Origin of the sequence: Rhodoferax sp. GW822-FHT02A01 (assembly GCF_038784515.1) — a bacterium.
Classification (GTDB): Bacteria; Pseudomonadota; Gammaproteobacteria; order Burkholderiales; family Burkholderiaceae_C; genus Allorhodoferax.
The window spans coordinates 5,127,447-5,185,117 of record NZ_CP152376.1 but is presented as its reverse complement, the minus strand read 5'-3'; the positions used below and the strand labels follow the sequence as shown (position 1 = coordinate 5,185,117).

The 57,671-nt window shown below is 62.1% G+C and carries 48 protein-coding genes (2 of these 48 cut by a window edge); 23 read left to right on the top strand and 25 right to left on the bottom strand.

All coding sequences use genetic code 11. From position 1 onward, the window contains the following. Positions 1-437: the 3' portion of a PEP-CTERM sorting domain-containing protein gene (locus tag AAGF34_RS24500; protein ID WP_342618327.1), read on the top strand. 283 nt of this gene lie to the left of the window's left edge; the window shows 437 of its 720 coding nt (coding positions 284-720); its start codon lies beyond the left edge, outside the window; it ends in the stop codon at positions 435-437. A 121-nt stretch (positions 438-558) separates the two neighbouring features. Next, a complete protein-coding gene (locus tag AAGF34_RS24495; protein WP_342618326.1) occupies positions 559-1,164 on the top strand; it encodes a phosphatase PAP2 family protein in 606 nt (201 codons plus the stop codon). Between the two features lie 44 nt (positions 1,165-1,208). On the opposite strand, the gene AAGF34_RS24490 is transcribed toward AAGF34_RS24495, so the two are convergent. The 9 genes from AAGF34_RS24490 to AAGF34_RS24450 all read right to left on the bottom strand — a co-directional run bounded on the left by AAGF34_RS24490 (position 1,209) and on the right by AAGF34_RS24450 (position 10,208). Next, the gene (locus AAGF34_RS24490; protein ID WP_342618325.1) at positions 1,209-2,153 is read right to left on the bottom strand and encodes a DMT family transporter; all 945 of its coding nucleotides are present in this window, start codon (positions 2,151-2,153) and stop codon (positions 1,209-1,211) included. 1 nt (position 2,154) lies between these two features. Next, positions 2,155-2,937 (bottom strand): enoyl-CoA hydratase-related protein, encoded by a 783-nt coding sequence (locus AAGF34_RS24485; RefSeq protein ID WP_342618324.1) that lies wholly within the window; start codon positions 2,935-2,937, stop codon positions 2,155-2,157. Further along, positions 2,930-5,005 (bottom strand): acetate--CoA ligase family protein, encoded by a 2,076-nt coding sequence (locus AAGF34_RS24480; protein ID WP_342618323.1) that lies wholly within the window; start codon positions 5,003-5,005, stop codon positions 2,930-2,932. The genes AAGF34_RS24485 and AAGF34_RS24480 overlap by 8 nt, the downstream gene beginning before the upstream one ends. After that, on the bottom strand, positions 5,002-6,162 hold the full coding sequence (locus AAGF34_RS24475) for an acyl-CoA dehydrogenase family protein (RefSeq protein ID WP_342618322.1): 1,161 nt from the start codon (positions 6,160-6,162) through the stop codon (positions 5,002-5,004). The genes AAGF34_RS24480 and AAGF34_RS24475 overlap by 4 nt, the downstream gene beginning before the upstream one ends. Positions 6,163-6,186: 24 nt before the next feature. Then, entirely contained in the window at positions 6,187-6,753 is a 567-nt protein-coding gene (locus AAGF34_RS24470) for a thioesterase family protein (RefSeq protein WP_342618320.1), read from the bottom strand. A 354-nt stretch (positions 6,754-7,107) separates the two neighbouring features. After that, a complete protein-coding gene (locus AAGF34_RS24465) occupies positions 7,108-7,602 on the bottom strand; it encodes a thioesterase family protein (RefSeq protein WP_342618319.1) in 495 nt (164 codons plus the stop codon). Further along, a complete protein-coding gene (locus tag AAGF34_RS24460; protein WP_342618318.1) occupies positions 7,595-8,560 on the bottom strand; it encodes an L-carnitine dehydrogenase in 966 nt (321 codons plus the stop codon). Before AAGF34_RS24460 ends, AAGF34_RS24465 begins: the two co-directional genes overlap by 8 nt. Positions 8,561-8,592: 32 nt before the next feature. Next, entirely contained in the window at positions 8,593-9,477 is an 885-nt protein-coding gene (locus AAGF34_RS24455; RefSeq protein ID WP_342618316.1) for a 3-keto-5-aminohexanoate cleavage protein, read from the bottom strand. Next, positions 9,474-10,208 (bottom strand): class II aldolase/adducin family protein, encoded by a 735-nt coding sequence (locus tag AAGF34_RS24450; protein ID WP_342618315.1) that lies wholly within the window; start codon positions 10,206-10,208, stop codon positions 9,474-9,476. Before AAGF34_RS24450 ends, AAGF34_RS24455 begins: the two co-directional genes overlap by 4 nt. Positions 10,209-10,351: 143 nt before the next feature. On the opposite strand from AAGF34_RS24450, the gene AAGF34_RS24445 reads away from it, so the two are divergent. Continuing rightward, the gene (locus AAGF34_RS24445; RefSeq protein WP_342618314.1) at positions 10,352-11,047 is read left to right on the top strand and encodes a 2'-5' RNA ligase family protein; all 696 of its coding nucleotides are present in this window, start codon (positions 10,352-10,354) and stop codon (positions 11,045-11,047) included. Here the strand turns inward: AAGF34_RS24445 and AAGF34_RS24440 are convergent. The 4 genes from AAGF34_RS24440 to AAGF34_RS24425 are packed head-to-tail and all read right to left on the bottom strand — an operon-like array spanning position 11,041 to position 14,877. After that, positions 11,041-11,901 carry an FAD-dependent oxidoreductase gene (locus AAGF34_RS24440; RefSeq protein ID WP_342618313.1) on the bottom strand — a complete coding sequence of 287 codons (861 nt, stop codon included), beginning with the start codon at positions 11,899-11,901 and terminating at the stop codon, positions 11,041-11,043. The genes AAGF34_RS24445 and AAGF34_RS24440 overlap by 7 nt on opposite strands. Further along, positions 11,898-12,800 (bottom strand): DMT family transporter, encoded by a 903-nt coding sequence (locus AAGF34_RS24435; protein WP_342618312.1) that lies wholly within the window; start codon positions 12,798-12,800, stop codon positions 11,898-11,900. Before AAGF34_RS24435 ends, AAGF34_RS24440 begins: the two co-directional genes overlap by 4 nt. Beyond that, complete coding sequence (locus AAGF34_RS24430) at positions 12,797-13,318, bottom strand: methylated-DNA--[protein]-cysteine S-methyltransferase (protein WP_342618311.1); 522 nt, start codon at positions 13,316-13,318, stop codon at positions 12,797-12,799. Before AAGF34_RS24430 ends, AAGF34_RS24435 begins: the two co-directional genes overlap by 4 nt. Beyond that, the gene (locus AAGF34_RS24425; RefSeq protein WP_342618310.1) at positions 13,315-14,877 is read right to left on the bottom strand and encodes an AlkA N-terminal domain-containing protein; all 1,563 of its coding nucleotides are present in this window, start codon (positions 14,875-14,877) and stop codon (positions 13,315-13,317) included. Before AAGF34_RS24425 ends, AAGF34_RS24430 begins: the two co-directional genes overlap by 4 nt. Before the next feature lie 161 nt (positions 14,878-15,038). On the opposite strand from AAGF34_RS24425, the gene AAGF34_RS24420 reads away from it, so the two are divergent. The 3 genes from AAGF34_RS24420 to AAGF34_RS24410 are packed head-to-tail and all read left to right on the top strand — an operon-like array spanning position 15,039 to position 18,747. Next, positions 15,039-16,421 carry a phosphomannomutase/phosphoglucomutase gene (locus AAGF34_RS24420; protein ID WP_342618309.1) on the top strand — a complete coding sequence of 461 codons (1,383 nt, stop codon included), beginning with the start codon at positions 15,039-15,041 and terminating at the stop codon, positions 16,419-16,421. Continuing rightward, positions 16,418-17,485: a lipopolysaccharide heptosyltransferase I gene (waaC, locus tag AAGF34_RS24415; protein WP_342618308.1), complete on the top strand. Its 1,068-nt coding sequence runs from the start codon at positions 16,418-16,420 to the stop codon at positions 17,483-17,485. The genes AAGF34_RS24420 and waaC overlap by 4 nt, the downstream gene beginning before the upstream one ends. After that, on the top strand, positions 17,482-18,747 hold the full coding sequence (locus tag AAGF34_RS24410) for a 3-deoxy-D-manno-octulosonic acid transferase (RefSeq protein WP_342618307.1): 1,266 nt from the start codon (positions 17,482-17,484) through the stop codon (positions 18,745-18,747). The genes waaC and AAGF34_RS24410 overlap by 4 nt, the downstream gene beginning before the upstream one ends. Here the strand turns inward: AAGF34_RS24410 and AAGF34_RS24405 are convergent. Genes AAGF34_RS24405 through AAGF34_RS24380 form a run of 6 tightly spaced genes read right to left on the bottom strand, consistent with a single transcriptional unit; the run spans position 18,725 to position 26,174 of the window. Then, positions 18,725-20,065 (bottom strand): TolC family outer membrane protein, encoded by a 1,341-nt coding sequence (locus AAGF34_RS24405; RefSeq protein WP_342618306.1) that lies wholly within the window; start codon positions 20,063-20,065, stop codon positions 18,725-18,727. The two genes, AAGF34_RS24410 and AAGF34_RS24405, sit on opposite strands and share 23 nt — an antisense overlap. A 44-nt stretch (positions 20,066-20,109) precedes the next feature. Next, positions 20,110-20,451, bottom strand: a complete 342-nt coding sequence (locus AAGF34_RS24400; protein WP_342618305.1) for a rhodanese-like domain-containing protein — start codon at positions 20,449-20,451, stop codon at positions 20,110-20,112. 27 nt (positions 20,452-20,478) lie between these two features. Continuing rightward, entirely contained in the window at positions 20,479-21,141 is a 663-nt protein-coding gene (locus AAGF34_RS24395) for a protein-L-isoaspartate O-methyltransferase (protein ID WP_342618304.1), read from the bottom strand. Between the two features lie 31 nt (positions 21,142-21,172). Continuing rightward, positions 21,173-24,355: an efflux RND transporter permease subunit gene (locus tag AAGF34_RS24390; RefSeq protein ID WP_342618302.1), complete on the bottom strand. Its 3,183-nt coding sequence runs from the start codon at positions 24,353-24,355 to the stop codon at positions 21,173-21,175. Beyond that, on the bottom strand, positions 24,355-25,479 hold the full coding sequence (locus AAGF34_RS24385; RefSeq protein WP_342618301.1) for an efflux RND transporter periplasmic adaptor subunit: 1,125 nt from the start codon (positions 25,477-25,479) through the stop codon (positions 24,355-24,357). Before AAGF34_RS24385 ends, AAGF34_RS24390 begins: the two co-directional genes overlap by 1 nt. Then, entirely contained in the window at positions 25,476-26,174 is a 699-nt protein-coding gene (locus tag AAGF34_RS24380; RefSeq protein ID WP_342618300.1) for a TetR/AcrR family transcriptional regulator, read from the bottom strand. Before AAGF34_RS24380 ends, AAGF34_RS24385 begins: the two co-directional genes overlap by 4 nt. A gap of 130 nt (positions 26,175-26,304) precedes the next feature. On the opposite strand from AAGF34_RS24380, the gene msrA reads away from it, so the two are divergent. Further along, positions 26,305-26,847: a peptide-methionine (S)-S-oxide reductase MsrA gene (gene msrA / locus AAGF34_RS24375; RefSeq protein WP_342618299.1), complete on the top strand. Its 543-nt coding sequence runs from the start codon at positions 26,305-26,307 to the stop codon at positions 26,845-26,847. Between the two features lie 155 nt (positions 26,848-27,002). Further along, a complete protein-coding gene (locus AAGF34_RS24370) occupies positions 27,003-27,461 on the top strand; it encodes a DUF3299 domain-containing protein (RefSeq protein WP_342621174.1) in 459 nt (152 codons plus the stop codon). Between the two features lie 21 nt (positions 27,462-27,482). Here AAGF34_RS24370 and pdxH read toward each other — a convergent pair whose 3' ends face one another. Then, on the bottom strand, positions 27,483-28,121 hold the full coding sequence (gene pdxH / locus AAGF34_RS24365; RefSeq protein ID WP_342618298.1) for a pyridoxamine 5'-phosphate oxidase: 639 nt from the start codon (positions 28,119-28,121) through the stop codon (positions 27,483-27,485). Between the two features lie 162 nt (positions 28,122-28,283). Between pdxH and AAGF34_RS24360 the strand changes: the two genes are divergently transcribed. Genes AAGF34_RS24360 through AAGF34_RS24345 form a run of 4 tightly spaced genes read left to right on the top strand, consistent with a single transcriptional unit; the run spans position 28,284 to position 32,514 of the window. Further along, positions 28,284-28,748: a (2Fe-2S)-binding protein gene (locus AAGF34_RS24360; RefSeq protein WP_342618297.1), complete on the top strand. Its 465-nt coding sequence runs from the start codon at positions 28,284-28,286 to the stop codon at positions 28,746-28,748. Between the two features lie 11 nt (positions 28,749-28,759). Then, entirely contained in the window at positions 28,760-30,886 is a 2,127-nt protein-coding gene (locus tag AAGF34_RS24355; RefSeq protein ID WP_342618296.1) for a xanthine dehydrogenase family protein molybdopterin-binding subunit, read from the top strand. Between the two features lie 19 nt (positions 30,887-30,905). Next, positions 30,906-31,916: an XdhC family protein gene (locus AAGF34_RS24350; protein WP_342618295.1), complete on the top strand. Its 1,011-nt coding sequence runs from the start codon at positions 30,906-30,908 to the stop codon at positions 31,914-31,916. A gap of 31 nt (positions 31,917-31,947) precedes the next feature. Beyond that, the gene (locus tag AAGF34_RS24345; RefSeq protein WP_342618294.1) at positions 31,948-32,514 is read left to right on the top strand and encodes an NTP transferase domain-containing protein; all 567 of its coding nucleotides are present in this window, start codon (positions 31,948-31,950) and stop codon (positions 32,512-32,514) included. On the opposite strand, the gene AAGF34_RS24340 is transcribed toward AAGF34_RS24345, so the two are convergent. After that, positions 32,511-35,960 (bottom strand): DUF6701 domain-containing protein, encoded by a 3,450-nt coding sequence (locus tag AAGF34_RS24340; protein ID WP_342618293.1) that lies wholly within the window; start codon positions 35,958-35,960, stop codon positions 32,511-32,513. The two genes, AAGF34_RS24345 and AAGF34_RS24340, sit on opposite strands and share 4 nt — an antisense overlap. Between AAGF34_RS24340 and AAGF34_RS24335 the strand changes: the two genes are divergently transcribed. Beyond that, positions 35,953-36,183, top strand: a complete 231-nt coding sequence (locus AAGF34_RS24335; protein ID WP_342618292.1) for a hypothetical protein — start codon at positions 35,953-35,955, stop codon at positions 36,181-36,183. The genes AAGF34_RS24340 and AAGF34_RS24335 overlap by 8 nt on opposite strands. A gap of 39 nt (positions 36,184-36,222) precedes the next feature. Here AAGF34_RS24335 and AAGF34_RS24330 read toward each other — a convergent pair whose 3' ends face one another. After that, positions 36,223-37,431 carry a Do family serine endopeptidase gene (locus AAGF34_RS24330; protein WP_342618291.1) on the bottom strand — a complete coding sequence of 403 codons (1,209 nt, stop codon included), beginning with the start codon at positions 37,429-37,431 and terminating at the stop codon, positions 36,223-36,225. A gap of 253 nt (positions 37,432-37,684) precedes the next feature. Between AAGF34_RS24330 and edd the strand changes: the two genes are divergently transcribed. The 4 genes from edd to AAGF34_RS24310 all read left to right on the top strand — a co-directional run bounded on the left by edd (position 37,685) and on the right by AAGF34_RS24310 (position 41,258). After that, the gene (edd, locus tag AAGF34_RS24325) at positions 37,685-39,526 is read left to right on the top strand and encodes a phosphogluconate dehydratase (RefSeq protein ID WP_342618290.1); all 1,842 of its coding nucleotides are present in this window, start codon (positions 37,685-37,687) and stop codon (positions 39,524-39,526) included. Between the two features lie 31 nt (positions 39,527-39,557). Next, complete coding sequence (gene eda / locus AAGF34_RS24320) at positions 39,558-40,199, top strand: bifunctional 4-hydroxy-2-oxoglutarate aldolase/2-dehydro-3-deoxy-phosphogluconate aldolase (protein ID WP_342618289.1); 642 nt, start codon at positions 39,558-39,560, stop codon at positions 40,197-40,199. A 150-nt stretch (positions 40,200-40,349) separates the two neighbouring features. Continuing rightward, entirely contained in the window at positions 40,350-40,754 is a 405-nt protein-coding gene (locus AAGF34_RS24315; RefSeq protein ID WP_342618288.1) for a hemerythrin family protein, read from the top strand. Between the two features lie 51 nt (positions 40,755-40,805). Beyond that, the gene (locus AAGF34_RS24310; protein ID WP_342621173.1) at positions 40,806-41,258 is read left to right on the top strand and encodes a bacteriohemerythrin; all 453 of its coding nucleotides are present in this window, start codon (positions 40,806-40,808) and stop codon (positions 41,256-41,258) included. Between the two features lie 16 nt (positions 41,259-41,274). Here AAGF34_RS24310 and gloA read toward each other — a convergent pair whose 3' ends face one another. Further along, positions 41,275-41,667, bottom strand: coding sequence for a lactoylglutathione lyase (gloA, locus tag AAGF34_RS24305; protein WP_342618287.1), 393 nt, complete (start codon positions 41,665-41,667; stop codon positions 41,275-41,277). Between the two features lie 88 nt (positions 41,668-41,755). Here gloA and AAGF34_RS24300 point away from each other — a divergent pair, with 88 nt between their 5' ends. Further along, a complete protein-coding gene (locus tag AAGF34_RS24300) occupies positions 41,756-42,139 on the top strand; it encodes a hypothetical protein (protein ID WP_342618286.1) in 384 nt (127 codons plus the stop codon). Between the two features lie 27 nt (positions 42,140-42,166). Here AAGF34_RS24300 and AAGF34_RS24295 read toward each other — a convergent pair whose 3' ends face one another. Together AAGF34_RS24295 and AAGF34_RS24290 are read right to left on the bottom strand one after the other, a co-directional pair. Beyond that, on the bottom strand, positions 42,167-43,312 hold the full coding sequence (locus AAGF34_RS24295) for an HDOD domain-containing protein (RefSeq protein ID WP_342618285.1): 1,146 nt from the start codon (positions 43,310-43,312) through the stop codon (positions 42,167-42,169). 81 nt (positions 43,313-43,393) lie between these two features. Continuing rightward, complete coding sequence (locus tag AAGF34_RS24290) at positions 43,394-45,118, bottom strand: DEAD/DEAH box helicase (protein WP_342618284.1); 1,725 nt, start codon at positions 45,116-45,118, stop codon at positions 43,394-43,396. A gap of 312 nt (positions 45,119-45,430) precedes the next feature. Here AAGF34_RS24290 and AAGF34_RS24285 point away from each other — a divergent pair, with 312 nt between their 5' ends. The 5 genes from AAGF34_RS24285 to AAGF34_RS24265 all read left to right on the top strand — a co-directional run. Then, complete coding sequence (locus AAGF34_RS24285) at positions 45,431-47,656, top strand: DUF1631 family protein (RefSeq protein ID WP_342618283.1); 2,226 nt, start codon at positions 45,431-45,433, stop codon at positions 47,654-47,656. A 75-nt stretch (positions 47,657-47,731) separates the two neighbouring features. After that, positions 47,732-49,393: an energy-dependent translational throttle protein EttA gene (gene ettA, locus AAGF34_RS24280; protein WP_342618282.1), complete on the top strand. Its 1,662-nt coding sequence runs from the start codon at positions 47,732-47,734 to the stop codon at positions 49,391-49,393. An 18-nt stretch (positions 49,394-49,411) separates the two neighbouring features. Beyond that, entirely contained in the window at positions 49,412-51,772 is a 2,361-nt protein-coding gene (locus tag AAGF34_RS24275) for a DUF1631 family protein (RefSeq protein WP_342618281.1), read from the top strand. A 58-nt stretch (positions 51,773-51,830) separates the two neighbouring features. Next, complete coding sequence (locus tag AAGF34_RS24270; RefSeq protein WP_342618280.1) at positions 51,831-57,650, top strand: PAS domain S-box protein; 5,820 nt, start codon at positions 51,831-51,833, stop codon at positions 57,648-57,650. Next, positions 57,647-57,671 carry the start of a response regulator gene (locus AAGF34_RS24265; RefSeq protein WP_342618279.1) on the top strand. 386 nt of this gene lie beyond the right edge of the window, so the window shows 25 of its 411 coding nt (coding positions 1-25); the start codon lies at positions 57,647-57,649; its stop codon lies beyond the right edge, outside the window. Before AAGF34_RS24270 ends, AAGF34_RS24265 begins: the two co-directional genes overlap by 4 nt.

Here is a 57,671-nt window from a genome sequence, read left to right as displayed (position 1 = left end):
GCAGCCAAGGCGGACGCATCAGCCTTGGCTTTGCGTCTGACAGCGCAAGCACCTATGCCTTGACCGCCGCGTCCGACACCAACCAGTTGCTGTTCCAGAGCGTCTCTGGCATCGCTTCGCAAACGCCCAGCTTCAGCGATGGCGTGGCCAGCACGGCCAGCTTTGGTAACCAGTGGTACAAGCTGTCCATCAGCTGGCTGGCAAGCGGCATCACCGGCAATTTGTACGACGTGGACGGCACCACGCTGCTGCGTTCGGTGAACATGTCCGCCCCCCTTACCGGCAACACCGGCATCGCCTTGTTTGGCAACGGCGGTGCCGCGGTCACGTCCTTGGCCGTGACGCCCGTGCCGGAGCCTGAGTCCTATGTGCTGTTGCTCGCTGGCTTGGGGCTGGTGGCCTCGCTGGTGAAACGCCGCAAGCCTCAGCCTGCCTGAGGCTGCGCCGTAGTGCCGGGCATTTACAGGGGACCCGTACAATCGATTTTCATCCACACCCCTCACCCCCGGCACATTGAACTTCTGGCCTTTTCTCACGCGTTTTGGAGGTGCTGAAGTCGTGTTGCCAGCAGCGCTTCTGGCGCTGTTGACCCTGTGCATCCAACCCGGTGGACGTCAGCTGGCAGTGCGCTGGGCCATGGGCTTGGCTGTGGCGATTGCGGTGACTGCAGCGAGCAAGGTGCTGTTCATGGGCTGGGGTCTGGGCTCTGCTGCCCTGAACTTCACCGGTGTGTCCGGGCACACGCTGCTTGCAACCGCCGTCTTCCCCGTGGTGCTGCCCTTGTTCGGTTCGCCAGCCGCTTCGCACCGCCGAAACATGCTGTTCGCAGTGGGATGTCTGCTGGCCCTGCTGATAGGCGTGTCCCGCCTGGTGCTGCATGCCCATTCCCCGTCTGAAGTGCTGGCGGGTTGGGCACTGGGAGGCGGCGTTGCGGTGTGGGTGCATCGGCACCCCGCACCAGCGGTTTTCCCCCATCGTCCCGTGATCGCGGGCGTGTTGGTAGCCTGCATTGCGCTGGCCTTGTACAGCGTGGACCATTCGCCCAGTCATGCATTGATCACGCGCGTGGCCTTGCAGTTGTCCGGACAACCCGAACCCCATTCGCGAGCCGCCATGCTGGCGCGGTCTGCAACGGCCCATGCGCAACGGCTGCTCCAGCCCTAGCGCTTCGGTGACGAAGTCTGCTTCCCGTTTTCGGCTTTGGGGTACTACGGTGTTGTGCTGGCCCGCCTGTGGCCACTGTGGATCAGTCCGATGACACTGCCCACCACCAGCACCAGTGCCACTACCTGGTAGCCGTGCACTTCCTGACCCAGGACCGCCAGGGAGATCAGCAGCGTCAAGGCCGGTGCCGGGGCGGTGATGGAAGCGCCGCGGGACACGTCGATCAGCTTGACCGCGTAGAACCATGACAGCAGTTCCAGGTAATAGGCGCAGCCCATCAGGAAAGCGATCCCCTGGAAGCGGGGTGCCGTGGCCGTTGCCACCAGCCCGTCCAGTCCCTGGTTCCACACGCTTGCGGCGCCCAGCAGCACGGTGGCGATCAGCACGCGCGTCACGATGACCTCCGACGGCGTGATGGCCGAGGCATTCATCATCTCTTTGATGATGACGTGGGCGATGCTCCAGAGCAGCGGCACGACCAGGGCCAGCCAGAAGCCGCCGGTAATCGCGGACAACTGCCACGTGCCCTGGGTGCCCAGATAGACCATGGCGGCGGCAATCACCAGCATCAGGCCGATTTCCGCCATGGACTTGCGCCGCTTCAGAAAGAATGCCTCCCACACCACGGCGAACAGCGGGTAGGCCTGCACGGCAACGGCAAAGGTCACCGGCCCGGCGCGGTCCACCGCCAGCACATAGACGAAGGTGGCAGCACCGAACAGGGTGCCGGTCAGCAGCACCAAAGCCCATGTCCGCCCTTTGCTGAAGTGCGGCTTGCTGGCGTGCGCCTCGGGAGCGGGTTGCGGTGTTCTGCCTTGCAGCAGGTAGACGGGTACGGCAAATACCAGCTGCCAGAACGAGAGCCAGAAGGAAAACGCCATGGCGTTGCCTTCGCCGTTGCGCAAGGTTGCGATGATGGGCAGCAGCCCCAGGATCAGCAGGCACAGCAGCGAGAGCTGCACACCCCTGGCGTGGCTGTGCTGCGGCACCTCAGTGCCCGCTCCAGCGCGGTGGGCGCTTCTCGCCGAAGGCGCGCGGCCCCTCCTGCGCGTCTTCGGATGTGAGCATGGCGCGGTACTGGGGCAGGGTGCCACTGCGCAGCGTGCTATAGGCTTCTGCCAGGGGCTGGCCTTCGGTGGCGCGCAGCACTTCCTTCACAGCAGCCAGTGCCAGCGGTGCCGCCAGCACCATCTGGGCGGCGAGCTCCTGTGCGGTCTGCAGCAGCGCGTCCGCAGGCACCACCCGGTTGGCCAGGCCCCATTGCGCTGCCTCGGCAGCCGACATGCGCCGTCCCGTGAGCAGCAGCTCGGTGGCAATGGCACGCGGCAATCTGCGCGGCAGGCGCAGCACGCCGCCGGAGTCGGCCATCATGCCCAGTTTGACCTCCGGCAGGGCGAACTCGGCCGTGTCGGCCACCACCATGAGGTCTGCCGCCAGTGCCAGTTCAAAACCGCCCCCAAATGCCAGGCCGTTGACCGCGGCAATTACCGGCTTGCTCAAGGAAAAATACTCGGTCAGTCCGGCAAAGCCGCCCGGGCCGTGGTCGGCATCGATGGCTTCGCCTTCGGTTGCGGCATTGAGGTCCCAGCCTGCGGAGAAGAAGCGCCCGGTGCCGGTGATGATGGCCACGCGCAAGGCCGGGTCGTCCTGCAGCTGCCGGAACGCCGCATACAGTGCCTGGCTGGTGGGCACGTTGATCGCGTTGGCCTTGGGACGGTCCAGGGTGATGGTGAGCACACCATCGCGGGCTTGGGTACGTACGGCTTCAGTCATGGGGTGTGTTTCCTGCCAATCGTATCAGTGCGTCCACCGCCACCACGCCGCGCCCTGCGGGCAGCACGAGGATGGGATTCACATCCAGTTCCAGCAAATCGTCAGCATGGGCTGCACCATAGGCGGCGATGGATGCAACGGCTTGCACCAGCGCATCCACGTCCCCGGCGGCCTTGCCGCGGTAGCCGTTCAGCAGCGGCCAGGTTTTGAGGGACTGCAGCGCTGTGCGAATGTCTTCTGGCGATGCGGGCAGCAGCAGTGTGGCCGCATCCTGTATCAGCTCCACGAGAATGCCACCGGTGCCCAGCGTCAGGGCCAGGCCAAACTGTGCATCGCGCGTGATGCCTACGATGATTTCGGCCACTACCTCGGTTGCCATCTGCTCCACCAGAAAAGCGTTCGACAGATGGCGCATGCTCTCCACAGCTGCTCGCACCGCGTCAGCGGACTTCAGGCCCAGCTTGACACCACCGGCCTCGGTCTTGTGTGCCAGCGTGTCGGACACCGCCTTGACCACTACCGGATAACCCAGCGCTTCGGCGGTAGCGACTGCAGCCGGGGCAGTGACGCAGGCACCACGCGGAATCGGCACACCAAAGCCCTGCAGCGCGCGCTTGCTCGCCACTTCGTTGAGCATATGACTGGTGGCATCTGCTGCATGGGCCGTCCATGGCGTGGCCGCAACGGGTGTCGCCTGAGCACAGCGCGCCTGGGCCGCACCAATGCGCGCTGCGTGTGCGATGGCAGCCAGGCAATCATGGGTGCCCTGCATGGGCGCCACACCTTGCTGCAGCAGGCGCTCGCTTACCGCGTCGGGCAAGCCCTCGGGCAGGGAGCTCAGCACCACCGCGACGGCGCCCGTTTGGGCTTGTGCCGCCACAAAGGCATCCAGCGTGGTCTGCCAGGTACTGCCATTGCAACGGTTGGCACGGGGAAAGTCCAGCACCAGCACATGGGCGTCAAAGCCACAGTCCATCATGCCGGCAAAGCACTCGGTCTGCGCTTCCAGATTGCCCCAGATATAGGTGTGGTAGTCCAGCGGGTTGGCCACGGTGACCTTCTCACCGAGCACGTCGAAGAGTCGGGTGTGTGCTGCTTGCGGGATTTCCGGCATGTCCAGTCCATGCGTCTGGGCCAGGTCCGCCACCAGAGATGCCTCGCCGCCCGAGCAACTGGCCGAGATGATGCGGTTGCCACTCAGGCCACCATGCACATGCAGGAACTTGAGCGTCTCCAGCAAGCCCGACACATCAGTCACCCGTGCCACGCCGCAGCGCGCAAACAGGGCTTCATACAGCTTGTCCGGCCCGGCCAGCGAGCTGGTGTGGCTCATGGTGGTGCGTGCGCCCAACTCCGAGCTGCCAGCTTTGAGGGCCACCAGCGGGATGCGTTTTTCCAGCGCTTTGATCGCCACACGCGAGAAGGCCGCCACATCGTCCAGGCCCTCGATATGCATGCCAATAGCGGTGACACGCGGGTCCAGCAGCAGGGCTTCGATGATGGCGTCCATGCTGTCGCCGGCCTTGTTGCCCACGGTGATCAGATAGGCCAAAGGCAGGCCACGGCGCTGCATGGTCAGGTTCAGACCGATGTTGCCGCTTTGCGTGACGATGGCCACACCGCGCTCCTCGCGGTGTCCGCCATGCTGGTCCGGCCACAGGGCCACGCCGTCCAGGTAGTTGAGCAGCCCATAGCAGTTGGGGCCGATCAGGGCCATGTCACCCGCCGCGGCCACCAGTTCCCGTTGCAGCGCCGCGCCTGCTTCACCCACTTCGGCAAAGCCGGAGGCATAGCAGATGGCGCCACCCGCGCCGCGGGCCGAGAGCTGTCGCACCACGTCCACGGTTGCCAGTGCCGGCACGGCGACAAAGGCAGCGTCAGGTGCTGCAGGCAATGACGCAACGTCAGCAAAGCAGGGCAGGCCCTCCATCTCCGTGCGCGTGGGATGCACCGGCCAGATGTCGCCTGCAAAGCCCAGCTTGCGGCACTGGCGTATGGCCTCGGCGGCAGCGTTGCCGCCGAATACGGCGATGCGCTGGGGCGAAAACAGTTGCGTGAGGCGGTTCATGCGCCGTGCGCACGCAGCATGGCGCGCGAGATGATGTGGCGCTGGATTTCGCTGGTGCCGTCCCAGATGCGCTCCACCCGCGCATCGCGCCAGAAGCGCTCGATCGGCAGCGAATTCATCAAGCCCATGCCGCCAAAGATCTGCAGCGTCTGGTCGGTGATGCGTGCCAGCGCCTCAGACGCAAACAGCTTGGCCATGGCGGCGTCGGAATCGGTCATGCTGCCTTGGTCGCACTTCCAGGCGGCTTGCAGGGTGAGCAGGTCGGCGGCTTCGAGTTCGGTGGCCATGTCGGCCAGCTTGAAGCCCGTGCCCTGGAAGCGGCCAATCGGTTGCCCAAACTGCTTGCGCGTGGCGGCCCATTCGGTCGCCATGTCGAGCACGCGGCGGCCGCGTCCTACGCTGGTGGCGGCCACGGTCAGGCGCGTGGCGCCCAGCCATTCGCCCATCAGGTCGAAGCCCTTGCCTTCTTCGCCCAGGCGTTTGGAGACCGGTACGCGCACGTTGTCGAAGAACAGCTCGCACTGGTGGTAGCCGCGGTGCGACACACAGGCCGGGCCGCGGCGGCGCGTTACACCGGGCGTGTCAAAGTCCACCAGAAATCCGGTGATCTTTTTCTTGGGACCGGCCTTGGTCTGCTCCACGTCGGTGGCGGCAAACAGGATCACGTAATCGGACACATCGGCATGGCTGATGAAGTGCTTGCTGCCATTGATGATGTAGTCGTCACCCTCGCGCACCGCCTTGGTCTGCATGCTGCGCACGTCCGATCCGGCGTTGGGTTCGGTCATGGCCAGACAATCATGGCGTTCGCCGCGTATGGTGGGCAGCAGGTATTCCTCGATCTGCGTGCCGGTGCAGCCGCGCAGGATGTTGCTGGGGCGCGCCACCAGCATCTGCAGGCCGTAGGAGGCGCGGCCCAGCTCACGCTCCAGCAGCGTCACACCAAAGTTGTCCAGTCCACCGCCGCCATATTCCTCGGGCATGTTGGCTGCATACAGGCCCACTTCAATGGCCTTGGCCTGAATCTCTGCAGCCAGGTCGGGCGGGATCTCGTCGGTGCGCTCCACCAGGTCTTCGTGGGGGTAGATCTCGGTTTCGATGAAGCTGCGCACGGTGTCCACCAGCATGGTGTGTTCGTGGCTGAGTTGAAAGTGCATGGTCAGTCTCTGTTGCGTTGTGAGTCAAACAGCCTTGCGGCGAATCCCGATGGAGGAACCTGCCTGCGCCGGGCGCGGCAAGGCAGCGTGCGCGGTGTGAATGGCCTGGATGCGCTCCAGCAGCCAGGGCGGCATGGGTGCGGCGCGCTCGGCTTTCATGTCCACATGCAGCAGCATCTGTTCGCCAGTGGCCAGCAGCACGCCGGTCTTGCCATGGAACATGCTGTGGAAGATGTGTACGCGTTTGGCGTCCACATCCAGCACCTGCAGCGTGAGCTTGAGCGGATCGTCCACGGAGGCTTCGCGTATGTTGTGGATATGGGTCTCGACGGTGTAGAGCGACAGGCCCTGTTCGTCGCGGTAGCGTTCGTCGATGCCGATGAAGCGGAAGAAGGCGTCCGAGCTGTCACCAAACACCAGCAGAAAGCAGGACTCGCTCATGTGGCCGTTGTAGTCCACCCATTGCGGTTGCACGGTGGGGGAGTGCAGTTGCAGGGGGGCCGGTATGGGGGCCGTGGGGTCCCAGGGTTTGGCGGGCGTGTTTTCCAACGGGGTGGTGACGCGGCCTGCTTGTTGGTGTGGATCGGTCATCGGTTTGAATGGTTCGTTCTGGTGGTATTGCTGGGAACCCATTTGTGCACGTTGTGGTGGTTCAGTCGCTGACAGCGGGGTGGCTGTTTCCGTCCGTGTCCCCCGCCCTGCGGGCTCCTCCTTTACCTACCGGAAACAGCCACCCCGCTGTCAGCGACAAGTTCGGGTGTTTCAACGTTGCATTCAACATCCTTGGCGCACCAACAGTGGTAGCGGACGCAGGACGGCATGGCACACCGCTGCGGTAGGTAAAGGAGGAGCCCGCGCAGTGGGCGGGGGACACGGACGCAGCGGTGTGCCATGCCGTCCTGTGTCCAGTGAAGCTGCCGCCTGAATACATGGGCTATTCCAAGGCTACTTGCGCGGCACAGGCAACGCAATACTGCGCCCCGCATTGGCAGGCCGTGGCAGTGCCGCATGCGCCTGAGCCAATGGCAACAGAAGCGCTGCCACCTGCGGCGCAAACGGTGCAGTCTTGGGCCCCGTCTCCGCGTTGGACACATCGATGTTGGAGAGTATCTGCTCGTTGGTCGCCAAGAGCGTTCCGTCGTCCTGGCGGTGCAGGCTGTGGAACAGATGCACCCGCTTGGCGTCCACACCCAGGATCTGCGTACGCACCTCCACCATCACACCCTCGTGCACCTCCTGGATGTAGTTCAGGTGCACCTCCAGCGTGTACATGGTGTGGCCCGTCGCCTTGCGGCCTGCCCCGTCCAGGCCGATGCGCTCCATCAGCCCATCCGTGGCCAGGCTGAAGATCACCAGGTAGTAGGCGTCGTTCAGATGGCCGTTGTAGTCCACCCAGGCCGGCTGCACCGGGCCTTGCCAACTGATCAAGAGGTTACTCATCGAGCGAAATGCCGTGCTTGATCTTGGTGGCGCGGATGGCCGCTTGCACCGCCATCAGGCAGTCGTCACGGTAACGCTCGAGGTCGGCAATGCTGTGGTTGCCCAACTGGTCCTTGGTGCCGTCCACCACCTTGTCGATCAGCGCGTCGGTGAGTTCGGGCGCCACCAGCTTGGTCCAGGGCAGCTTGAGTGCGGGGCCGAACTGCGCCATGAAGTGGCGCATGCCGGCGTCGCCGCCAGCCAGCGTGTAGATCAGGAAGCTGCCCATGAAGGACCAGCGTATGCCCGCACCATAGCGAATGGCATCGTCGATCTCGCCGGTGCTGGCCACGCCTTCGTTGACCAAGTGCAGGGCCTCGCGCCACTGGGCTTCGAGCAGGCGGTCGGCGATGAAGCCGGGCACTTCCTTGCGCACATGCAGGGGCTTCATGCCCAGGTTTTTGTAGACGGTGATGGCGGCCTGCTTGGCTTCTTCCGAAGTCTTTTCACCGCCCACCACTTCCACCAGCGGCAGCAGGTAGACCGGGTTGAACGGATGGCCCACCAGGCAACGCTCGGGGTTTACTGCCTTGGCATAGAACTCCGTGGGCAGCAGGCCGGACGTGGAGGAGCCGATGATCACATCGGGCTTGGCTGCGGCGCTGATCTTGGCGTGCAGGTCGATCTTGAGCGACAGCGTTTCGGGTGCGCTTTCCTGGATGAAGTCGGCATCCTTCACGCACTCTTCCACGGTGGCCATAAAGCGCAGGCGCTCGGGCGATGCGCCGGGCTTGAGGCCGTTGGCGATCAGCGCGGGCCAGCACTTCTTGATGCGGTCACGCAGATTGGCCTCGGCATTGGGCGCCGGGTCCCAGGCGATCACGTCCAGGCCGTTGGCCAGCGCGCGGGCGATCCAGCCGCTGCCGATCACGCCGGTGCCCAGTGCTGCAAAAGTCTTGATGTCGGTCTTGAATGTCATGTGTTGTCCTGTGGTTCAGAAGAAAGAAGGGCTCAGCGTTTCTTGAGGTTCATCTTGATGCGGCCTTCAGCCGGTGTCATGGGCTTGGCTCCCATGCATTCGATCAGCTTGATCACGCGCTCCACCAGCGTGCCGTTGCTGGCGGGTACACCCTTGTCCAGCCACAGGTTGTCTTCCAGACCCACGCGCACATTGCCGCCCAGCAGAATGGCTTGCGCCGCCATGGGCATCTGCAGGCGGCCGATGCCAAAGCCGGCCCAGGTCACGCCAGCGGGCAGGTTGTCCACCATGGCCTTCATGGTGGTGGTGTCGGCGGGGGCGCCCCATGGAATGCCCAGGCAGAGCTGGAACAGCGGGTCGAACAGCAGGCCTTCCTTCATCATCTGCTTGGAGAACCACAGGTGGCCGGTATCGAAGATTTCCAGCTCGGCCTTCACACCCAGCTCGGTGATGCGCTTGGCACCTACGCGCAGGGCTGTGGGGGTGGAGACATAGATGGTGTCGCCATCGCCAAAGTTGAGCGTGCCGCAGTCCAGCGTGCAGATGTCGGGCAGCAGCTCTTCCACATGCACCAGGCGGGTCAGCGGGCCGACCAGGTCGGTGCCGGGGCCGTACTGCGTGGGCGTTTCGCCCGGGCCGATTTCCAGGTCACCGCCCATGCCGGCGGTCAGGTTGACGATGACGTCCACGCCCGAGGCCTTGATGTGCTCCATCAGCTCGCGGTAGAGCGCCGGATCACGGCTGCCTTTGCCGGTTTGCGGGTCGCGCACATGGCAGTGCACCACGGTGGCACCGGCGTTGGCCGCTTCGATGGCGGCGTCGGCAATCTGGCGCGGTGTGACCGGCACATGGGGGTTCTTGCCAGCGGTGTCGCCAGCGCCGGTCACGGCGCAGGTAATGATGATGTTCTGGTTCATAGGGCGTAGTCCGGTTCTTGTTGGTTGAGGATGGTTTTGAGGGCGGTGAAATGCAGGTTGGAAAATTCGGTGGGGTAGTCGTTCCACTGGCGGCAGGCCACTGCGGCCACGTCGTCGGGGATCAGCGCCAGTTCGCGTCCGGTGGCCAGGGCCGCCAGTTGCAGGGCGCAGGCTTTCTCCAGGTAGTACAGCTCGTCAAAGGCCTGGGCCACGGTGGGAGCGACCACGATCACGCCGTGGTTGCCCATGAACAGCACGCTCTTGCCGTGCTCCATCAGGGCGGCCACGCGGGCACCTTCGTCCGTGTGCAGCGCCATGCCGGCATAGCCGCGGTCGTAGGCAATGCGCTTGTGGAAGCGGCAGGCGTTCTGGTCCAGCATCAGGAACTCGAAGTCTTTGAGGCAGCACAGCGTGGTGGCGCTGTGCATATGCGTGTGCAGGATGCAGCGCGCCTGTGGCAGCTTCTGGTGCAGGGCCGCATGCAGCGTCCAGGCCGTGGGGTCGGGCGCATGGGGGCCCTGGTAGGTTTCGGGCTTGTCCAGGTTGAGCAGCAGCAGCTCGCTGGCGCGCACCAGGGAAAAATGCGCGCCCACCGGGTTGAGCAGGAACTCCCGGCCCGTGTCGTCGGTAGCCACGCTGAAGTGGTTGGCAATCGACTCATGCATGTTCAGCCGCGCCGCCCAGCGGAAGGCGGCTGCCAGGTCTTGTCGCAAGGTGTGAATGTGTGTCATGGTGGGAGCATCGTAGGCCGCTACAGGGGCCGCGTCTCCCTGTGCAACGACTTGTTGTTGACGAAAAGCGACAGACTTGAATCGGGGTTTTCCATGGGGAGACGCAATGAGGGCAGGCAGCACAGCCTGTAGCATCGCGCCCCATGGCTACCGACCTCACCTTTTCCGCCGACAGCACCATTCGCAACGAGCGCCGCGATTTCTCCGAATGGCATCGGGGCCGATCTATCTACGCGCTATGGGCACTGCAGTTCGACACCACGCCCTTGAAGCCACGCATGCAGGCCGCGCAAGAGGCGTTGGCCGATCTTCTGTTGCCGGGCTACGAAAGACAGCCACATGTCACGCTCAGCCTGTGCGGCTTTCCCAGCGCCCAGCCGCAATTCGACGATGATTTCGGACCGGCCTTGGTGCAAGCCCAGTTGCGCACCTTGCAGCAGGCAAACCCCACGGGTTTCGAGATCGCCATAGGCGGCCTGGACAGCTTTACCAGCGTGCCGTACTTCACCGTGCGCGACACGGCTGGACAGCTGCATGCCCTGCGCCATTGCCTGCAGCAAACGCCCGCCATTGCCGCCCACGGCGATTACACGCCGCATGTGACCATCGGCCTGTATGTTGACGTCTTCCCTATGGACTACGTGCTGCAGCGCTTGCGCGCAGTGGCGCTGCCTGCAGATCTGCATCTGCCGGTGACAGGCCTGTCCTTGCTGGGCTACCAGGCTGCGCACATTGGCGGGCCGCTGCACTGTGTGGCCAGCTATGCCTTTGCGGACCAGGCGCTGCAGTGGCACGGCGCGCCCTGGTTTGCGCTGGACGAGAGTCTGGTGCTTCAGTAACTGTGCTGGCGATGGATGTGCTTGGCCACCTGGATGCCGTGGGCAAATGACGTGGCCACACAGGGGTGAAAGGTCTGGCTGATCTCACCCGCTGCATACAGATGCGGCACCGAGGTTTCGCCCCAGAGGTTGGCCGCCACAAAACCAAGCGGCGTACGCTGCAGTGCTTGCAGACCTTCGGGGACCACGGCCTCGAAACCGAACTGCACGCTGATGGCATCAAAAACTTGTCCGTTGACCGTCATGTCACGCTGGCGCACTTCAAACGGGCCCACCACCACATCGCTGGCCGGTACCGCTGCGCGCAGCACATGTTGGGCACGCACGGCCCGGGCAAAGAGGGTGACGGACTGCGCACCGCGCCGCATGATGAAGCCGTATTGGTCAAAGGCGTTGTCGCCACCGCCCAGGAAGGCAACCCGCTTGCCTTGAACCTCCAGTGCCTCAGTGTTGTGGCCAGGTCCTATGGCCACAGCGCCCGCGTTGTGGAAACCGCCGCTACGAAAGCGCGCGCCAGTGGCCAGCACCACTTGCGGGGCCTGCAAGATGCCGCCATCTTCAAGCTCGACGGCAAAGCCGGTCGCGTTGGGTGATATCGCACGCACGCCAACGCCGGTTCGCAGGTCCACACCTGCGAACCGCAGCTGTGCATCGAGTCGCGCGGCAATCTCCTGGCCGGTGGCGTCCATCAAAGACGGCAGCCAGCGGTTTTCATAGGGGCTGAAAGTCTGCAGGCCGCCGGCCTGTGCACAGCGCTCCAGCAGCGTGACCGGGCAACCCAGCTGGTGCAACCACAGGGCGCAGGCGCTCCCGGCGGGGCCGGCTCCTATGACCAGGGTTGCAGCCGGGTTCATGGCGTGCGTCTGCCCAAAGCCAACAGGCCAGTGGAGAGGGATGTCCCGGCAATGATGACCAGCGCGCACACCACCATCCAACCGGTCACAGTCTCGCCCAGCAGCAGCACGCCATAGAACACGGCAAATGCGGGAATGGCAAAGGTCACTGCCAGGGCGCGGGAGGGGCCGGCCCGCTCAATCAGGCGGAAATACAGCACGTAGGCCAGACCCGTGCAGAGCACGCCCACCACAAGCACTGCCAGCCAGGCCTGCAGGCTAGGCGTTTGCGCAGGCCAGGTTGTCAGCATCAACGGAATCAGAAACAACGAGGCTCCAATCTGGCTGCCGGTCGCAGACACCAATGAAGGCAGGCCACCCATCCAGCGTTTGGCCACGCTGGCCGAAAGGCCGTAGCACAGGGTTGCCAGCAGGCAGGCCAGGATGGCCCAACCGGTGGACTGGCCGCTGGCATCGGGTTTGAAGCTGGCCTTGTCCCAGGCCAGCATGGTCACGCCCGCAAATCCGATGGCCAGGCCCAGCATGCGGGATTTTGTGGGCCGCTCACCCAGCCATATCCAGGCTATCAACGCGCCGAACAGCGGCACGGTGGCGTTCAATATGGCAGACAGGCCCGAGGTGATGGACAGCAACGCAAAACTGAAGCAGGCAAAGGGAATGGCCGAATTCATGACACCCACGACACAGGTGAGCTTCCAGTGCTGGCGCAAAGAATTCCCCAGACCTTTGAACAGCAGCAAGGGCACCAGGAACAAGGTGGCCACGCACACGCGCAGACCCGCCGCAGGAAAGACGCCGAACTCTTTGGACGCCACCCGCATGAACATGAAGGATGCTCCCCAGATGGCGGCCAGGAGCACGAAGTCCACCACCCATGGTTTGTTGTTGTTGGTTGTCATGCGGCTATTGTCTTTGGCTGTGATTTTTCCAGCTGGAGCAAGGTTGTTTTGCGGTCCAGTCCACCGGCATAGCCGGTTAGCGAGCCATCGGCGCCGACCACGCGGTGGCAGGGCACCACGATGCTGATCGGGTTGCGACCTACCGCGGCACCGACGGCGCGCACAGCGCTGCTCTTGCCGATGCGCTGGCTCAGCGTTCCGTAGGAAATGGTTTGCCCCGCAGGAATATCCAGCAGCGCCTGCCAGACCTGTTGCTGAAACGCAGTGCCTTGGGATGTGTCCAGCGGCAGGTCAAAGCGCTGGCGCGAACCGGCAAAGTACTGGCGCAATTGCGCGGCGGCCTGCAGCAGCACGGGGTGGTCGTCTTGCGCGGGCCAATGGTTGATATCGGGCATGTGCTTCTGGCCATCGAACCAGACGCCAGCCAGCCCGGCGTCGCTGGCGGCCAGCGTCATGCGGCCCAATGGGCTCTCGAAGCTGCAGCGCACCAGTCCGGTTGGGGTGTTTCTGCTTGTCATGGGGTGTCTCCTTGTGCGGATAGGGAATGCCAGGCGCGCACCACCGCATAGCTGCGCCAGGGGCGCCATGCTTGCGACAGACGCTCTGCTTCCCGCGCCGGATGGGCGTGCTGGCGCACGTCCAGCGCGAACTGCAAAGCCACGTCACCGGCAGGGAAGGCATCGGGCCAGCGCAATGCACGCATGGCGATGTAGCTGGCGGTCCAGGGGCCGATGCCGGGCAATTCCTGCAGCGCGGCCATGGTGCGGGCCACGTCGCCGCCCGGCTGCAAGAGGATCTGACCGCTGGCCACAGCCTGGGCCAGCGCGGTGATGGCGGCCTGGCGCTGCTTGACGATGCCCAGTGCACCTAAGGTGTCGCCGCTGGCATGTGCCAAACGAAGGGCATCGGGGAAGAGGTGGGAGAGCGCAACAAAGGGTGTTGCAAGTGGCGCACCCAGCGCCTGCACCAGGCGGCTGCTGAGCGTGCGTGCGGCAGCCACGGTGATTTGCTGCCCCAGAATGCCACGCACGGCGAGTTCCAGTCCGTTGAGCGTGCCAGGTACGCGCAACCCTTCCATGCCAGCAAAGCGCTCACCCAGAATGGCGGCAATGGCATCCGGTTCGGCGTCCAGGTCCAGCAGGTCGCGCAGCTCGGCCATCAGCTGGGGCAGGGCCGGCGCCAGGGACTCACTGAGCAGAAACTCCACGGCACATTGCGCGGGCACAAAGTGCGCCTGCACCCATCCCGCAAGCGTGTTGCCATTGCAATCCACGGCTATGGTGCGCCGGTAGGTCAGGGCGGCACGGTCCACCATTTCGACGCCGGGTATGGCACGCGTTTGCAGAAAAGCCAGCATGGCGTCAACGTCATAAGGTGGGCGGTAGCTGGCCTTGAGAGGGATGCCATGCACCGCAGCGCCAAGAGACTCCGTCTTGGCCCGCGCAGTGGCCTTGCCGGTTGCCACGTCCAGGGTCATGGCCCTGCTGGTTTTGCGCAGGGCACTGGGTTGCAGCCGGTAGTGCGCCACAAACGCAGCATTGAAGCGTCGCAGGCTGGCAAAGCCGCTCAGTGCTGCCACCTGGGTGACGGGAAGCTGCGTGTCGGTCAGCAATTGCTTGGCGCTGAGCAGGCGCCGCGTCTGCAGATACTGCAATGGCGACACGCCCCATTGCGCCTCAAAGATGCGGCGCAGATGCCGGTCGCTCACGCCCAACTTGGCCGCCACATCGGCCATGCTGCTGGCTTGTGCGGAGCGCGCCAGCTGGTCCAGCAAGCCAGCGGCCTGCTGCGCCAGGATGCCGGAGGCGTCCTGTGTGGACCAGGTGGCGCTGGACATTTGCGGAGCGATCTCCGGCCGGCAACGCAGGCAGGGGCGGAACCCTGCCGATTCGGCTTGGGCCGCCAGGGTAAAGAACGTGCAGTTTTCGGCCTTGGGTGTGCGCACCTTGCAGACCGGCCGGCAATAGATGCCGGTACTGCGCACCCCGGTAAAAAAGCGTCCATCAAAACGCGCATCCCGGGTCTTGAGGGCCAGGTAGCAGGCATCGTCATCAAGGGTAGAGGAAGCGGTGGACATGGCTGCATGATACGCACGGCATGTCACAAAACTCGCCGTTTACGGACATGTGCCTGTCACAGTCTGCCCCTACCTTGTCCTGCGGTATGTCAAGGTTCCCTGCACCTACAATGCGGGACGATCAAGACCACAGCTCCAAAGCATCGTTACAAGGGAATTTCATGCAAATCAGCGCTGGCATTTTCAAGGCCTACGACATCCGGGGCATTGTCCCCTCCACCCTCACCGAAGACGTTGCCCTGGGCCTGGGACGTGCCTTTGGCAGCATTGCCGTGGCACAAGGCCAAACCACCGTGGCCGTGGGCCGCGACGGGCGCCTGAGCGGCCCCATGCTGTCCGCCGCATTGATCCGTGGTCTGGTGGAAGCGGGTGTGCAGGTCATTGATGTGGGCATGGTCACCACGCCCATGCTGTACTTCGCAGCCAATACCCTGTGTGCCAGCGGCATCCAGGTTACCGGCAGCCACAATCCGCGCGACTACAACGGCTTCAAGATGGTCCTGGGTGGCAAGGCCATCTATGGTGATGAGATCCAGGCGCTGCGCCGCATGATCGAAAGCGATGGCTGGACCTTGCAGGCAGGTGGGTCCTGCAAGCAGGTAAACGTGCTGGCCGACTACACTGCACGCATCGTCGGAGACATCAAGCTCGCGCGCCCACTCAAGATCGTGGTCGACTCGGGCAATGGTGTGGCCGGTGCGTCGGCGCCCGGCATTCTGCGCGCCATCGGCTGTGAAGTCACCGAACTCTTCAGCGAAGTGGATGGCAATTTTCCCAACCACCACCCCGACCCCAGCAAGCCCGAAAACCTGCGCGACCTGATTGCCGCACTCAAGACCAGCGGCGCCGACCTGGGGCTGGCCTTTGACGGCGACGGCGATCGCTTGGGTATCGTCACCCGCGAAGGCAACAACATCTACCCGGACCGCCAGATGATGCTGTTCGCGCAGGACGTGCTCACGCGTGTGCCAGGTGGCACCATCATCTTTGACGTGAAGTGCTCGCAGCGGCTGGCACCTGCCATTGAGGCGGCTGGCGGCAAGGCACTGATGTTCAAGACCGGCCATTCCCTGATCAAGGCCAAGATGCGCGAGATCGGCTCCCCGCTGGGCGGCGAGATGAGCGGCCACATCTTCTTCAAGGAGCGCTGGTACGGATTCGATGACGGCACTTATGCGGGTTGCCGTCTGCTGGAAATCGTCAGCCGCGCTGCCGACGTGGGCGCGGTGCTGGACGCTTTGCCTACCAGCTTCTCCACGCCAGAACTCAATGTGTCCTGCGCCGAAGGCCAGGCCCATGGCTTGGTGGACCAACTGGTGGCCAAGGTGAATTTCCCGGCTCCGGCCGTTGTGAACACCATTGACGGCCTGCGCGTGGACTGGCCCGATGGCTTTGGCCTGGTGCGCGCCTCCAACACCACGCCGGTGCTGGTGCTGCGTTTTGAAGGCCACACGGCTGCCGCGCTGGAGCGCATCCAGAGCGCCATGCTGGAGCTGCTGCGCTCGGTCAAGCCTGACGCAAAAATCGAGGAAGCAGCGCATTGAGCCTGGATCCGAATTCGGCGCCGCGCATTCTCATCGTCAAGCTGTCTTCCTTGGGAGATGTGGTGCACGCCATGGCGGCGGTGCAGGACATCCGGCGCGCGCTGCCGCGCGCGCAGATTGACTGGGTGGTTGAACGGGGTTTTGCACCCCTGGTGGCGCGCTGCGAAGGTGTGCAGCGGGTCATCCCCTGCGAAATCCGGCGTTGGCGCAAGGCCCTTTTTTCAGCGCAGACGCGCAAGGAATGGCGGTCTTTCAAGACCGAGCTGCAGGCACAGGCTTACGACGCGGTCATTGATCTGCAAGGCCTGACCAAATCCGCATTGGTTTCCTGGCTCACCCGCATCAAGGTGGGTGGCTTGCGCTTTGGGCTGGCCAACCGCACCGATGGTTCCAGCTTTGAAGCGCCGGCACGCTGGGTGGCGGACCGAGCCATCACGCTGGAGCCGCATGTGCACGTGGTGCAGCGCTCACGCCTTCTGTGCGCGCAGGCCCTGGGGTATGAGCTGCAAGGTGAGCCGGTGTTCGGATTGCGCGCCGGTGCGCAGGCCGCCGTGCAGCCGCAACCACGAGCACAAAACTCCTTGCTGGCCCAAGCGGGTGCGGCGGCCAACCCGTTTGCACCGCGCAAGTCGGTGGTGGCGCTGGTGCATGGCACTTCCCGCGCCGACAAGGAGTGGCCGCTGCAGTCCTGGATAGAGCTTGGCAAGCGGCTCAACCACAGCGGCTTCTGCGTGGCCCTGGCCCATGGCAACCCGGCAGAAAAGGCCGTGAGCGAAAAGATCGCAGCGGAGTTGGCGGATGCCTGGGTCTGGCCTAGCATGCCACTGGATGCGCTCACCGATACCATGGCCCATTGCGCCGGTGTGATCGGGGTGGACAGCGGCCTGAGCCATATCGCTGTTGCCCTGGGGCTGCAGCATGTGCAGATCTACAACTTTGATACCGCCTGGCGCACCGGTGTGAACAATGCGCACCAGGTCAGCGTCTATGCACAACCCACGCCGGATGTGGACAGCGTGTGGCGGGCCTGGGATGCACTGGACACCCCGGTGCTGTGCCAATGATTCTTTCGCTCTACTCCCTGGCCATGTGGATGGTGCAGCCGCTGGTGCGACGCAAGCTGCGCCGGCGTGCAGTGGATGAGCCACGATACGGCCATGCGGTGGAGCAGCGTTTCGGCCATTACGAAGGTGTGCCGCGACCTGCCTCCGGGGGAGGTCCGTTGATATGGGTGCATGCGGTATCGCTTGGCGAAACGCGTGCGGCCGCCGTACTGATTGAGGCCTTGCGCCAAGATAACCCCGGTATGCGTTTGCTGCTGACGCACGGCACGGCTACTGGATGGGAGCAGGGCAGCAGCCTGCTGAAAGCGGGCGATGTGCAGGTCTGGCAGCCGTGGGATACGCCTGCCGCGGTGCAACGTTTTCTGCGGCACTTCCAGCCGCACGTCGGGTTGCTGATGGAGACCGAAGTCTGGCCGAATATGGTGGCTGCCTGCGTGCGGGCCAAGGTGCCGCTGTGTCTGGTCAATGCGCGCATGAGTGAACAGTCCCAGCGCAAGGCGCGGCGGCTGAGCTGGTTGTCCGGGTCGGCCTTTGCCGGGCTGCATCTGGTTCTGGCGCAGACCGAAGAAGACGCGGCACGGCTGCGTGCCTTGGGTGCCACGGTGCAGGCTGTGACTGGCAATCTGAAGTTTGATGCCACTCCCGATGCGGACAAGCTCTTGCGCGGCCGCCGCTGGCGCGCAGGCAGTGACAAGCCCGTGCTGATGTTTGCCAGCTCGCGTGAAGGCGAGGAGCAGATGCTTATCGATGCGCTGCGCCGCCAGCCCGCACTGCCCATGCAGTGGCTTGTCGTGCCGCGCCATCCGCAACGCTTTGACGCGGTGGCGGAGTTATTTCAGTCTGTAGGTTTCAGCGTCTCGCGCCGCTCAACCTGGGCCGATGCACCGCAGACTGCCGATGTATGGCTGGGTGATTCACTGGGAGAAATGCCGCTGTATTTCGGTCTGGCCGACATGGCTTTGTTGGGCGGCAGCTTTGCGCCTCTGGGCGGGCAGAACCTGATTGAGGCGGCGGCCTGTGGCTGCCCGATCGTGATGGGGCCGCACACCTTCAATTTTGCGCAAGCTGCGGAAATGGCTGAGGAAGCGGGTGCTGCGCTGCGCTGCGCGGATCTGGAAGACGCGCTACGCAAGGCGCTGCCTATCGTGAGCGATGGGCCGGCTCTGGAGCGCGTGCGTCACACGGCCCTGGCCTGGAGCCAGGCCCACCGGGGTGCCACGCGGCGAACGCTGGAGGCGCTCAGGGCGCTAATTGGGTGTTGATGGGCTGCAGGTCGTCTTCGTTGAGCAGACCGGTCGCCTGACGCAGCTTGAGGCCGCCCACCAGCACGTCGTAACGGGCCTTGGCCAGCGTGGCCTTGGTGGAGTAGAGCTGGCTTTGCGCATTGAGCACATCGATGTTGATCTTCACGCCCACCTGGTAGCCCAGCTTGTTGGCGTCCAGCGCGCTTTGCGTGGAGATTTCAGCCGCCTCATAGGCCTTTACCTGGGACAGACCGGATTGCAGACCCAGGAATGCCGTGCGGGTTCCCTGTGCCACGGAGCGCTTGGCTGCGTCCAGGTCGTTGCGGGCCTTTTCCTCCAGGGCCAAGGTCTCCTTGACCCGGTTCTGGATGGAGTAACCGGCAAACAGCGGCAGGCTGAAGTTCAGGCCCACGCTGGCGACATTGGCGGTGTAAGACGTGCTGGAGGTTGAACTGCCGTTGTTGTTGGCAGCGCTGTAGCTGCCGACCAGATCCAGGGTGGGCTTGTGACCGTCTTGTGCCTTCTCGGTCTCCAGCTTGGCCACATCCAGAGCGATCTGAGCCTGCTTGATCACCGGGTTGTTGGCCTCGGACTGCTGCACCCAAGGCTCCACATCCGCTGGCTGTACATCGCTGAGTTTGACCGGGGCGCGCAGCGGCTTCGGTGCCGTGCCGCTTCTGCCCACCAACTGATCCAGCGCCACGGATTTGACACGCAGGTCGTTTTCCGCTGCCAGCTCCTGGGCCACGACCAGGTCGTAGCGGGCTTGTGCATCGCGGGTGTCCACGACGGTGGAGGTGCCCACCTGGAAGTTGCGCTTGGCGGACGCCAATTGCTCGGCGGTGGCAGCCTTCTGGCTGCGCACAAAGGTCAGGTTGTCTGTGGCGGCCAATACGTCGAAGTAGGCCTGGCTGACCCGCACGATCAGATCCTGCTCGGCGGCTTGTAGTTGTGCCTGCGAAATTTCTGCCTGCTTCTTGCCTTGCTCATAGGTAGCCCAGTTGCCGGGGCGGTACAGGGGCTGCGTTGCGGACAGCGCTGCTGACTGGGTGTTGTAGTTGCGGCCGTCCAGCGATGCCAGGCTACTGGTCTGATTGGTCTGGCTTGCACTGGCGCCCAGTCCAACCGAGGGCAGTATGCCCGCCTTGGCCTGATCACCCTTGGCGATGTTGGCATCAGCCTGCGCCTTAGCCGACAGGTAAGTAGCGTCATAGCTCTTGGCGGCCGCGTACAAGTCAACCAGGCTCTGTGCCTGCGCCATGCCGGAAAGGCCGGCTCCCAGGGCTACCAGCAGTGGCAGGAGATTCGTGGAGAGTGGGTTGCGAGTACGGTTCATGGAGTGCTTTCGATGGAGCGGATTTCAGGCTAAGGCAATGGATGTCAGTAGGTATTCAGACTGGGGTCCACTTCGGCTGCCCACGCATGGATACCCCCGGCAATATTGGCCACATTCTCAAAACCACGGCTGGCCAGAAACTGGGCGACCTGCATGCTGCGTCCGCCGTGGTGACACAGGCAGGCGACCGGCTGCTGCGGGTCCAACTCGGCCAGGCGCAGCGGGATCGTGCCCATGGGGATGGTCAGCAATGTAAAGCCGTCGGGCTTGACGCTGGCGATCTGCAGCTCCGCCGGTTCGCGCACATCCAGCACGACGGGTTCGCCATGTGCGCGTGCCTGTTCCAGCCAGGCGGACAAGTCCTTGGGACGGAATTGAGAAATCATGGGATATGCCTGAATAAGACGTTCGGATCAGAACGTGAAGCGTGACACCTGCGCAAAGTTCTGCAGACGCGGTGCGTCGCAATCCCAAGGCTGGCTGGTGCGGAAATCTGTGGCACTGGTGCGCGTGATGATGGTGGCGCGCATGATCGGGTCGTCTCCCACGATGGCTGCCAGGCGGCCGCCGATCTTGAGTTGATCGAGTAATTTGTGGGGCACATCCGCCACCGAGCCACCCAGCACGATGACATCGAAGGGGCCTTGTGCCGCTGCGCCCTGTGAGCCGTCACCCTGGCGTACGTCGACGTTGGTAATGCCGGCCTTCTGCAGATTGCTCTTGGCAAATGCAACCAGTTCGGGCGAGAGTTCCAGTGACAGCACGCGCGCTGCACGGCGGGCCAGCAGGGCGGTCAAAAAGCCGGAGCCGGTGCCGATTTCCAGCACGCTGTCGGTCTTTTGCACGGCTGCGTCCTGCAGCAGACGTGCTTCCACACGGGGAGTCAGCATGTACTGCCCGCCAGGCAGCGGAATTTCCAGATCGGCGTAAGCCAGTGCCTTGTGTTCCGGCGGTACAAACTCGTCACGACGAACCGATGCCAAAAGGTCCAGAACGCCGGAGTCCAGCACATTCCAAGGGCGGATCTGCTGTTCAATCATGTTGAAGCGGGCGGTTTGGATGTCAAAAGCAGGCATAAAATACTCCTAGGGGGTATATTGGTGAATTCTAATCAATTCTAGGGGACTGCGGACCTGATCTCCCACCCAGAATGCGTTTGGCCCATTGCGCCAAATCATCCATGTAGCAGTACACCACGGGTACGACGACCAAAGTCAGCAAAGAAGACGTGATTACCCCGCCTATTACCGCCTGACCCATCGGTGCGCGCTGCTCGGCGCCTTCGGTCAACGCAAATGCCAGGGGCACCATGCCAAACACCATGGCCAGCGTGGTCATGAGGATGGGGCGCAGCCGGACCCGGGCGGCCATCAGCAATGCCTCGTTGCGTGGCAGACCTGGGACAGTTTGACCCGTGTCGTCCACCCGCTCGTCGCGGGCGCGGATGGCAAAGTCCACCAGCAGGATGGCATTTTTGGTGACCAGACCCATCAGCATCACCACACCGATCACCGAGAACATGGACAGGGTGGAGTTGAACATCAGCAGCGCCAGCACCACGCCGATCAGAGTGAGCGGCAGCGCGGTCATCAGTGCCAACGGCTGTCCGAAGCTCTTGAACTGGCTGGCCAGAATCATGTAGATGAAGATGATGGCCATGGCCAGGGCCGAGACCGCATAGGCAAACGACTCGGCCATGTCCTTGGTGGAACCGCTGAACTGGTAGCGGTAGCCGGGTGGCATGGCGATGGTATCCATCGCGGCCTTGATGTCGGCGGACACCTCGCCGGCGGAGCGGCCCGAGACGTTGGCATTGATGGACACCTCGCGTGTCAGGTCGCGCCGGTTGATCTGGTTGGGGCCGGTAGAAGGCACCACGTGCGCCACTTGGTTGAGCCGGACGATGCGGGTGCTGCCATCCGGGTTGGTAAGGGCAAAGGGCAGCAGTTCCATGTCCTGCGCGCTGTTGCGTGCCTCGGGCGCCAGGCGCACGTTGACGTCGTAGGTCTGGTCATCCGGCGCGCGCCAGTTGCCCACCGTGGTGCCTGCCACGAGTGTGCGCAATGCGTTACCGATTTGCCCGATAGAGAGTCCCAGATCGGAGGCTGCATCGCGTTGCACCTGTACATCGAGCGTAGGCTTGTTGGGCTTCACGCTGGAGTCCAGGTCCACCAGCCCGGGGATATTGCGTATCTTGCCCATGGCCAGCAAGGTCAGGCGTTCCAGCTCGGCGGTGTCGGAGCCCAGGATGGAGAAGGTCACCGGCTTGTTGCCGCCTATGGGGTCCAGCAGGCCCACATGCGTGACCGTGATGCCCGCCACGCTGGAAAGCCGGTTGCGCAGCACCACCGACATCTGGTCCACGCTGCGGCTGCGCGCCTTGCGGTCCACCAGCCGCACGTAGACGCTGGCGTACATCTTGCCCTGTGCGGTACCTGTGTTGATGGTGGTGAGCGTGTAGCGCACCTCGGGGAACTCGCGCAGTATGGCTTCCACCTGTTTGCTGCGTGATTCCGTTGCCTCCAGCGAGGAGCCTACCGGCGTATAGAAATTGACCGACATTTCAGAGAAGTCGGACTTGGGCACGAATTCGGTACCCAGCAGCGGCACCATCAGGATGCTGGTGGCAAAGACCGCCAGCGCGAGCAGCACGGTTGCCAGCTTGTGCAAGAGGGCCCAGCGCAGGATGCCTTGGTACGCATGGGCCATTTGCTCGGTGGCGGAGTCAAACCAGCCGGTCACACGGCCAATGGTCTTGTCGTACCAGTTTTTGGGGCCATCGGGATGGTTGATGTCCGGGTCTTCCCAGACGCTGGACAACATGGGGTCGAGGGTGAAGCTCACGAACATGGAAATGGCTACGGCCGCCACGATGGTCAGGCCGAACTCGTGGAAGAACTTGCCGATGATGCCGCCCATGAACCCGATGGGCATGAACACCGCCACGATGGACAGGGTGGTTGCCAGCACGGCCAGACCGATTTCCTCAGTGCCATCCATTGCGGCCTGGTAAGCATGCTTGCCCATGGCCACATGGCGCACGATGTTTTCCCGCACCACGATGGCATCGTCTATCAGCAGGCCCACACACAGGCTCAGGGCCATGAGCGTGATCATGTTGATGGTGAAGCCCAGCATGTTCATGAAGAAGAAAGTGCCGATCAGCGCAATCGGCAGCGTCAGCCCGGTGATGACGGTAGAGCGCCAGGAATTCAGGAACAGGAAGACGATGAGCACCGTCAGCGCTGCGCCTTCAATCAGCGTACGCCGTACGTTCTCCACCGAGACGCGGATCTGGCGCGAGCCGTCAGTGATCTGCTCCAGGCGTACGCCGGGTGGCAACTGCTGCTGCATTTCTGCCAGCGTGCGTTGCAGGCCATCGACCACGGCAATGGTGTTTTCATCCTGCGACTTCTGCACGTTCATCAGCAGGGTGCGCTGGCCGTTGTAGAGCGCCAGACTTTCCACTTCCTGAGCGCCGTCGGCGACCCGGGCAATCTGGTCCACCCGCACTGGAACGCCGTTTCGGCGCGTCACGATGATGCGGCCGAAGTCCTCCGGCCGCTTCATGCGCGCCTGGATCTGGATGACTTTTTCCTGCTGCGCGTTGTTGATGGTGCCAATGGGAATTTCCTGGTTCTCGCTGGCCACGGCCGCCCCCACCTGATCGGGCGTGATGGACAGGGACTCCAGTGCCTGCGGGTTGAGGTAGATATTGATCTCGCGGTGGGTGCTGCCCACGGTGGTGACCGAACCCACGCCGCGCACGTTTTCCAGGCGCTTCTGCAATACCTGCTCGGCCCAGTTGCTGAGTTCCACCGCATCCGGCACCTTGCCCTTGGCAGTGGATGCGTCCGGCAACACGGCGACTGACCAGACGGCACGCGCAGCCGGATCGAACCGCAGCACACGCGGCTCCTTGACCTCAGTGCGCAGCAGGGGTTTGATTGCAGCGACCTTTTCGCGTACGTCTTCGGCCGCCTTGCGCCCGTCGATCGACAGGTCGAACTCCAGTATCACTACCGACTGGCCTTCGTAACTGCGCGAAGTCAGTGCCTTGATGCCGGCGATGGAATTAACGCCTTCCTCGATCTTCTTGGAGACTTCACTTTCCACCACTTCGGGCGAAGCGCCAGGGTAGTCCGCTGTAACTACCACTACCGGAAAGTCGACGTTGGGGAATTGGTCCACCTGCAGGCGCTGCAGGGAAAACAGGCCCAACACCACCAGGGCCAGCATGACCATGGTGGCAAAGACCGGGTTCTTCAGGCTGACGCGGGTAAACCACATCAGGGAGTTCCCGCCAAACGCTTGACCGGGGTGCCTGCCAGCAGGGCACCGGCATTGCCCGCCAGTACCGCGGCACCTTCGGGCAGTCCCTGGATTTCAACCATGGCAATGCCGGCGTGTTCACCGGCAGCGCCTAGCCTGACGCTCTGGTGGGCGACTTTGCCATCGGCGATGTACTGGACATAGGGTTGTGGCTTGTCGGTACGTACCGCGTCCAGGGGCACAGCCAGTACTTTCGCATTTCCTATGGCCAACGTGCCTTGTGCGAACAGGCCTTGGCGCAGGCCCGGTGTGTTGCTCACGGAGAAATACACCATGACCGACCGGCTGCCGGCAACCGTGCTGGGGTTGACGCGTGCGACCTTGGCGGTAACAGGTTGCGACAGACCTTCCACCACGAGCTGTGCAGTCTGCCCCGTCTGTACCCGCACCGAATCAGCCGCACCCAGCGCCGCTTCCAGTTCGAGCGACCCCAGGTCCACCACTTCCACCACGCGGGCGTCGATGGCCACACGCTCACCGTTCTGCACCAGACGCTGTGATATCTGACCGTTGATGGGTGATTTCAGAATGGTGTCGTCCAACGATTTGAGAGCCAGATCGGCTCCGGCCTGCGCCGCCTTGTAAGTGGCTTGCGCGGAGGCCAGGTTGTTGAGCGAGTTGTCCAGTGCGGTGCGAGAGATGAAGCCCTGGTCCACCAGGGACTTGTTGTTGTCCAGCGTGCGCTGCGCAATGTCGAGCTGGCCTTTGGCCGATTCGGCCTGTTGCTGCGCCTGGTGTACGCGGGTCTGGTATTCGGAGGTGTCCACACGGGCAATGACCTGGCCCGCCTTGACGTAGTCGCCTTCACGAACGTTAAGCCCCAGCAGCTCGCCCGCCACCTTGGCTTTGACAAAGGCGGAATTCACGGCCTTGAGTGAGCCGGATATGTGCAGCGTTTGCGTCAGCTCGACCGTCTGCGCCTGCAGCATGTCGCTGGGCGCGATTTCTACGAAGGTTTGCTGCTTTTGCGCAGTCTGTTGCGCCTGCTTGGCAGCCTCGCGTGAAGACAGGGCGCGCAGCACACCGGCCGCCAGCAAGGCCGTGACCACTCCCGCCACGACCCATTTCAAGGAGATTTTCATTGCTTGATTTTCTTGTCGGTCGAGTCGGCGCCTGTGTTCGAGCTCAGTCCATGCAGAAGAATATGCAGTTGCGACGCGATATAGCGCGACGGGTCCAGTTCCAGACGCGCGTCGCCGCAGCTGCCGCGACCATGCTTCCACAGGTTCAGAAACATCAGGGGTGCAATGACGCTGAAGACGCTGTAATCCGGATCGATGGCGCGGAACTCGCCGCGCTCCACTCCACGCTGCAGGATGCGCTTGACCAGGTCGTTGCCAGGCTGCACCACTTCCTGCTGGAAGAACTGGACCAGTTCCGGGAAATTGCCGGCCTCACTCATCATCAGCTTGGGCAGGCCGGAGGCGCGCGTGGCACCCACCCGTTCCCACCAGCTGTTCATGCAGTAGTTCAAGAGTTCCTCGCTGCTGCCCTCGAAGGTGTTGAGCTCCTCACCCCATTCGGTAAAGCGCCCACTGATGTTCTCCCGCACAACCGCCTTGAACAACTCGGCCTTGCTGCTGAAGTACAGAAACAGGGTGCCCTTGGACACACCCGCACGCTGCGCCACTTCCTCCACACGGGTGGCGGCATAGCCTTTTTCCAGAAACAGGTCGAGTGCGGCGGCCAGCAGTTCCCCCGGACGGGCATCCTTGCGGCGCTCACGTTTGGCGCGCACGGTGTTTGCGATCTTGCGGATGGGGCAGTTGGTTGACATGAAAATTACTGACTGATGGGTTATTAGTGTAGCTTTGCGCCCCTGCAGGTGTCAATCCATGGCTGGGCCCAAGGGCAAGAGGTACGGCGTACCATCCCCGCTTGGCAATTCACATGAGAGCGATCAGAAGATGTCGAATACATTGCAAACACTGGTGCTGGGCGGTGGCTGTTTCTGGTGTGTGGAAGCGGTCTATGTTCAGGTGCGTGGGGTGCAGGACGTGGAGTCCGGCTATTGCAACGGAGACCTCCCCAATCCGACCTATGAAATGGTGGGTACCGGTCGTTCCGGCTACTGCGAAGTGGTCAAGCTGGTGTATGACCCCGCCCAGGTCAGCACCCGCGAACTGCTGGAAATCTTCTTCGTCATCCACGACCCGACCACGCTCAATCGTCAGGGCAATGACGTCGGCACACAGTACCGCAGCGGCATCTACTTCACTACGGATGAGCAGGAGCAGGTCGCGCGGGAAGTCCTGGCCGAGCTGGCTGCCAGTGGCGTCTACAGCAGCCCGGTGGTGACCGAACTCAAACCGCTGCAGCGCTATGCAGCGGCCGAGGAATATCATCAGGACTTTTTCGAACGCAACCCCAACCAGGGCTACTGCATGGCGGTTGCCGCCCCCAAGGTGGCCAAGTTCCGTAAGACCTTTGCCCGCCTGCAAAAAAGCTGAGGGCGGCTGGTGGCTGGCGCTGCGCCCTCATATGTGCTTAATATGCGGCGGTTATAAGATGGAATGCGTTTTTTTGTAGACAGGACGAAGCCATGAAAAATATTGTTCGCACCTCATTTCTGACCGCCGCTGTGTCGTTGTCGTGTGTTGTTGCCATGGCGCAACTTAGTTCACCCTTGGGAAACACAGGCATCCCCATGGGTACCGGGGCGGGCGTGCACAGCCCCAACAGTCCGTTCGCGCCCTTGCAGGATCGTGCTGACGTGCTGCCCTGGTCGGTACTCACTGCGGTCAAGACCAAGGTTGAGAAGAACCGTGTGTTGCCGGTGTTTCCCGGCAATATTCAGGCGCTGAATCAGAAAAGCCAGCGCATCCAGGGTTTCATGATGCCGCTGGACCCGGGAGAGAAGCAGAAACACTTCCTGCTGAGTTCTGTGCCGCTGACCTGCGCATTCTGTGTGCCCGGCGGTCCTGAGAGCATGGTGGAGGTCAAGACCAAGACACCGGTGAAGTACTCCCTGGAAGCCGTCGTCGTGGAAGGGCAGTTTGCCGTGTTGAATGACGACCCCTACGGGCTGTTCTACCGCATCACGGATGCGGTGGCGGTCAAGTAAGCAGCCTCCGACCGGCTCCGCTCAGGGAGCCAAGCGTTCACGCAACCACCCTCCGTCGGCCTGCAAGGTGTAGCGTAGCCGGTCATGCAGGCGGCTCTTGCGCCCCTGCCAGAACTGCCAGTTATCCGGTTTGAGACGGTAACCACCCCAATGCGGCGGACGTGGCGGCTGCAACATGAATTGCGCAGCGTACTTGGCCGCGTTGGTCATCAGGACGGTGCGCCCCGCAATCACCTCGCTTTGTGGCGATGCCCAGGCGCCTATGCGGGAGTCCAGCGGACGGCTGTGAAAGTAGGCGTCGCTTTCTTCTACGCTCACACGCTCGACCACTCCTTCGATGCGCACCACGCGCTCCAGCTCAACCCAATGAAACTGCAGTGCAGCAAATGGGTTGCCCGCCAGTTCGCGGCCTTTGCGGCTTTCGTAGTTGGTGTACCAGACGATGCCGCGCTCGTCATAGCCCTTGATCAGTACCACGCGCGTGGATGGCCGCAGGTCGCTACCGACGGTGGCCAGCGTCATGGCATTGGGTTCGGGCACCTCGCTGTGAATGGCTTCCTGCAGCCACTGCTCGAACTGCTGCAGGGGGGCCGCATGCGACGCGTTCTCGTCGAGCTCGGCGCGCTCATAACTCTTGCGAAGTTCTGCAATCGATTTCATAGGTTGTGTGAGGTTTTGTGAAAAAAAAGAAGCAACTGTTTGAGAAATTTATGCGATGGGCTAGGGCATACCCTCGGGAAATTTCAAGCACCGGCTCGTATTCTCTTCCCTAGCGGACGACGACCCGCTCTGTAACGTAACAAAAATTCAGGAGACAAGCCGATGAGTACTGCGTTTCAAGTCAATGGCAAGGCGGTGACCGCCAACGCTGAGCCCGATACCCCGCTGCTGTGGGTCATCCGCGACGAGCTGGGAATGACCGGCACCAAGTTTGGTTGTGGTGCTGCATTGTGCGGCGCCTGCACCGTGCACATCGATGGCAAGCCGGCACGCTCCTGCCAGGCGCCCCTGTCTTCAGTGGCTGGCGCCAAGGTGTCCACCGTCGAAGGCCTGTCCACCGATAACAACCACCCCCTGCAGGTGGCGTGGATCAAGCACGATGTTCCCCAGTGCGGCTACTGCCAGTCAGGTCAGCTGATGAGTGCGGCGGCCCTGCTGGCTTCCAACAAGAACCCCAGCGACACCGACATTGACAACGCCATGAGCGGCAACATCTGCCGCTGCGGCACCTATCCCCGTATCAAGGCTGCCATCAAGGACGCAGCTTCCATGATGCGCAGCGCCTGAGGAGTACCAACATGACTACATCCCGTCGTACCTTCCTCAAGAACTCCGCCGTGCTGGCTGGCAGCGGCCTGCTCATGGGTATCTCCATTCCCACCGCCCTGCAAGCGGCAGGCACTGTGCATACTCCCAATGCCTGGGTGCATATCGCCGATGACAACACCATCACGCTGATCTCGGCCAGATCTGAGATGGGGCAGGGCGTTTACACCTCCATGCCCATGCTGATCGCCGAAGAGCTGCATGTGGACCTGCGCAAAGTGAAGGTGCGCATTGCGCCGCCCAACGCCAAGCTGTACGGCAACCCGCTGCTGGGTGGTCCGCAGCTTACGGGCGGCTCCACCTCCGTGCGTGACGGCTGGGAAAAGCTGCGTATTGGTGGCGCGCAAGTGCGCGAAATGCTGATCACCGCCGCCGCAAATGCCTGGAAGGTGGACCGCAGCACCCTGACGGCTGCCGACGGCTTCATCCTGGGCGCCAATGGCAAGAAGTCCAGCTATGGCTCGCTGGCTGCGGCGGCCTCCAAGCTGCCGGTCCCGGAAAACGTGGCCATCAAGGACCCCAAGGACTTCACCATTGTGGGCAAGCGCACCAAGCGCCTGGATACGCCCGACAAGGTCAATGGCCAGGCCCAGTTTGGCATCGACGTCACCTTGCCTGGCATGGTCTACGCAGCGCTGGAACAGTGCCCGGTGATTGGCGGCAAGGTCAAGAGCTATGACGACTCCAAGGCCAAGAGCATGCCCGGCGTGCTGGCGGTGGTGGAGATCCCGGACGGCGTGGCAGTGGTGGCCAACAGCTGGTGGCGCGCCAATATGGCGCGCAAGGCGCTGAGCATCAATTGGGATGAGGGCCCTGGCGCCAGCCTGAATGAAAAGGCGATGCTGGACGGCTTGCGTGCAGCATCCAAGACCGGAACGCCTATTCCGCTCAAGGCTGTAGGCGATCCGGAGGCTGTGATTGCCGCTTCCTCCAAAGTGATTCGCGCCGAATATGCCAGCCAGCTGCTGTCGCACTCGCCGCTGGAGCCCATGAACTTCACCGCGCACTACGAGAACGGCAAGATGCGCCTGATCGGCCCCACCCAGTGGCAGGATGCGGCGCAGAGCCAGATCGCCAAGGCCGTGGGCCTCAATACCGAGGACGTGTCGGTGGAAACCACCTTCCTGGGCGGCGGCTTTGGCCGGCGTATCGACATCGACTTCATCATCCAGGCCGCACAGATATCCAAGGCTGTGGGCAAACCGGTCAAGCTGGTGTGGTCGCGCGAAGACGATATGACCCACGACTTCTATCGCCCGCAGGCCATCCACACCATGGCCGCGGCCCTGGGAGCAGACGGCAAGCCCACCGCCATGACTTTCCGCCTGACCTCGCAGTCGGTTACCGGCCGCGTCTTCGGCCTGCCCGCACCGGTGCAAGACCCGTTGATGACCGAGGCCGCGGTTGCTGCCTACAACATCCCTGCCTCGCGCCATGACGTGGTCAAACACGACGCCGGTTTGCGCGTGGGCTACTGGCGTTCGGTGAGCCATGCGCTCAATGCCTTTGCCAATGAGAGCTTTGTGGATGAGCTGGCTCTTGCAGCTGGCCAGGATCCGTACGCCTACCGCATGAGCCTGCTGGCGGACAAGCCGCGCTTTGCCAATGTGCTCAAGCTGGCTGCCGACAAGGCCGGTTGGGGAACACCCCTGCCACAGGGACATGCTCGGGGCATCGCCTTGATGGAAGGGTATGACACCTACATGGCCCAGGTTGCCGAGATCAGCCTGGAGCACGGTGCAATCAAGGTTCACAAGGTCACTGTCGCTGCCGATCTGGGCCGCATGGTCAACCCTGATACGGTGGAGGCACAGATCCAGTCCAGCGTCATGTTCGGCCTGGGTTCTGCGACCATGCAGGAGATCACGCTCAAGGATGGCCGCGTGCAGCAGTCCAACTTCCACCAGTTCCCCATCGTGCGCATGTCGCAGGCCCCGGTGGTGGACATCGTGCTGGTGGAGAGTACCGAGAAGCCCGGCGGCATTGGTGAGCCGGCCACGGCGCTGGTGGCGCCGGCAGTGGCCAATGCGCTGGCCACGCTGACAGGCAAGCGTCTGCGCAAGCTGCCTATGACGGCACAGGCCATCCAGTCCGCCTGAGACTGTGTAAAGGCACGACATGGAAAGTCTTGACCTGAGGGTGTTGGAGGACGCGCTGGCCTGGCGCCGCGCAGGCCACGCGGTCACGCTGGTGACCGTGGTGGAAACCTGGGGCAGCGCGCCGCGCCCGCCCGGGGCGCTATTGGCGGTGCGCGACGACGGTGTGGTCAGTGGTTCGGTATCCGGCGGCTGTGTGGAGGACGACCTGATCAGCCGGACCAAGGCCTCGCTGAACCAGCCTGAAGCCGAGCGCACCACCAAGCCCGGCATGATCGCCTACGGTGTGAGCAAGGAAGAAGCGGCGCGTTTCGGTTTGCCCTGCGGCGGCACCCTGCGTCTGGTGCAGGAGCCTCTCATGGCTACTGGCTGGATTGAGGAGGTGCTGCAACGCACGGCAGAGCACCAGTTGGTGTCGCGCTCGCTGACGCTGTCCACCGGTGAGGTGGTCCTGAAACCAGCACAGCGTGGCCAGGCCATGCGATTCGACGGCTTGGTGCTGACCACCTTATTCGGGCCACGCTGGCGCCTGTTGCTCATTGGGGCAGGCCAGTTGTCGCAGACGGTTGCCGGCATGGCCAGTGCGTTGGACTTCGAGGTGCTGGTGTGCGATCCGCGCGAAGAGTACGCGCATACGCTATTCGAGCGGCCCATGGCTAACGTGCGCCGCGTGCATGGCATGCCCGATGACGTGGTGCGCGAAATTCAGCCCGATGTGCACACCGCCATCGTCGCGCTGACGCATGATCCCAAGCTTGACGACATGGCGCTGTTGGAGGCCCTGGACAGCGAGGCGTTCTACGTGGGGGCACTCGGATCACGGCGCAACCAGGAAGCGCGCAAGAAGCGCTTGGCCGAGCACTTTGATATGACGGCCCACCAATTGGAACGGCTGCATGGTCCTGTGGGGTTGCGCATTGGTGCGCGCACACCTGCGGAAATTGCCGTGTCCATCTTGGCCGAGATCGTCCAGGTGAAGAACACGGTAAGTGCCGTCGCAGCTTCCAGTGTGTCCGCCTGCGCGGTTGCGTGAACCAGTTGCCGGGATTGAAGAAAGAACCGCATTGTCTTTGCCGGTAGACCGTGCATCACTACCCACCGTGCTGGTGCTTGCCTCCGGCCGGGGCGAGCGCTTCACCGCGTCGGGCGGCCGCGTCCACAAGTTGCAGGCAGACCTGGTGGGGAAAACGGTGTTGCAACGCACCTTGGACGCCGTGCGCGCCACCGGTTTGCACTGGCACCTGGAGGATGCGGGTCACCCCGGCATGGGGGATTCGATTGCCGCCGCCGTGCGTGCCACCCGTGATGCGGCAGGCTGGTTGATATTGCCTGCTGACCTGCCGCTGATTGCTCCCCAAACGCTCTTGGAACTGGCGACTTCCCAACCGGACGCCGAGGTGCTGGTGCCCTTGTTTGAAGGGCAGCGTGGGCATCCGGTGCGTTTTGCGCGTGCCTGCGGCGATGCACTGGCGGGTTTGAGTGGCAGCCGAGGCGCTGCGCCCCTGGTGTCCCGGTTCAATGCGGTTGAGTTGTCGGTGCGGGATCGGGGTTGTGTGACCGATATTGACACTCTGCAAGACCTTGCTGATGCTGCGCAGTTGCTGCAATCCGGTGCGCTGCGCCAGCCCTAATAGTTTTCGCGGGAGTAGATCAGCGGGTTTCTATAGACATTGAAGCTGGCCCGCGCTGAAGGCGCGGCCACGCCACTGCCCCAGTTGTACATCAGCCAGTCTGGCACTGTCGCGGTCACCGTCATGGTCTTGTTACTGCCTCCGGTATTGCCAGCGCCTGGCGCCTTGAGCCAGACATTGAAATTGCCAGCAAAGCCTGCTGTTCCACTGCTGTCGGTACCTGTGACACCGCCTTGCAGAAATTTCCGGTTGGCCTTGGAGCCGGTTGCAGCAGCAGTGCAACCCTTGCCGGAAGCGCCGGGGCTGCCGCTATCCCATACGCAGGTATTGGCCTGCAGCGTGGTGTTGGTCCCTGAAAAAACCAGGTACGGGCTCACCAGCGTGGTGCAGGTATCCGCTGTATTTTTGGTCCAGTAGGTTCCGCTGTAGTACTCTGACCACATGGGTAAGGCGAGATCCAGCAGCTCGGAACCATAGGCGTTGGACATGCGCACACGGCCGCTGCGAATGGGCATATTGACTCTCGCCCCGATAGACGCCGGATTGTCGGTATCTGCAGCACCTATGGACGCGGTGATCGGCGCGGTGGGGTTGACGTTGAAGGTGTAGGTGGCAGCGGCACCGGTGAGTGACGCGACGCCATTGCCGCTGAAGTTGGCGGCGGGCATCTGCGGCATGGTTCCATACCCGGTGCTGTCGGCAAGCGTAACCACGCGTGCGAAATTCAGTGCCGGATTGGAGCTGTTGCCCGCATAGTTGAGCAGAGTTCTGCCATCAGAGGACTTGGCTGTCACAGTGACGCTGGCGAACGGTTGTCTGTCATAGGTGAAGCTGTTGCATGAGTTGCTTGCGCTCACATCGAAGTGATCTGCATAAAACCGCCCGATATTTCCGCTGGAAGTGCCCGTGACATTGACCGTTCCCATGTAATTGCCAGACTTCAGATTGGGTGTGAGCTGCACTATCCCGGCCTCCGACCAGCTCACAGTGGCGGTTCCTACGCCATTGGTAAAGTTGAAGTCGCTCACCACAGTGATGGCGGGGTTGTCGTTCAGATTCAGGCCAGAAGGAAGGGACTGGGCCAGCGCAATACCTTCCTTGGCGGACTCCTGTCCGAAATTGGGTGTGACCGATGGTGTGGCGCAGCCATTGAGTGCCTGGGCCGTCACCCGAAACGACGAGCCGGCTGACACAAACCTGGAACCATTGGCATCGGCGGCAGCAGGGTTGGAATTGCCCGCCATGTCCTTGATGGCGGTGATTGCAAAACTGGCTGGCGCAAAAATGACGGATGAGCTGCCCGTCACCGTGGTCGCCGCAGAGTCCCGCACGTTCAGGGTGACCTTGCCCACGTCGGAGTATTTGATGCGTACCTTGGCCTGTGCCGAGCTGTCAAACGTGGCGCTGATGGTGGCCGGGCTGGTGTTGCTGGTGGGCGTTGCATTGCTCAAGGTCTTGGTCGTCACCCAACTGTCGGTGCTCAGTGTGACCGGCAAGGTGCCGGAAGAGGGGTCGGTATAGCTGAACCAGTACTGCAGGTTTTTGGTCGTGCTGGCGTAGCTCGCGCTGCAGGCCTTGATGGTTACCAATCCGGAATCCGCGCATGACTGAACCGAAGCGGTTGGAAATGTCACGCCAAATCCAGAAGTGGACTGGCTCACCGTGATGGAGCAGGGTATGGTGTTGTTGGTAGTGGTGCCTCCTGGTGCTACGCAATCCGATGCGGTACTGCTGTTGACCATGGCTGGGAAGATGGTTTTGGTCCGGTCGATGTCGGGCGTGATGGTTCCGCTGCTGGTCTGGGATAACTGCAAGGTGGCCTGGCCGTTGAGCAGGGTGACAGAGTCGCCGCCAACCCAGCCAGTCGGTTTTAAGGTCACATAGACATCTGTTCCTGTAAGCGGGGAGCAGGCCGGGCTGGCAGCCGTGCAGGCGGTCACCTTCATGGTTGCCGCTTGACAGGTATCCATCGATCCCACCACGCCGTTCCGGACGGGCAGCTCGAATCGGAAGTGGTTGATCACCGGGCTGGCCGAAACCATCTTGGTGGCGCAGACCTGCAGATTGGTGAGCTCGTGGATATTGGTGGAGCCACCCGTGCCGCCGGAAAACGACAACCAGAAATTCGTTGGAATGGAGGGCAGTTGTGTGCTGGCGCCAAATACGCTTTGGAGCGCGGCCATCAGATTGAAATAGTTGACTGGTGTGGAGTACGTCGTGCCGTCTGTGCTGCGCTCCACCTGAATCCATTGCTCACCTGGAACCCGCGAATCAATGGAGATGCGGAAATAGTCACCAGGGCCACCGCTCGCAGTGGACGAGCTGAGGGCGGGGGAGAGGCTGTTAGCACTCGTCAGGTACGGATAGCCATTGGCATAGTTGCTTGCAGTGCCTGACGTGTAGAAAGAGTTGGACGGTCCTCTGATGGTGATCGAATTGGATTTGGCGCCCGGACCCAAATAGCGGTTTTCCGTGGGGTTGGAGAAGTTGCCGAATTCGTCAATACCAACACCCAACCATCCGCCGGCAAAGCCCGGTGAATTGGCAGGGCTGCTGTATTGGGCATAGCCCAAAGAGCCGCCGCTGCCGCCAGCAACCGGATTGACCTTGGCGTCTGAAAAGATCGTGACGATGCCGTCTGCTCCACTGCTGTTGGGATAGGCGTAATGCTGAAACGTGACTTGCACCAGATTGCCTGCTGCAGGGAAGAGGCGCTGAAGGATGGCCAGTGTGGCCTGGTTGCCGGTGTTCTGAGTCAGTTGCAGCCGATTCTTGCCCGTATTGATCAGCGGGTTGAATCCGCCTTTGGAATTGCTCGTAACCCAATCACTGCCCAACGAAGAGCGGGCGAAGTTGTCGGTAAAGCAGGTGGGCGCATTTGCTGCCGTCAGTGCGACCATCTGCCCGATATTGGCTGCGTTGGCGCCGCTTGCCGATCGGACGCCGGTCAGCCCGCTGGCACCATAGGTTTCGGTAGCAAGCGCCGCAGCAACCCCGGGCCCGGCGCTTGCACTGCCATTGCTGGGAATGACCATGGTCCCGGTGGATATGGAAATGGCGCTGGAGGATGAAGCGCTTGCAAAGAACCCTACCAACAGCGAGTTGGCGCTTTGCGCCGCAACTTCCGGATCAGTGATGGTTGTGCCTGAGCTGGTGCCAGAGCTGTAGGCATTGACGGGAACGCTGGTATCCACGCCGCGGGCATCCAGCAGTATCAAGGTGGCATGTACCGCACTGGCAAAGGTCCAGGTGTAGCTGGCCGGCTCGGTGTTGGAGCGCACCTTGTAGTACACGCGTTGCTGCAGGCCGGTGGTGCTCTGTGCAATGGTCGATAGCTCGGTCCAGCCAGCGCCTATGCCAGTGACGCTGGTGCTTGCGTTGTCCATCGTCAGTTGCATCAGCATCACATCCGCACGGGTGGCGGAGCCAAGCGGTGCAATGCTCAAGGTGGTGGAGGCGGTAGCCCCTGTGGTGGATGAGTTCGCTGCCACCACGCTGACGGCGGCAGAGATCGAACCTGCAAAGCTGAAGCAAATCGCCAATAAGAAGAGCTTGATCTGCAATTTCACTTCAGCGCATACCTGGGTTGATCTTGCGAGTCATTCTATGCGCTGGGCCATTCGCCAAAACCGTTCGGAGATGCCTCTCCTCGGGCCGGTCGACGGCTGAGTGGCAGGATTTTGCCCTGCCACTCAGCCTCAAAGATCGTCAGTTGTCGGAATCTGTTGCAGCGTCATTGCGGGCCACCTTGAGCTCGCCCAGCACGACGCTCAGTTCCCGGCTCTTGCCTTGGTGCCAAACCTGGACCTTGACCTTGGAGCCGGGCGTCAGGTCACTGACCATCGGCGGCAACTCGTTGGCGCGGTCTATGGTCTTGCCGTTGAATTGCAGCACCACGTCACCCGGCGTTACACCGGCCTTGTCCGCTGGGCTGCCGCGCTCCACTGAGCCGACCATGGCGCCGGTGGGTTTGTCCAGGCCAAGGGTTTTGGCCAGCTCGGCATTGACCGGCTCAATGCCAATTCCCAATCTGCCGCGGCTGACCTTGCCATGGTCCACCAGCTGGCGCTCCACCTTCATCGCTACATCAATCGGAATGGCAAACGACAGCCCCTGGTAGCCGCCGCTACGGCTGTAGATCTGCGAGTTGATGCCAATCACCTCACCGGACATGTTGAACAGCGGACCGCCGGAATTGCCGGGGTTGATGGGCACATCAGTCTGCAGGAATGGCACATAGCCCTCGTCGGGCAGGGTGCGCGACTTGGCCGACACGATGCCGGCAGTCACCGTGTTCTCCAGGCCGAAAGGCGAGCCGATGGCCACTACCCATTCACCTACGCGTGCGCGTTGCGGGTCGCCGATTCGTACCGTGGGCAGGTTGCGGGCATCGATCTTGAGCACGGCAACGTCCGACAGCTTGTCGCTGCCCACCACCTTGGCTTTGAATTCGCGTGTGTCGGTGAGCTTGACCGTCACCTCATCGGCGTTGGCTACCACGTGGGCATTCGTCAGGATCAAGCCACTGGGGTCCACGATAAAGCCCGAGCCCAGCGCATGCACCGGCGTCTCGCTGGGTTGAGGTGCCTGGAAGCGGCGAAACAGCTCGGCAAAGGGGTCATTGGGGTCGCCGTCGGGAATGCCGCGCTGCCAGCCGGAAAAGCGGGTCTTTACCTTGCCGGACACGCTGATGTTCACCACGGCCGGACCCTGCTGTGCGGCCAGGTCGGCAAAGTCGGCGCCGATGGCGTAACGCGTGGTTGGCGTGCCTGCCGCAACGCTCTGCTCAGTTGGGGCGGCAACTGTTGCCGTGGCGGTACTGCGCTGCGAATAGGCGTAACCGCCTATGAAGGACGTGGCGACCAGCAGGGCGGCAATGGTCATGCGGAACAAGGGATATGTGCGTGATCTTTCCATGGTGGATGCTCCTTTGCCAAAAACACGGATCAGATAGGGTCTGGCCTCAGTTTTTGCAACGGTTGAAGATGCCGCCAATGCGTCAAACTTTGGCAAGGGTTTTGCAAAGTTTTGTGAACGAAAAAGCGAGGACGTGGGCCCGCTGGAGCCCACGGTTCTGTACCCCGCTGGTAACTCCAGGCATTCCCAAGCAGGGATTTCCAAGTTACCATCCATCATGTAATTTAGTTACAACCTTTCCGGAAAACCCGCCATGGCCACATCCAACTCCGCACCCGCACTCCACCCCGTCGTTGAAGCGGTGACCCGCCGCATCCAGGAGCGCAGTGCACCGACGCGCGGTGCCTACCTCGCGCAAGTGGACACGGCCATCCAGCGCAAGCCCGGCGCCGAGCGCATGGGTTGCGCCAATGTGGCGCATGCCTTCGCTGCCTTGCCCGGCAACGACAAGTTCAAGGTGGTGGCAGAAAAGGCTCCCAACATCGGCATCGTCACCGCCTACAACGACTTGCTTTCCGCCCACGCACCGCTGCAGCACTATCCCGACATCATCAAGACCGAAGCCCGCCACCTGGGCGCCACCGCTCAGGTGGCGGGTGGCGTGCCCGCCATGTGCGACGGCGTGACACAGGGCTTTGAAGGCATGGAGCTCAGCCTCTTCAGCCGCGACACCATTGGCATGGCCACCGCCATTGCGCTCAGCCACGATGTGTTTGATGCGGCCCTCATGCTGGGTGTGTGCGACAAGATCGTGCCAGGCCTGCTGATTGGCGCCTTGCACTTCGGTCACCTGCCGACCGTGTTCATCCCTGCCGGGCCGATGACATCGGGCCTGTCCAACAATGAAAAATCCAAGGTGCGTGAAAAGGCAGCACAGGGTCTGGTGGGCCGCGAGGAGTTGCTGGCGGCGGAATCCGCCGCCTACCATGGCCCCGGCACCTGCACCTTCTATGGCACGGCCAATAGCAACCAGATGCTGCTCGAAGCCATGGGCCTGCACGTGCCGGGCACGGCCTTCATCAACCCCGGCAATGCGGTGCGCGAAGAGCTGACCCGCGAGGCCGTGCGCACCGTACTTTCCATCACCAAGGCCAAGCGCTTCGCGCCCATTGGCAAGCTGGTGGACGAGCGCTGCATCGTCAACGCCATGGTGGCCTTGCTGGCCACCGGCGGCTCCACCAACCACCTGATCCACTGGGTGGCCGTGGCCCGTTCGGCCGGCATCATCATTGACTGGAACGACTTTTCTGCGCTGTCCGATGTGGTGCCTTTGCTCAGCCGCGTGTATCCCAATGGCAGTGCCGATGTGAACCAGTTCCAGGCCGCAGGCGGCCCTGGATTCGTGATCGGCCAGCTGCTGGACGCGGGCTTCATGCATGCCGACGTGCTCACCGTGCGCAGCGGTGGCTTGCGCGAATTCGCATCCATTCCTGCGGCCGATGCGCAGGGCAAGTTGCAATGGACCGAAGCCGGTGCCAGCAAGGACGAGAGCGTGGTGCGTCCCGCATCTCAACCTTTCAGCACCAGCGGCGGACTCAAGCTGCTGCAGGGCAATCTGGGTCGTAGCGTGATCAAGATTTCGGCGGTGCCGGAAGATCGCCACGTTATCGAAGCGCCGTGTCGGGTATTCGACTCACAGGAAGCCTTGCACGTAGCCTTCAAGGCGGGCGAGCTGGACCGCGATGTGGTGTGCGTGGTGCGCTGGCAAGGACCCCAGGCCAATGGCATGCCGGAATTGCACAAGCTCACGCCACCGTTGGCTGTGTTGCAGGGCAAGGGTTTCCGGGTGGCGCTGGTAACGGATGGGCGCATGAGCGGCGCCTCTGGCAAGGTACCTGCAGCCATCCATATGTCGCCCGAAGCAGCAGCTGGCGGTCCTTTGGCCAAGGTGCGCGATGGCGATGTGATTCGCCTTGATGCCAATGCAGAGATGGTTCAGGCCCTGGTGGACCCGGCCGAATGGGAAGCCCGTCCCCTGGCTGCCATGCCCGAAGCGCTGCGTGCAGCCAATGGTGTGGGTATGGGCCGCGAACTGTTTGCCAATATGCGCCGCAACGCGCTGGCAGCGGAGCAGGGTGCCTGCACCTGGTTCTGATGCACCGAACTTTTTTGACCAAGGAATCGAGATGAGCACTTCCGAGAAATTTTCTGCCCTGCAAGTGATGACCGATGCACCGGTGATCCCGGTCATCGTCCTCAACGACGTGGCGCACGCCGTTCCCATGGCCCGCGCCCTGGTGGCCGGTGGCATCCGCATGCTGGAAGTGACGCTGCGCACGCCGCAGGCGCTGGCCTGTATCGAAGCCATTGCCAGAGATGTGCCCGAGGCCGTGGTGGGTGCCGGAACCGTGCGTTCCAAGGCCGATGCGCAGGCCGCCGCGGCTGCTGGCGCGCGCTTTGCCGTCAGCCCCGGCTACACCTCCACTGTGGGTCAGGCCTGTCGCGACGCCGGTTTGTCCCTGCTGCCCGGAGTGGCGACTGGCGGCGAAATCATGATGGCGCAGGAAGACGGTTTTACCGAACTCAAGTTCTTCCCCGCCATGCAAGCTGGTGGACCTGCCATGCTCAAGGCCTGGAGCGGCCCATTCTTTGATGTGCGCTTCTGCCCAACCGGCGGTGTGACGCTGCAGAACGCCCCCGAATTCCTGGCTCTGCCGAATGTGGTCTGCGTGGGCGGCTCCTGGCTGGTGCCGGCCGATGCCGTACAAAAGGGCGAGTGGGCGCGCATTACCCAACTGGCCAAGGACACGCAAAGCCTGCGCAAGTAGGCGGTTCTGTCTGCACCTATCCATTCAAAAGGGGCTGCGGCCCCTTTTCCGTTGAAGAAGGAGCTGAGGCTCATCGCCCGGGCGTCAAACAAGTGTCATTGCCATCCAAATGTCGTAGAGTGTGATGAATCATTCGAATCAGGAGCAGTCATGACAATCCACTGGAATGACACATTCAACATTGGCAATCAGCAGATTGACCACCAGCATCGGCAACTTTTCAGGATCGCCAACCGCTTTTTGGGAGCCAGTTCAAAGGAAGAGCAGTTGCATTGTGCGGAAAGCCTATTTGAATATACGCAAAGCCATTTCGTGTACGAAGAGTCGCTGATGCGGGCCGTGAACTTCCCCGGATATGCGCAGCATGTGCGCTCGCATCAGGTGCTGACCCACCGCTTGCAGGAAGTGAAGGAGCAAATCCTGAACGATTCTCTGGACAAGAAAGCGCTGGAGGAGTTCATCAGGCACTGGGCCCTGGAACATATTCCGGCCGACGATTCAAAGCTTGCCGACTATATGGAAACCCAGGAGACCATGCGAGGCGAATTGAGCTGAATTGGCAGTCGCGTCACTGACCGCACCAAGAATGAACAACGAAAGGGCTTGATGTTTATCCAATGGAAGGAAGAGCTTGCGCTGGGAAACGCCCTGATAGACACGCAGCACCGCATGTTGATGTTGCTGTGTCGAAAGCTGGATATCGCCATCAAGACGGGACAACCGCAACGCACCGTCCGTCGGGTGCTGCTGGAGGTGAAAAAATTCACCGAATTCCACTTCATCAGCGAGCAAAACCTCATGCACGAGATCGGCTATCCCGATGTGGAGAAGCACGCAAGAATCCACACGGAACTGCTGATCGAGATCCAGGTGCAGTTGTCAAGAATTCAACATGGCGTCGAGTTCCCGGAAGACGTTCTGTATGAGCTCCACGAATGGTTTTCCAAGCACGTGATCAATGAAGACCTGCAAATCGCCACCTACGTGAAGTCGTCATTGCAAAGACCTATTGGCGAGGACCTTTACGAAAAGTTCCTCTTGCAGGGTGGCGAACCTTGAGCGCCGGGCGTCGCAGCTACTTCCTCGAGTTCAGTTGAATCAACTCGATCTTGTATCCGTCCGGGTCTGTGACAAATGCGATTACCGTCGTGCCACCCTTGACTGGCCCGGCTTCACGCGTCACATTGCCACCGGCAGCCTTGATCTTTTCGCAGGACGCATAGGCGTCCTCTACGCCCAGCGCAATGTGACCGTAGGCGGTGCCCATCTCGTACTGTTCCACGCCCCAGTTGTAGGTGAGTTCGATTTCAGCTTGTGCCGGGTTTGCCTCAAAGCCCAGAAACGCCAGGGTGTACTTGTATTCGGGATTCTCCGAAGTCCGCAGCAGTTTCATGCCCAGCACTTGGGTATAGAAGTCGATGGAGCGTTGAAGATTGCCAACGCGCAGCATGGTGTGTAGGAATTGCATGCCGCAGATTGTGGCGCAATTCATTGCCCTGCGCATGCCGTGCGGCAGAATGTCGGACGCCAGACCAGTCCATTCTTGAGAGTACGCGATGACCTATTTCACCCAAGTTGTTTTGTTTACCGACGTCGATGGACGTGCCCGTTTTCGCGAGGACCGCATACCTTATACGCAAGGCAACCCGCAGTCCATGTTGACCGAAGTGTTTGCTTCCGGCGGCTTTCAGCTGCGTGTGAGTCCGGTGGGGTTTCGCAGCTCCTTCCATTGCACCGGAGCACCCCAATGGGTTTTCATCCTGGCCGGTCAGATGGAAATTGGTATCCAGGGCGGAGAGTCTCGCATCTTCAAGCCGGGTGAGCATTTCTATTCGGCAGACGTGTTGCCCGAGGGTGCTGTATTCGACCCGACGGTACACGGACACTGGAGCCGGCAAGTTGGCGCTGAGCCCTTGCAGACTCTGTTCGTCAGGGGCTAGCCGCTCACGGGCATGCCAGAGGGCGTCTCACTTGCGCAATTGCATGTTGAAAACCATGGCGTTAATGGAAGCGACTACCTCCGGCATATGCAGGAACTCATTGAGACGCGTCAGAGTGGGCAGGCTCAGGTAAGAGTGCACATGGAAAAACTCCACGCTGTGCTCCTGTGATAGATCGAACGTCGACAGGTCCTTGATCTCGCCGTAAGCCAAGCGTTCGCCCAGCCTTGCGCACACGTAGCAAAACGCCATGCGGGTGCTGCGCTGCAGCTGGGTGCTGTCGCAGGGTGTGACCAGCACGGAATCAATGTCACGCACATTGTTCACGATGCTGTCGGGCAGCTCCCATTCGCGCATCAGCAGGCTGCCGATTTCGGCCGCACTGAGCCCCAGTTCACGCTGCTCCACGCGGGCGCGCTCCAGCATGCCCTTGGCCATCATGGGCATGACCAGACTCTTGGGCAGCAGGGAGTGGCTGGCCACATGGCCCAGAAAGGACAGAACGACCTGGGTTACCAGGGTACCGGGTTCGGGCAATTGCAGCAGTTGCGCCAACTTGTAGCAGAGCTCGCTGGCAAAGGCACTGGCGTTCCAGAGCCCATCGAAGATCTTCTTGACTTCAGGGTCCTCGGATTGGAAGGACTCATCGAGCATGTACTGAAGGCAGATGCTGCGCACCGTGTTCATGCCCATGAAGGTCACCGCTTGGCCAATACTGCTCAAGGGCGACTTCAGACCGTAGAAGGGGGAGTTCACCACCACCAGGACCTTGGCGGCGATCTGCGGCTCGGCCATCACGATCTCGCTCAGTTCCGAGGTGTTGGCCGAAGCCAGGAACTCTGGTGAAACCAGCTTGTGCAACGCGCTCGGCGGCCGCGGTATGCGCACCAGCATGTCCACCACCGCTTGGGCCTCTTCCTCGGAAAGGTCGGCGCTGCGGGTGAACTCAAAGCCCTTGAGCATGGCTTCGATGTGTGGATTGGCGACGCGGACGATGCTGCGCATGGCAGGCTGGGCCGCAGCGGGCACTTTGGCAGTCGGCATGGGCGGCGGCGTTGCCGGCCCGCTCACCGGATGCCGTACAGACGCCTTGGGCGCGGATCCGCCTTTCTTGAGCAGAAAAACAATCCCCACGGCGGCCAGCACGGCCAACGCCAAAGTTATATATGTCACGTCAATCGGCTCCCTAGGCCTGAGGCGCAAATCGCGCCGTTTATGGGAACCGATTTTGGACTATTTTTGGCAGCTTGCTTTTTAGCGGTTGGACGAACCCGGACCGCGCGGGCCGCGCGGACCATTGCTGGGGCGACCGAAGCTGTCACTGCGTCCACCAGCATATCCACCGCCGCCGCCATTGCGGTTGCCACCGCCATAGCTGCGTCGGGCACCGCGCTCGGCCATCATGTCCACGCTGGTGCGCATGGGATCAGGCTGGCCGCCGGGTACACGTGGTTCACGTGGTTCATTGGCAAAGCCTGCGGGCTGGGGTGCTGCGCCGCCTGGGCGACCACCACGGCCTTGGGCGTGTGCCGGGCGTTGGCCTTGTGGGCGAGGGGGTTGGAATTCACCATTGCGGTCGTTGCGATCGCCGCGCGGTGCACCTTGGCCTGCGCCATTGCCACCACTACGACCCCGGCTGGCACCTTGGCCGCCGCCGTTGCCTCGTCCGCCACCATTGCCAGCGCCAGCGGCGCCCTTGTTTTCGCGCACGCGTTGCAGCATTTCGGTGCGGGCTGCCTTGGCGGCCGCCTGCATGACGTCGCGGCTGGGCGGCTTGCCGGCACCGCCCCAGATGGTCTGGCGTCCCATGGCAATGGGTTCGGCCTTTTCACCGGGTTCGGGCGCAAAGCCTTCAACGACCTTGACTTCAATGTTCTGCTTGGTGAAGCGCTCGATGTCCTGCATGAAGCCTTCTTCGTCCAGACACACCAGATTGACGGCGGCACCATCGGCGCCAGCGCGGCCAGTGCGGCCAATACGGTGCACATAGTCTTCGCTGACGTTGGGGATCTCGTAATTGACCACGTGGGGCAGGTCGTCGATGTCGATGCCACGGGCTGCAATGTCGGTAGCGACCAGGGCGCGCACGGCACCGGTCTTGAAGCCCGACAAAGCCTGGGTACGGGCGGCCTGGCTCTTGTTGCCGTGCAGGGCCATGGCGGTGATGCCGTTCTTCTCCAGGAACTCGGCCACGTTGTTGGCGCCGAACTTGGTGCGGGTGAACACCAGCACCTGGCTCCAGTTGTTCTGGTTGATGATGTGGGCCAGCAAAGCTTTCTTCTTGCCGCGACCCACGGGGTGGATCACCTGGGTGATGCGCTGCACGGTGGTGTTGCGCGGTGTGACCTGCACGCTCTGCGGATTCTTGAGCAGGTTGTTGGCTAGGTCGCGGATCTCGTCGCTGAAGGTGGCCGAGAACAGCAGGCTTTGCTTTTCCTTGGGAACCAGGGCCAGCACCTTCTTGACGTCATGGATGAAGCCCATGTCCAGCATGCGGTCGGCCTCGTCCAGCACCAGCATCTGCACCTGACCCAGGTCCAGCATGCCTTGTTGTTGCAGGTCCAGCAGGCGGCCGGGAGTGGCCACCAGGATGTCCACGCCTTTTTTCAGCTTGCTGATTTGCGGGTTCATGCCCACGCCGCCGAAGATGACGGTGCTGGTGAGTTGCAGGTATTTGCCGTAGGTGCGGACCGACTCTTCCACTTGGGCCGCCAGTTCACGTGTGGGAGTCAGCACCAAGGCACGGATGCCGGTGCCGCCGAATTTGTTCTGGGCGCTGCGGCTCATGGTCAGGCGGTGCAGCATGGGCAGGGTAAATGCTGCGGTCTTGCCGGTGCCGGTCTGGGCGCCGCCCAGCAAGTCGTGGCCGGCCAGGACCAGGGGGATGGCTTGTGCCTGAATGGCGGTGGGGGTTTCATAGCCCTCTTCGCGTACGGCCTTCAGAATGGCCGCAGCCAGATTCAGTTCTTCAAAGTTCATTGGTTTTTTGGCGCCTTTCCAGGCGCAGGGTACCGGCCGTTCCACTGGCGAAAAGCCAAGCGGTCAGTCAAAGGCAGATGGATTCAAAAGGTGGGGCGCAATGTGTTGTTGAGCCCCCAGCAAGGTGCTGGCATTGCGGGCAACTGAAGCGCCGCAATGCCCGTATTGTCGCACGTTGCGGGCACGAGCGCTTGCAAACACGTTTGCGGCCTGCGCATCTGTGGCTGCGAGAGGGCCGGCTTGTAAATTATTGTGAAAGCCCGAGCGGCTGGTCTAGTCACTGCTGCAGCGTGCTGACAAAATGTCTTCACGATGAGCAAATTCAAGTTGCGCCGTTTGGGCGTCTCCCACGATTCCGGATTTCACCAGCCCACATTGCAGGACTGCCTGGAAGCGGTGCTGGAGCGGAGTGAGCCGTTGATGGACGATGTGCTGACTGGCCTCGACGCTTCCCTGACCCCAGTCATGGGCCAGACAGCCACCATCAAGGACGCCGCAACCCGCGAAGCCATTGCCGCCTTATGCAAGCGGGCCGCGCAAGTCCGGCCCTCCTACGCTGCTCATTTGCGGCAAATGGTCATGGGCGGCGGCAGCCAAGTGCAGCCCGGTCGCCAGGCCATGCATTTCGATGACTTCCAGTTTCTGGACTCCGCGCAACTCGATGCCAACATCGAAGCCGCGCACAGCCTGCAGTCGGTGATGATGGCCGTGGAGGAGGTGCTGCCCAGATTCAACGCCATGATGAGCAATTTGATGGGGTGGTCCACTGTGCAGGCCCAGCTCAATCCGCTCAGGCCCGAAGCCTTCAGCGCGGCATTGCGCGCTTGCCTGGAGGAGTTCATTGGTGAGCCAGCCATCCGCTCGCGCATGATTGGCGTCGCATCCGGCCTGCTGGGGCAGAGTCTGAGCCGCCTGTATCGCGAGGTGATCGAGTGGCTGCGTTCTCAGGGAGTGGAGCCGGTGCATATGACTTCGGTCAAGACTGCCGGTCTGTGGAACCCGAAAAAATCCCAGGACAGCACCGTGACGCGCACCATGCTGACGCTGGACAAACTGCGGCGTCTGCTCTGTGGCGAGCTCGATCCCCATCCTGTGCCCGATGATCGCGTCGATTTCGCGGCCACCATTCCGGCCTCGCTGGAAGCGCTGCAGGACCTGAAGCTGGTTGAGCCCATGATGAAGCGCCTGTCCGATCGCGCCGTCAAAACCCAGGCCAGCCGGACGAAGGCGGTGCCCATGCCGGTGGTGGATATGTTGGACCCTGCCAGTGAACAGACACAGCGCAGGCATCTGGGTGAGCAACTGGGGCGGGAGGTCGTGTTGCTCATGCTGGAGAACCTGATGAAGGACCGCCGCCTGTTGCCGCAGGTGCGTGCCAGCTTGCAGGCACTGGAGCCGGTGCTGATTGAGCTGTCGCAGAACGACGGCCGTTTTTTCAGCGAGCGTCACCATCCGGCACGCCAATTTCTGGACCGCATGACCCATCGCAGCCTGGCCTTCGCCAATGAGGCAGCACCTGGCTACGCGGCCTTTCAGAAGACATTCGACAATGCGGTGCGTGTGCTCTCCACCGCGGCGGCCGAAGCCGCCTCTTTTGCCCGCATTCTGCGCAAGATCGAAGAGGACTGGTCGCAGGAAGAGGGAGGGCGCCAGCAGCGCGCGGCAGAAGCGGCGCGCGGCTTGTTGCGGGCGGAGCAGCGCAATTTGCTGGCGCGTAACCACAGCAAGCAGTTTGCCGAGCGCATGGCAAACATGCAGGTGCCGCATTTTGTGGCGGCCTTTGTGCGCGGGCCCTGGGCGCAGGTAGTGGCCGAAGCCCAACTCAATCTCACCGATGGATCCGTCGATCCGGGCGGTTATCAGGCCCTGGTGGACGAGTTGCTCTGGAGTGTTCAACCGCAGTTGATACGGAACAACCCCGGGCGATTGCTGGCAACGGTGCCGGAGATGCTGGTGACCTTGCGCAGGGGCCTGGGCCTGATTTCATTTCCGCAAGAGCGCATGTCTTCGTTCTTCGACGCGTTGATCTCCTTCCACGAAAAGATTCTGGACGGTGCAGACGTGGCCAAGGCAGCAGGCTCGGACGATGCAGCCGTGCCGGTGGCCAAGAAGGTGTCGGAGGACGTGTCCGACAGTTTCTGGATGGCAGCGCCCGAAGTGGCCGACTCCGGCTACATGGATGCTGCAGCACTGCGCACCGCTTCTTCAGACGGCGCAATCGCAAATCTGGAGGGGGCCGACCGGCGCGTATGGCAGGTGGACCGCCTCACGACCGGTGCCTGGGTCGATTTGATGGTGGGTGACGACTGGGTGCGGGCGCAGCTCACCTGGGCCAGCCCGCAGCGCACCTTGTTCCTGTTCATTTCCGGCAAAGGCACCACCCATTCCATGTCGCGCCACACCCTGGACAAGCTCAAGGAAGCTGGCCGCATCCGTCTGGTGACGGATGCCCGTGTGATGGACCGCGCACTGGATGCCGTGGCACAGGCCGCCATGGATAACGAACTGCGCACCAAGTCCGGAAAAGAAGGCGAATAAGCGGGCGTCGCGGGGCATTTGACCCCGCGCAGTCGATAATGCAGGTTTTACGTTCTCCAAACACACTGCATCGCAATGGCCCAATACGTTTTCTCCATGAACCGCGTCGGCAAGATCGTGCCGCCCAAGCGCCACATTCTCAAAGACATCTCTCTTTCCTTCTTCCCGGGTGCCAAGATCGGTGTGCTGGGAACCAATGGTTCGGGCAAGTCCACCCTGCTCAAGATCATGGCCGGCATCGACAAGGAAATCGAAGGCGAAGCCATTCCCATGACGGGCCTGAACATCGGCTACCTGCCGCAGGAGCCGCAACTGGACCCGACCCAGACTGTGCGTGAAGCGGTGGAATCCGGCATGGGCAGGGTCTTTGCCGCCAAGGCACGCCTGGAGGAGGTCTATACCGCCTACGGCGCCGAAGATGCGGACTTTGACGCGCTGGCCGCCGAACAGGCCGAGCTCGAAGCCATCATCGCCACAGCGGGCACCGACTCCGAGCACCAGCTGGAAATCGCCGCCGACGCATTGCGTCTGCCTCCCTGGGAAGCCAACATTGGTGTGCTGTCCGGTGGTGAGAAGCGCCGCGTCGCCTTGTGCCGCCTGCTGCTGTCCAAGCCCGACATGCTGCTGCTCGACGAACCGACCAACCACTTGGACGCCGAATCGGTGGACTGGCTGGAGCAGTTCCTGCAGCGCTACTCCGGCACGGTGGTGGCCATCACCCACGATCGCTACTTCCTGGACAACGCTGCCGAATGGATTCTGGAACTGGACCGTGGCTCCGGCATTCCCTACAAGGGCAACTATTCCGACTGGCTGCAACAGAAGCAGGCCCGTCTGGAAGCCGAGCAAAAGGGTGAAGAGGCCCGTGCCAAGGCCCTGAAGAAGGAACTGGAATGGTCGCGCCAGAACCCCAAGGCGCGCCAGGCCAAGAGCAAGGCCCGTCTGGCCCGCTTTGAGGAACTGAGCGACTACGAATACCAGAAGCGCAATGAAACCAATGAAATCTTCATCCCCGTGGCGGACCGTCTGGGCCATGAGGTGATCGAGTTCGTGAACGTTTCCAAGTCCTTTGGCGACCGGCTGCTGATCGACAACCTGAGCTTCAAGATTCCCGCTGGCGCCATCGTCGGCATCATCGGCCCCAATGGCGCCGGCAAGTCGACCTTGTTCAAGCTGATTGCCGGCAAGGAAAAGGCCGATTCGGGTGAAGTCAAGATCGGCCAGACCGTGAAGATGGCGTTCGTGGACCAACACCGCGATGACCTCTCCAACGAAAAGACGGTGTGGGAAGACGTCTCCGGCGGTCTGGACATCCTCAATGTGGGCAAGTTCCAGATGGCCAGCCGCGCGTATTGCGGTCGCTTCAACTTCAACGGCTCCGACCAACAGAAGAAGGTGGGCATGCTCTCCGGCGGCGAGCGCGGACGCCTGCATCTGGCCAAGACGCTGATTGCCGGTGGCAACGTGCTGATGCTCGATGAACCTTCCAACGATCTGGATGTGGAAACCCTGCGCGCCCTGGAAGACGCCTTGCTGGAATTCGCCGGCACCATGCTGGTGATCAGCCATGACCGCTGGTTCCTGGACCGTATCGCGACCCACATCCTGGCCGCCGAAGGCGACAGCCAATGGACCTTCTTCGACGGCAACTACCAGGAGTACGAAGCCGACAAGAAGAAGCGTCTGGGCGAAGAGGGCGCCAAGCCCAAGCGCATGCGCTACAAGGCGCTCAAATAATCTTGCGCTGCTAACCACGTGCCAGCCGAGCCTAGCCAAGTCTCCAGCGGTGGTGCAGCCCGCGGGCTGGAGATTTATCGCAAGACGGTGCAGCAGGCCTCAGCGGATGGTTCGGTGCTGTTGGGCAAGATCATTGCCCTGGCCCGCCAGACCTTGCAGACGCAGGAAGCGGCATCGCGCGACCTGGGCGATCGACAGGCCATTGCCGAATCGGCCCAGATGCTGCGCAAGCACGAACCTGCTTTGTGCAGTGCCTATCCGGGAGCATTGCTCGGGGCCTTTTCCAGACAGGACAACGCCAAACAGGCATCGGCTACGTCCGTCTCCGAGGTGCAGTTCGACCAGTTGGAGCTGATGGACGAAACCCAGGTGCTCAGCACCGTGGCAATCGCACGCGTCTTGCAGGTTGTGAGGCTCGCCGCAGAGACCAGTCTTGCCGACCTGGATCGGCTGATCTGCAGCGTGCTGGGCATGGATCGGGTGCGCGTCGAGGCCAACGTTCTGCGGCCCGAGTCCTACGTGCGGGCGCTGCAGGAGGTGGTGGAGGAGACACGGGTTCCTGCGGCCATGCGGGCGCAGTGGTTCAACGCAATGGCTGCTGCGCTGGGGCATGAGCTGCGCTTGCTCTACACCGCTCTATGCGCCCAGTTGCGCAAGGAAGGCGTGGTTTCCGTGGCCTATGCCGTGCCCAATGTGCGGTCCGGGGGCAGAAGGGCGGCGACGGTGCCGGGCGGTGCTGTTGATGGCGGCCAGAAGCCTGCGGCTGGCATCGGTGCGCAGCCCGGTGGTTCGGGACCTTCCGCGCAGGGCGTTGGCAGCGACTCCGCGTTGCTGACGCTGGACAAGTTGCGCAAGCTGCTGGCTGGTGAATCGATATCCAGCCAGCCCGCCGGCCGTGTGGAGCAGTTTGCCGAGCAGTTTTCCAGGCAATTCGAAGATGATGACCTTGCGGCGGCCAATTCCCCGAATAACGGATTTGAGTCCACCGTTCCAGCTGCACTGGAAGCCCTGACCGAGATGAAGCAGGTCGAGCGGGTGGTGCAAAGCCTGGAACAGCGCCGCGAAATCAACGGCAATCAGCCGCAGCCGCAGGCCCATACGCTGGAAGGTCAACGGCTGGCGTTGCGCAGAAGCGCTAAGGATCTGGCGCAGGCGCTGAGCCTGGAAGTCGTGACGCTCATGGTGGACAACATGGCGCATGATCCGCATTTGTTGGAGCCGGTACGTGAGGTGATTCGCAATCTGGAGCCGGCGTTGTTACGTCTGGCCTTGGTGGACATGCGCTTCTTCAGCGACAAGCACCATCCGGCGCGGCACCTATTGCAGGAAGTGAGCCAGCGCAGCATGGCCTTCGATTCCATCCATGCGCCAGGCTTCGAGACCTTTTACAAGGGCCTGCAGGACACCTTGGGGCCTCTGTTTCTGGCCCCTATAGAGAGCGCCGAAGTATTCGAGTGCAAGTTGGCGGATTTGCAGCAGGAGTGGAAACAAGATGCGCACACCACCGAGCGCGACCATCTGGCTGCGGTCGAGGTGCTGAGCCATGCCGAAGCGCGCAATTTGCTGGCCGAAAAGATCGCACGTGGCATTGAAGGCCATTCCGCTGCGGCACAAGTGCCTGCAATCGTGATGGACTTCCTGTGCGGCCCATGGTCCCAGGTAGTCGCGCAGGCGCGCATCAAGCAGGGAGCGGGCTCTGCCGCTGCCGAAAAGTTCGAGGGCTTGATTCCCGCGATGCTGTGGAGCGCGCATCCCGAACTGGCTCGCGCCAATCCGGCCAAACTGACGCGTCTGGTGCCACGGCTGGTGATTTCGCTGCGCGAAGGCTTGCAGACCATCCAGTACCCGGACGCGCGTACCGATGCATTTTTGGAGTCGCTGATGACCATTCATCAGCAGGCATTCCGACCTGCTTCTACTGCACCGGTGACAGAGCCTGAGGCATCCTCCCAGCGCAGCCGGCTGCCAGATGACGGAGACCCCTGGATTGCGCCACAGGAAGCCCAAGCCTCCAATTTTGTGGGGCTGACGGAGATTTCGCTGGCGTCGGAGCCGGCCTTCGAGCCGCTGTTGCCCGAAATGAATATCGTGCCGGAACAGGCTGCTTTGGCAGATGTGGACATGCCGCTGGGTTCATGGGTGGAATTGAAGGTGAACGAAGAATGGGTCCGCATCCAGTTGACTTGGGCCAGCCCCCATGGCACCTTGTACTTGTTCACCGGTGCCTATGGCAATACCCAGTCCATGTCCAGGCGATTGCGTGACAAATTGCTGTCATCCGGCAAGATGCGGCTGCTCGTGGGGCAGGCGTTTGTGGAAGGTGCTTTGGACGCCGTGGCGCAGACTGCCATACGCAACAGTGTGGGGAGCGTGGAATAGCAGGGTTGGTGATTCCTGGGTCGTTGGGATTGGATAAATACATTGTGGGGACACTGATTTGGACTACCGATTGGTAGATATTTTTGTGTACGCCGCCATCCCTCCGGTTGGCGTGGCCTTGCTGTTGGCGCTGGTATGGCTGGTGCGCAACATCCGACGCGGCAAGACGTTCGATGTACGCCAGCAGATAGAGCAATTTCGCGGTCCCCTGCTGGTAACCCTGGTGTGCGTGCTGCTGGGCGTGGGCTTGTCGGTACGCTACGCAATGAATGCCCGCAATTCCATTGTGGACGAGGCGAATCGGCGGTTTGGCCAGCAGGTCGAGTTGCTTGACGGCAATATCCAGGATCAGGTTGCCAGCCTCAGCCAGATGCTGCATGGCGTGCGCGGGCTGTTTCTGACCAGGAACAACATCACCCGGGAGGAATTCCGGAATTTTGTACTCAACAATGATTTGCGCCGTGGCTATATCGGGGCACGAGGGCTGGGCTACATAGCCCGCATAGGGCGCGCAGACCTGGCCGACTTCGTTGCCTTGCAGCGCAGATCCGGTTGGACCGATTTTGAGGTGAAAACCTCAGGTGATCAGGCCGAGCTCTTCGTTGTCAAAGCGGTGGAGCCGGCAGACCTCAATCAGGGTGCACTTGGATTTGACATAGGCTTTGAGCCCAGGCGCCGCGCCGCAGCCGAAGCCGCCATGCGCACGGGCGGCGAAGTGTTCTCCCCGCGCATTGCCCTGATACAGGACGGCCGCAAGCGTCCCGCATTTCTTTTCCTGGTGCCGGTGTATGGAAGTGCGGATGTACCCAAGGACGAAGCCACGCGCGTGCAGACGCTGCGGGGCTGGGCCTATGCGCCTCTGGTGTTTTCCGAGCTGATGGCCAATGGCCAGGAGTCTGCGTCATCGATGACCAACTTCCAGCTGTACGACGGCCCCCAGTTGAATGCCGAGTCGTTGGTCTATGACAGCGAAATGCCATCGGGCCAAGTCGACCTGCCTGAAAGTCTGGTGCGCCACATGCACAGCATGTTCTCGGTGGTACGCCCGGTGCTGATTGCCGACAAGGTGTTCTATTTGCGTGCCAACTCCACGCCAGTCTTTGAGGCCAATTTGCATCTGGAAGAACCTTTGCACGGAGCCTTGCTGGGGTCGGGGCTGAGCGTGCTGGTGGCCACGGTGCTGTGGCTGCTGATGGTGGGACGGTCGCGTGCAATTCTTCTTGCGCAAAGCCTGACCCAGGACCTGGACCGACTGGCCATGGTTGCCCGGCGGACTTTTGATGCCGTGTACTTTGCCGACACCGAGTGGCGCATTACCTGGGTCAACGAGGGCTTTACCCGCATGACCGGCTTCGCACCAGAAGAGGCATTGGGCAAGCGCCCCAGCCAGTTGCTGCACAGCCCGAAGGAAGACCCATCCAAGCCGGGCATCATCGATAGTCTGGTGGAGTCCGGTGAGCGGACCAAAATCCGGGTGCTGCAGCGAAACAAGCAAGGGCAGGACTACTGGATTGATCTGGAAATCATGCCGGTGCTGGATGAGCAGGGCAAGGTCACCGGTTACCTGTCGGTACAAAGCGACATTACCGAGCAGGTGTTGGCGAAGGCCGATCTGCAACTGGAAAAGGAGCGTGCGGAGAATATCCTGACGGGTACCAACGTGGGCACCTGGGAAAGCAATCTGCAGACCGGCGAGCAGCGATGGAACGAGCGCTGGGGCGCGATGATGGGCTTCTCCAAGGCAGAAGTGGTACCCGACGCCGACACCTTCTGGCAGCAGCGCCTGCACCCCCTGGATCAGGCGCGCATCAATCACGCCATGGCGGACTGCATCCTGGGCGTTACGGACGGCTACTCGTGCGACGTACGGGTGCAGCGTAAAGACGGCAGCTGGATGTGGATACTCAGCCGCGCCAAGGTCATGTCCCGTTCGCCGGACGGCCGCGTCGAATGGATTGGCGGCATCCACACGGACATCACGGAAATCAAGCAGGTGGAAATCAATCTGCGGGACGCCGAAGCCTTTCTGGACCGGGCTGGTCGAATTGCCAACGTGGGTGCCTGGCAGCTGGATCTGGCCACCCGGGAGGTGCACTTCAGTCCGCAGACCTGCGCCATCCATGGTCTGGACGCGGATTTCCAGCCCACGGAAGAAGTTGCACTGAGCTTCTATCCCGAGGCTGACCGCCAGCGGCTGCGCGAAGTCATGCTGCTGGCCGGACGCGACGGCACACCCTGGGACCTGGTGCTGGAGTTCCGCACCGCCCAAGGAGAACAGCGCTGGGTGCGCGTCTTTGGCGAGGTCGTGTTCGGAGAGACCGGGCCGGCACGTCTCGTGGGCGCGATGCAGGACGTCACCAAGGACCATTTGGCTCAGCGGGAAGTGGAAAGAAGCGGCGCCTTGCTGCGCGGCGCAATAGAGGCCATTGACGAAGCCTTTGTGCTCTTTGATCCGCAAGACCGGTTGGTGCTTTGCAATGACAAGTACCGTGATCTGTACGCCCTTTCGGCGGATTTGATCGTGGAGGGCACCAGCTTCGAAACCATTGTGCGTGTGGGCGCTGAGCGCGGGCAAAACACCGAAGCCGTGGGTCGCGTGGATGAATGGGTGGCTGAGCGCATGGCGCTGCATCGGATGGAGCATTCCACCTCGGAGCAAAGGCTTAGCGATGGCCGCTGGCTCAAGGTGGTGGAGCGGCGCATGGCCGACGGACACCATGTGGGTTTCCGTATCGACATCACCGAGCTCAAGCTGGCGACCGCTGCTGCGGAACTCACCAGCGCACAACGTGGTGAAGAGCAAAGGCGCATGCAAAGCATTCTGGAAGGCACCCAGGTCGGCACCTGGGAGTGGAACGTCCAGACCGGCGAGAACATCTACAACGAGCAGTATGTGCAGATGCTGGGCTACACATTGCAGGAGTTGCCGCCCCTCATCCGGGATGACTGGTCGCGCCTGGTGTATCCCGACGACCTGGCTTCTTCTCGGCAAAAACTGCAGGAGCATCTGCTCGGAGCACGTGCCAGCTACGACGCCGAGCTGCGCATGCGCCACAAACTGGGACATTGGGTGTGGGTGTTGTCCAAGGGCAAACTCACCAGCCGATCCGAGGACGGAAAGCCGTTGTGGGTGTACGGAACGCATATGGACATCACGGAGCGCAAGCTGGCCGAGCGGCAGTTGGCGCACACCATGGCCATGCTGCAAAACGTGCTGGACTCGGCCACGGCCGTAGGTGTGATCGCCCTGGGGCAGGACCAGCTCATCAGCGTGTTCAACCGGGGGGCAGAGAATCTGCTGGGTTTTGCTGCGGCGGAGGTCATCGACCTGCAAAGTGCAAGCATCTTCTTTGACGCGGCCGAACTCAGTGCCCTGCGTGAAACCCTGGAATTGATTTGGGGTCGCGAGTCTGATGCGGTGGAAGTGTTTGCACACGTGCTCGACATCCGTGAAGAACAGGAGTGGACCCTGGTGCGCAAGGACGGGTCCCGCTTCAAGGCCAGTCTGATCTTTTCGCAGATGCGCGATGCCCAGGGCGTGCAGGTGGGGCACCTGGCCATGGTGTACGACATCTCCAAGCAGAAGGAATACGAATCGTCCCTGCGCAAGGCTACGCTGCTGGCGGAGCAGTCCAGCACCGCCAAGAGCCAGTTCCTGGCCAACATGAGCCACGAAATCCGCACGCCCATGAACGCGATCCTGGGCATGCTGCAGTTGCTGCGCAATACCGAGTTGAGCGTCAGGCAGAAGGACTACGCCGAAAAGGCCGCCGGGGCCGCACGCTCCCTGCTGGGGCTGTTGAACGACATTCTGGACTTCTCCAAGGTGGAAGCCGGCAAGATGCAGCTCAACCCGGAGCCCTTCGTGTTGGAGGAATTGCTGTCGGACCTGTCCGTCATCCTGTCGGCCAATTTGGGGGCCAAAGAGGTGGACCTGCTGTTTGACATCGATCCCGCGATTCCGAACGAGCTCATTGGCGACACCATGCGTCTCAAGCAGGTTCTCATCAATCTGGGTGGCAATGCGGTGAAGTTCACGGAGCAGGGTCAGGTGGTCATCCGCTGGAAGTTGCTGACCCAGGAGCTCGGTTCGGTTCGCATAGGGATAGAGGTGGTCGATACCGGCATCGGCATTGCGCCGGAAAATCAGTCGCGCATTTTCGATGCGTTCACGCAGGCCGAATCGGACACCACACGCCGCTTTGGCGGAACCGGACTGGGGCTGGTCATCTCCACCCGACTGATACGCCTGATGGGCGGTGAGCTGAAGCTCCAGAGTGAACTGAACAAGGGTAGTACCTTCAGTTTTGTCATGCAGCTCGCAACGGTCGAGCCTGCACTGCTTGCGCTCCCGCAAGCCGCTCTTGCAATCACGCCGGATGCCAAGCGTGTGCTGCTGGTCGATGACAACCCAATGGCCTTGACCATCAGCGCCGCGATGATGCGCTCGCTGGGGTGGGTGGTCGAGCAGGCTTCATCCGGTGCCGAGGCGATTGGCATGCTGGGTGCGCATTTGCAGCAGGGCGCCGTCGCCCTGGATGCCATGGTGGTGGATTCGCAGATGCCGGATATGGATGGATGGGAAACACTCAGGAATGCCCGACGCCTTTGTGCGGGGCACCCGGTTCCCCGCATGGTGTTGATGGTGCGTCACAGCCGCGAATCCTTTGACGAAGGCAGTGACCGCGAATCGCAATTGGCCGACGGTGTATTGGTCAAGCCGCTGACGGCCGCCATGTTCGCCAAGGCCCTGGCAAGAGCGCGTCATCTTCCAGAGGCCTCCTCGGATGCCACTGCCGTGCACGCCAACCGACTGGCTGGCATGCGCGTGTTGCTGGTCGAAGACAACGCCATCAACCAGCAGGTGGCGCAGGAGCTCCTGCGCTCCGAAGGTGCGCACGTCGAAGTGGCCGACAACGGCGCATTGGGTGTGGCCGCGGTGCGTCAGGCCAAACCGGGCTTCGACATCGTGCTGATGGACCTGCAGATGCCGGTGATGGACGGGCTTGCCGCCACCCGGGTTCTGCGTGCCGACGCCCGGTTTGCCAAGCTTCCCATCGTGGCCATGACCGCCAACGCCATGGACTCGGACCGCGATGAGTGTCTTGCAGTGGGAATGAATGACCATGTGGGCAAGCCCTTTGACTTGAACCAGTTGGTACAGACACTGGTGGCGCAAACGCTCTGGACACCGGTCATGCATGCGGTCGCGGCCGCACCTGTACCGGTGCAGAGGCGTGTTACCGGCGACGCCTGGCCGTCGGAGATGGATGTGGACAAGGCGCTGGTGCGTATGGGCGGCAATGCAGATCTTTTGCGACGCTCGCTGACCGCCTTTGCTGCCGACGCCCGGATATTGCCGCAACGGCTGGAGCTATGGACGGCGCAGGCGGATTGGAAGGCACTCAAACGCGAGCTGCATTCGCTCAAGGGCCTGTCGGCGACGGTGGGGCTGGACGAACTGTCGGCTCTCGCCGCAGCGGCAGAAAAACAGGTGTACCCAACCAGCCTGGCCCCAGGCTTTGCACAGGCGTGTGACGCCCTGCAGAAACGGCTAAGTCAGACGCTTGGGGCGCTGGACGCCGCCATTGCGCTCTGGCACACCGCTGCCATTGTGTCTGCGCCGGCAGCTTCCCCGGCCTGGGAACAGGCAACGCTTACACAACTGCGCGAGCTGCTGCTTGCGTTGCGGGCATCCGATATGGCCTCCATGGAGTTGCATGCCCAGTTGCGCCAACAATTGAATGAAGCCCATGCCGATTCCCTGGCGGCACTCGATGAAGCCATGGCGGAGTTGGACTTCGACACTGCAGCGACTGCCTGCGAGACGCTGCTGCAACAGATTGCCCCCCACGTATCCGACACTGCTTCCACATGACCCTGCCCAACCCGCACACCG

Coding starts and splice junctions, on each gene's coding strand:
- AAGF34_RS24485 (WP_342618324.1), bottom strand. CDS start 2,937: ATGACTGAAGCCGTACGTACCCAAGCCCGCGATGGTGTGCTCACCATC.
- AAGF34_RS24480 (WP_342618323.1), bottom strand. CDS start 5,005: ATGAACCGCCTCACGCAACTGTTTTCGCCCCAGCGCATCGCCGTATTC.
- AAGF34_RS24475 (WP_342618322.1), bottom strand. CDS start 6,162: ATGCACTTTCAACTCAGCCACGAACACACCATGCTGGTGGACACCGTG.
- AAGF34_RS24470 (WP_342618320.1), bottom strand. CDS start 6,753: ATGACCGATCCACACCAACAAGCAGGCCGCGTCACCACCCCGTTGGAA.
- AAGF34_RS24465 (WP_342618319.1), bottom strand. CDS start 7,602: ATGAGTAACCTCTTGATCAGTTGGCAAGGCCCGGTGCAGCCGGCCTGG.
- AAGF34_RS24460 (WP_342618318.1), bottom strand. CDS start 8,560: ATGACATTCAAGACCGACATCAAGACTTTTGCAGCACTGGGCACCGGC.
- AAGF34_RS24455 (WP_342618316.1), bottom strand. CDS start 9,477: ATGAACCAGAACATCATCATTACCTGCGCCGTGACCGGCGCTGGCGAC.
- AAGF34_RS24450 (WP_342618315.1), bottom strand. CDS start 10,208: ATGACACACATTCACACCTTGCGACAAGACCTGGCAGCCGCCTTCCGC.
- AAGF34_RS24445 (WP_342618314.1), top strand. CDS start 10,352: ATGGCTACCGACCTCACCTTTTCCGCCGACAGCACCATTCGCAACGAG.
- AAGF34_RS24440 (WP_342618313.1), bottom strand. CDS start 11,901: ATGAACCCGGCTGCAACCCTGGTCATAGGAGCCGGCCCCGCCGGGAGC.
- AAGF34_RS24435 (WP_342618312.1), bottom strand. CDS start 12,800: ATGACAACCAACAACAACAAACCATGGGTGGTGGACTTCGTGCTCCTG.
- AAGF34_RS24430 (WP_342618311.1), bottom strand. CDS start 13,318: ATGACAAGCAGAAACACCCCAACCGGACTGGTGCGCTGCAGCTTCGAG.
- AAGF34_RS24425 (WP_342618310.1), bottom strand. CDS start 14,877: ATGTCCACCGCTTCCTCTACCCTTGATGACGATGCCTGCTACCTGGCC.
- AAGF34_RS24420 (WP_342618309.1), top strand. CDS start 15,039: ATGCAAATCAGCGCTGGCATTTTCAAGGCCTACGACATCCGGGGCATT.
- AAGF34_RS24410 (WP_342618307.1), top strand. CDS start 17,482: ATGATTCTTTCGCTCTACTCCCTGGCCATGTGGATGGTGCAGCCGCTG.
- AAGF34_RS24405 (WP_342618306.1), bottom strand. CDS start 20,065: ATGAACCGTACTCGCAACCCACTCTCCACGAATCTCCTGCCACTGCTG.
- AAGF34_RS24400 (WP_342618305.1), bottom strand. CDS start 20,451: ATGATTTCTCAATTCCGTCCCAAGGACTTGTCCGCCTGGCTGGAACAG.
- AAGF34_RS24395 (WP_342618304.1), bottom strand. CDS start 21,141: ATGCCTGCTTTTGACATCCAAACCGCCCGCTTCAACATGATTGAACAG.
- AAGF34_RS24390 (WP_342618302.1), bottom strand. CDS start 24,355: ATGTGGTTTACCCGCGTCAGCCTGAAGAACCCGGTCTTTGCCACCATG.
- AAGF34_RS24385 (WP_342618301.1), bottom strand. CDS start 25,479: ATGAAAATCTCCTTGAAATGGGTCGTGGCGGGAGTGGTCACGGCCTTG.
- AAGF34_RS24380 (WP_342618300.1), bottom strand. CDS start 26,174: ATGTCAACCAACTGCCCCATCCGCAAGATCGCAAACACCGTGCGCGCC.
- msrA (WP_342618299.1), top strand. CDS start 26,305: ATGTCGAATACATTGCAAACACTGGTGCTGGGCGGTGGCTGTTTCTGG.
- AAGF34_RS24370 (WP_342621174.1), top strand. CDS start 27,003: ATGGCGCAACTTAGTTCACCCTTGGGAAACACAGGCATCCCCATGGGT.
- pdxH (WP_342618298.1), bottom strand. CDS start 28,121: ATGAAATCGATTGCAGAACTTCGCAAGAGTTATGAGCGCGCCGAGCTC.
- AAGF34_RS24360 (WP_342618297.1), top strand. CDS start 28,284: ATGAGTACTGCGTTTCAAGTCAATGGCAAGGCGGTGACCGCCAACGCT.
- AAGF34_RS24355 (WP_342618296.1), top strand. CDS start 28,760: ATGACTACATCCCGTCGTACCTTCCTCAAGAACTCCGCCGTGCTGGCT.
- AAGF34_RS24350 (WP_342618295.1), top strand. CDS start 30,906: ATGGAAAGTCTTGACCTGAGGGTGTTGGAGGACGCGCTGGCCTGGCGC.
- AAGF34_RS24335 (WP_342618292.1), top strand. CDS start 35,953: ATGCTCAAGGTGGTGGAGGCGGTAGCCCCTGTGGTGGATGAGTTCGCT.
- AAGF34_RS24330 (WP_342618291.1), bottom strand. CDS start 37,431: ATGGAAAGATCACGCACATATCCCTTGTTCCGCATGACCATTGCCGCC.
- edd (WP_342618290.1), top strand. CDS start 37,685: ATGGCCACATCCAACTCCGCACCCGCACTCCACCCCGTCGTTGAAGCG.
- eda (WP_342618289.1), top strand. CDS start 39,558: ATGAGCACTTCCGAGAAATTTTCTGCCCTGCAAGTGATGACCGATGCA.
- AAGF34_RS24315 (WP_342618288.1), top strand. CDS start 40,350: ATGACAATCCACTGGAATGACACATTCAACATTGGCAATCAGCAGATT.
- AAGF34_RS24310 (WP_342621173.1), top strand. CDS start 40,806: ATGTTTATCCAATGGAAGGAAGAGCTTGCGCTGGGAAACGCCCTGATA.
- gloA (WP_342618287.1), bottom strand. CDS start 41,667: ATGCAATTCCTACACACCATGCTGCGCGTTGGCAATCTTCAACGCTCC.
- AAGF34_RS24300 (WP_342618286.1), top strand. CDS start 41,756: ATGACCTATTTCACCCAAGTTGTTTTGTTTACCGACGTCGATGGACGT.
- AAGF34_RS24290 (WP_342618284.1), bottom strand. CDS start 45,118: ATGAACTTTGAAGAACTGAATCTGGCTGCGGCCATTCTGAAGGCCGTA.
- AAGF34_RS24285 (WP_342618283.1), top strand. CDS start 45,431: ATGAGCAAATTCAAGTTGCGCCGTTTGGGCGTCTCCCACGATTCCGGA.
- ettA (WP_342618282.1), top strand. CDS start 47,732: ATGGCCCAATACGTTTTCTCCATGAACCGCGTCGGCAAGATCGTGCCG.